The sequence below is a fragment of the Corallococcus sp. Z5C101001 genome, assembly GCF_007352635.1.
Taxonomy (GTDB): Bacteria; Myxococcota; Myxococcia; order Myxococcales; family Myxococcaceae; genus Corallococcus; species Corallococcus silvisoli.
In genome coordinates this window covers 1-57671 of sequence record NZ_VKLU01000014.1, presented here as the reverse complement: position 1 = coordinate 57671, position 57671 = coordinate 1, and the positions used below count along the sequence as shown (strand labels likewise).

At 71.2% G+C, this 57671-nt stretch carries 44 protein-coding genes and 1 pseudogene (1 of these 45 running past the window's edge); 18 read left to right on the top strand and 27 right to left on the bottom strand.

The annotated features are described in order from the left end of the window. The 4 genes from FOF48_RS28680 to FOF48_RS28665 all read right to left on the bottom strand — a co-directional run. Positions 1 to 87, bottom strand: the start of a protein-coding gene (locus FOF48_RS28680) for a DUF1592 domain-containing protein (protein WP_143906726.1). 1533 nt of this gene lie to the left of the window's left edge; only the first 87 of its 1620 coding nucleotides appear in the window; it begins with the start codon at positions 85 to 87; the stop codon falls past the left edge of the window. A gap of 200 nt (positions 88 to 287) precedes the next feature. Beyond that, positions 288 to 698, bottom strand: coding sequence for an SET domain-containing protein-lysine N-methyltransferase (locus tag FOF48_RS28675; protein WP_143906724.1), 411 nt, complete (start codon positions 696 to 698; stop codon positions 288 to 290). A gap of 116 nt (positions 699 to 814) precedes the next feature. Continuing rightward, on the bottom strand, positions 815 to 1852 hold the full coding sequence (locus tag FOF48_RS28670; RefSeq protein ID WP_143906722.1) for a lysylphosphatidylglycerol synthase transmembrane domain-containing protein: 1038 nt from the start codon (positions 1850 to 1852) through the stop codon (positions 815 to 817). A gap of 139 nt (positions 1853 to 1991) precedes the next feature. Beyond that, positions 1992 to 3374 (bottom strand): right-handed parallel beta-helix repeat-containing protein, encoded by a 1383-nt coding sequence (locus FOF48_RS28665; RefSeq protein ID WP_186002107.1) that lies wholly within the window; start codon positions 3372 to 3374, stop codon positions 1992 to 1994. A gap of 39 nt (positions 3375 to 3413) precedes the next feature. On the opposite strand from FOF48_RS28665, the gene FOF48_RS28660 reads away from it, so the two are divergent. Continuing rightward, entirely contained in the window at positions 3414 to 3782 is a 369-nt protein-coding gene (locus FOF48_RS28660) for a Spx/MgsR family RNA polymerase-binding regulatory protein (protein WP_143906720.1), read from the top strand. Between the two features lie 121 nt (positions 3783 to 3903). Beyond that, the gene (locus FOF48_RS28655) at positions 3904 to 4767 is read left to right on the top strand and encodes a general secretion pathway protein GspE (protein ID WP_143906718.1); all 864 of its coding nucleotides are present in this window, start codon (positions 3904 to 3906) and stop codon (positions 4765 to 4767) included. A gap of 16 nt (positions 4768 to 4783) precedes the next feature. On the opposite strand, the gene FOF48_RS28650 is transcribed toward FOF48_RS28655, so the two are convergent. Together FOF48_RS28650 and FOF48_RS28645 are read right to left on the bottom strand one after the other, a co-directional pair. Beyond that, positions 4784 to 5635, bottom strand: coding sequence for a DUF459 domain-containing protein (locus FOF48_RS28650; RefSeq protein WP_143906716.1), 852 nt, complete (start codon positions 5633 to 5635; stop codon positions 4784 to 4786). Positions 5636 to 5733: 98 nt separating this feature from the next. After that, positions 5734 to 6522 carry an alpha/beta fold hydrolase gene (locus FOF48_RS28645; protein ID WP_143906714.1) on the bottom strand — a complete coding sequence of 263 codons (789 nt, stop codon included), beginning with the start codon at positions 6520 to 6522 and terminating at the stop codon, positions 5734 to 5736. A gap of 240 nt (positions 6523 to 6762) precedes the next feature. On the opposite strand from FOF48_RS28645, the gene FOF48_RS28640 reads away from it, so the two are divergent. Next, entirely contained in the window at positions 6763 to 7128 is a 366-nt protein-coding gene (locus tag FOF48_RS28640) for a hypothetical protein (RefSeq protein ID WP_143906712.1), read from the top strand. Between the two features lie 33 nt (positions 7129 to 7161). Here FOF48_RS28640 and FOF48_RS28635 read toward each other — a convergent pair whose 3' ends face one another. Further along, entirely contained in the window at positions 7162 to 10872 is a 3711-nt protein-coding gene (locus FOF48_RS28635; RefSeq protein ID WP_186002106.1) for an AAA family ATPase, read from the bottom strand. Positions 10873 to 11091: 219 nt separating this feature from the next. Further along, positions 11092 to 12234, bottom strand: coding sequence for a hypothetical protein (locus tag FOF48_RS28630; RefSeq protein WP_143906710.1), 1143 nt, complete (start codon positions 12232 to 12234; stop codon positions 11092 to 11094). 339 nt (positions 12235 to 12573) lie between these two features. On the opposite strand from FOF48_RS28630, the gene FOF48_RS28625 reads away from it, so the two are divergent. The 6 genes from FOF48_RS28625 (at position 12574) to FOF48_RS28600 (ending at position 24237) form a co-directional block, all read left to right on the top strand. Further along, the gene (locus tag FOF48_RS28625; protein WP_143906708.1) at positions 12574 to 14598 is read left to right on the top strand and encodes a YgiQ family radical SAM protein; all 2025 of its coding nucleotides are present in this window, start codon (positions 12574 to 12576) and stop codon (positions 14596 to 14598) included. Between the two features lie 92 nt (positions 14599 to 14690). Then, complete coding sequence (locus tag FOF48_RS28620) at positions 14691 to 15188, top strand: hypothetical protein (RefSeq protein ID WP_143906707.1); 498 nt, start codon at positions 14691 to 14693, stop codon at positions 15186 to 15188. 212 nt (positions 15189 to 15400) lie between these two features. After that, complete coding sequence (locus tag FOF48_RS28615) at positions 15401 to 16390, top strand: ChaN family lipoprotein (RefSeq protein ID WP_143906705.1); 990 nt, start codon at positions 15401 to 15403, stop codon at positions 16388 to 16390. Positions 16391 to 16471: 81 nt separating this feature from the next. Beyond that, positions 16472 to 21586 carry a hypothetical protein gene (locus FOF48_RS28610; protein ID WP_255442778.1) on the top strand — a complete coding sequence of 1705 codons (5115 nt, stop codon included), beginning with the start codon at positions 16472 to 16474 and terminating at the stop codon, positions 21584 to 21586. Between the two features lie 266 nt (positions 21587 to 21852). Continuing rightward, positions 21853 to 23019 (top strand): hypothetical protein, encoded by a 1167-nt coding sequence (locus tag FOF48_RS28605; RefSeq protein WP_143906701.1) that lies wholly within the window; start codon positions 21853 to 21855, stop codon positions 23017 to 23019. Between the two features lie 120 nt (positions 23020 to 23139). Beyond that, positions 23140 to 24237: an ADYC domain-containing protein gene (locus FOF48_RS28600; RefSeq protein WP_143906699.1), complete on the top strand. Its 1098-nt coding sequence runs from the start codon at positions 23140 to 23142 to the stop codon at positions 24235 to 24237. Between the two features lie 2 nt (positions 24238 to 24239). On the opposite strand, the gene FOF48_RS28595 is transcribed toward FOF48_RS28600, so the two are convergent. Beyond that, entirely contained in the window at positions 24240 to 25178 is a 939-nt protein-coding gene (locus FOF48_RS28595; protein ID WP_143906697.1) for a sigma-70 family RNA polymerase sigma factor, read from the bottom strand. Between the two features lie 108 nt (positions 25179 to 25286). Between FOF48_RS28595 and FOF48_RS28590 the strand changes: the two genes are divergently transcribed. Next, positions 25287 to 29201 (top strand): bifunctional serine/threonine-protein kinase/formylglycine-generating enzyme family protein, encoded by a 3915-nt coding sequence (locus FOF48_RS28590; RefSeq protein ID WP_143906695.1) that lies wholly within the window; start codon positions 25287 to 25289, stop codon positions 29199 to 29201. 12 nt (positions 29202 to 29213) lie between these two features. Here FOF48_RS28590 and FOF48_RS28585 read toward each other — a convergent pair whose 3' ends face one another. Together FOF48_RS28585 and FOF48_RS28580 are read right to left on the bottom strand one after the other, a co-directional pair. Further along, positions 29214 to 29732: a GNAT family N-acetyltransferase gene (locus FOF48_RS28585; RefSeq protein ID WP_143906693.1), complete on the bottom strand. Its 519-nt coding sequence runs from the start codon at positions 29730 to 29732 to the stop codon at positions 29214 to 29216. A gap of 77 nt (positions 29733 to 29809) precedes the next feature. Further along, the gene (locus FOF48_RS28580) at positions 29810 to 30859 is read right to left on the bottom strand and encodes a hypothetical protein (RefSeq protein WP_143906691.1); all 1050 of its coding nucleotides are present in this window, start codon (positions 30857 to 30859) and stop codon (positions 29810 to 29812) included. A 154-nt stretch (positions 30860 to 31013) separates the two neighbouring features. Between FOF48_RS28580 and FOF48_RS28575 the strand changes: the two genes are divergently transcribed. Further along, a complete protein-coding gene (locus tag FOF48_RS28575) occupies positions 31014 to 31313 on the top strand; it encodes a hypothetical protein (protein WP_143906689.1) in 300 nt (99 codons plus the stop codon). 9 nt (positions 31314 to 31322) lie between these two features. Here FOF48_RS28575 and FOF48_RS28570 read toward each other — a convergent pair whose 3' ends face one another. Beyond that, entirely contained in the window at positions 31323 to 32816 is a 1494-nt protein-coding gene (locus tag FOF48_RS28570) for a putative metal-binding motif-containing protein (protein WP_143906687.1), read from the bottom strand. A 460-nt stretch (positions 32817 to 33276) separates the two neighbouring features. Between FOF48_RS28570 and FOF48_RS28565 the strand changes: the two genes are divergently transcribed. Continuing rightward, positions 33277 to 34044, top strand: coding sequence for a LuxR C-terminal-related transcriptional regulator (locus FOF48_RS28565; RefSeq protein WP_161665848.1), 768 nt, complete (start codon positions 33277 to 33279; stop codon positions 34042 to 34044). Positions 34045 to 34100: 56 nt separating this feature from the next. Here the strand turns inward: FOF48_RS28565 and FOF48_RS28560 are convergent, their stop codons facing one another. Together FOF48_RS28560 and FOF48_RS28555 are read right to left on the bottom strand one after the other, a co-directional pair. After that, positions 34101 to 35627 (bottom strand): phospholipase D-like domain-containing protein, encoded by a 1527-nt coding sequence (locus tag FOF48_RS28560; protein WP_143906683.1) that lies wholly within the window; start codon positions 35625 to 35627, stop codon positions 34101 to 34103. Between the two features lie 289 nt (positions 35628 to 35916). After that, a complete protein-coding gene (locus FOF48_RS28555) occupies positions 35917 to 36420 on the bottom strand; it encodes a DUF4328 domain-containing protein (protein ID WP_143906680.1) in 504 nt (167 codons plus the stop codon). 555 nt (positions 36421 to 36975) lie between these two features. On the opposite strand from FOF48_RS28555, the gene FOF48_RS28550 reads away from it, so the two are divergent. Beyond that, entirely contained in the window at positions 36976 to 37884 is a 909-nt protein-coding gene (locus FOF48_RS28550) for a hypothetical protein (protein ID WP_143906678.1), read from the top strand. 162 nt (positions 37885 to 38046) lie between these two features. Here FOF48_RS28550 and FOF48_RS28545 read toward each other — a convergent pair. Then, positions 38047 to 38481, bottom strand: a pseudogene (locus FOF48_RS28545) (LysR substrate-binding domain-containing protein); the annotation flags it as partial. 68 nt (positions 38482 to 38549) lie between these two features. On the opposite strand from FOF48_RS28545, the gene FOF48_RS28540 reads away from it, so the two are divergent. Beyond that, entirely contained in the window at positions 38550 to 38825 is a 276-nt protein-coding gene (locus tag FOF48_RS28540) for a hypothetical protein (protein WP_143906676.1), read from the top strand. A gap of 459 nt (positions 38826 to 39284) precedes the next feature. Here the strand turns inward: FOF48_RS28540 and FOF48_RS28535 are convergent, their stop codons facing one another. Further along, positions 39285 to 39524, bottom strand: a complete 240-nt coding sequence (locus FOF48_RS28535; RefSeq protein ID WP_143906674.1) for a hypothetical protein — start codon at positions 39522 to 39524, stop codon at positions 39285 to 39287. A 164-nt stretch (positions 39525 to 39688) separates the two neighbouring features. Next, positions 39689 to 40609 carry an RluA family pseudouridine synthase gene (locus tag FOF48_RS28530; RefSeq protein ID WP_143906672.1) on the bottom strand — a complete coding sequence of 307 codons (921 nt, stop codon included), beginning with the start codon at positions 40607 to 40609 and terminating at the stop codon, positions 39689 to 39691. 115 nt (positions 40610 to 40724) lie between these two features. Between FOF48_RS28530 and FOF48_RS28525 the strand changes: the two genes are divergently transcribed. After that, on the top strand, positions 40725 to 41960 hold the full coding sequence (locus FOF48_RS28525) for an MFS transporter (protein ID WP_143906670.1): 1236 nt from the start codon (positions 40725 to 40727) through the stop codon (positions 41958 to 41960). A 3-nt stretch (positions 41961 to 41963) separates the two neighbouring features. Here the strand turns inward: FOF48_RS28525 and FOF48_RS28520 are convergent, their stop codons facing one another. From FOF48_RS28520 to FOF48_RS28475, 10 genes are all read right to left on the bottom strand, one after another. After that, on the bottom strand, positions 41964 to 43040 hold the full coding sequence (locus FOF48_RS28520) for a [LysW]-lysine hydrolase (protein ID WP_143906668.1): 1077 nt from the start codon (positions 43038 to 43040) through the stop codon (positions 41964 to 41966). Then, the gene (locus FOF48_RS28515) at positions 43027 to 43893 is read right to left on the bottom strand and encodes a [LysW]-aminoadipate kinase (RefSeq protein ID WP_143906666.1); all 867 of its coding nucleotides are present in this window, start codon (positions 43891 to 43893) and stop codon (positions 43027 to 43029) included. Before FOF48_RS28515 ends, FOF48_RS28520 begins: the two co-directional genes overlap by 14 nt. Next, positions 43890 to 44666 carry an SDR family NAD(P)-dependent oxidoreductase gene (locus FOF48_RS28510; RefSeq protein WP_143906664.1) on the bottom strand — a complete coding sequence of 259 codons (777 nt, stop codon included), beginning with the start codon at positions 44664 to 44666 and terminating at the stop codon, positions 43890 to 43892. The genes FOF48_RS28515 and FOF48_RS28510 overlap by 4 nt, the downstream gene beginning before the upstream one ends. A 121-nt stretch (positions 44667 to 44787) precedes the next feature. Then, the gene (locus FOF48_RS28505) at positions 44788 to 45783 is read right to left on the bottom strand and encodes a sulfotransferase (RefSeq protein WP_143906662.1); all 996 of its coding nucleotides are present in this window, start codon (positions 45781 to 45783) and stop codon (positions 44788 to 44790) included. Continuing rightward, positions 45783 to 46652 carry a family 3 encapsulin nanocompartment shell protein gene (locus tag FOF48_RS28500; RefSeq protein WP_143906660.1) on the bottom strand — a complete coding sequence of 290 codons (870 nt, stop codon included), beginning with the start codon at positions 46650 to 46652 and terminating at the stop codon, positions 45783 to 45785. Before FOF48_RS28500 ends, FOF48_RS28505 begins: the two co-directional genes overlap by 1 nt. Before the next feature lie 29 nt (positions 46653 to 46681). Continuing rightward, on the bottom strand, positions 46682 to 47725 hold the full coding sequence (argC, locus tag FOF48_RS28495; protein ID WP_143906658.1) for an N-acetyl-gamma-glutamyl-phosphate reductase: 1044 nt from the start codon (positions 47723 to 47725) through the stop codon (positions 46682 to 46684). Then, a complete protein-coding gene (locus tag FOF48_RS28490) occupies positions 47722 to 48576 on the bottom strand; it encodes a RimK family alpha-L-glutamate ligase (RefSeq protein ID WP_143906656.1) in 855 nt (284 codons plus the stop codon). Before FOF48_RS28490 ends, argC begins: the two co-directional genes overlap by 4 nt. Positions 48577 to 48584: 8 nt before the next feature. Next, a complete protein-coding gene (gene lysW, locus FOF48_RS28485) occupies positions 48585 to 48782 on the bottom strand; it encodes a lysine biosynthesis protein LysW (RefSeq protein WP_143906654.1) in 198 nt (65 codons plus the stop codon). A gap of 1 nt (position 48783) precedes the next feature. Next, positions 48784 to 49827, bottom strand: a complete 1044-nt coding sequence (locus FOF48_RS28480) for a transketolase family protein (protein ID WP_143906652.1) — start codon at positions 49825 to 49827, stop codon at positions 48784 to 48786. Next, a complete protein-coding gene (locus FOF48_RS28475; protein WP_143906651.1) occupies positions 49824 to 50771 on the bottom strand; it encodes a 1-deoxy-D-xylulose-5-phosphate synthase N-terminal domain-containing protein in 948 nt (315 codons plus the stop codon). Before FOF48_RS28475 ends, FOF48_RS28480 begins: the two co-directional genes overlap by 4 nt. Before the next feature lie 199 nt (positions 50772 to 50970). On the opposite strand from FOF48_RS28475, the gene FOF48_RS28470 reads away from it, so the two are divergent. From FOF48_RS28470 to FOF48_RS28460, 3 genes are all read left to right on the top strand, one after another. Next, positions 50971 to 52638, top strand: coding sequence for an AMP-binding protein (locus FOF48_RS28470; RefSeq protein ID WP_143906649.1), 1668 nt, complete (start codon positions 50971 to 50973; stop codon positions 52636 to 52638). 20 nt (positions 52639 to 52658) lie between these two features. Continuing rightward, the gene (locus tag FOF48_RS28465) at positions 52659 to 52919 is read left to right on the top strand and encodes a phosphopantetheine-binding protein (protein ID WP_143906647.1); all 261 of its coding nucleotides are present in this window, start codon (positions 52659 to 52661) and stop codon (positions 52917 to 52919) included. A gap of 49 nt (positions 52920 to 52968) precedes the next feature. Further along, a partial coding sequence (locus tag FOF48_RS28460; protein WP_143906645.1) for a non-ribosomal peptide synthetase occupies positions 52969 to 57671 on the top strand: 4703 nt, incomplete at its 3' end.

Genomic DNA, 57671 nt, shown 5'->3' with positions numbered 1-57671 from the left:
CGCCGCGTCCTGCCCACCGATGTTGCCGGTGCAGCCGGAGGCGGTGAGCACGAGAGCGGAGGACAGATAGAAACGACGCAATGGCATGATGTCTGGCATTCCTCGCACCCGCGCGGCGTAAGGCCCGGCGCACAGGCGCCCGGCAGTCTACTGGCTGAGGCCCTCGCTTTCAGCGGGGATTTCATTTCGAGGCGTTTTCATCTCTCGCGGAGAAAGAGAGAGAGGCGCCCATCCCGGAGCACGAAGTGGGCACGCACCGGCCCGCGGCGCACACGGTGCCGCGCGACTCAGGGAGGAACTTCCTCACCTCGGGCCGTCCACCAGTTCTCGCCATAACTGATGCAGATCTGCTCACCGGGGTGGATGTCCCGCAGTGCGTGATAGCGGAACACATCCCGGTCCACCGCGCGGCTGTAGGACGCGTTGGGTTCGGTGGCGTGGTTGTAGATCATCCCGTACCCCATCACGAGCGCGACCCAGTCGCCCTTGCGGGGCTCTTCGTGGCGGTGCCAACGAATCTCGAAGACGTAGTCGTCCAGCGGTTCGCCGCGGCACTGGCGCTGGGGGACCTTGAGGTAGTGGCACTCCTCGATGAGTTCGCCCGCCGCGATGAACACGTCGGTGAAGACGCCCATCCCCCACTCGCACGGCCGGACCTTCACGCCGGGATGGAGGAACAGCGCCGGGCCCAGGTTCATGGGGGCTTCTCTTTCGCTTCCGGTGTCGTCCACGCGGGCGAACCATCGCGCACTCCGGCCGGGCTCGGGAAGCGGCGGCGCCGCGGGCGCGGGACCTTCCAGGACTTCCCGTGCTGTCAGCCTGTCTGCCCTCCTGTCACGGGACGGTGGCGCAGGATGCGGCGCAACAGGTAGAGGCCGGGCAGCAGGGGCAGCCAGAGGGTGAAGCCGCGCAGGAGCATGGTGCCCGCGAGGGCCGCCTCCACCGGGACTCCGAGGAGGTTGAGCATGCCCACGGACACGGCCTCGTAGGTGCCCACGCCGCCGGGGATGATGGACACCGTCTCCGCCATGGAGGCGACCATGAAGGCGACGATGACGGTGCTCATGGGGACCTCCTGGCCCATCGCGCGCAGCATGGCGCCCAGCGTGGCCGCGTCCAGGGCGTAGACGCCCAGTTGGAGGACGACGCCGCGCACGAGCAGGCCGGGGTCGAGGAGCATCCCGGGCGGCACCTCCGCGATGGCCTTGAGCATGGTGCCCAGGGAGGGGATGCGCTTCGTGAAGCGGCCCGGCGTCCACTCGCGGTGCCGCGTCACCCAGAGGATGGCCAGCGGGATGACCACGGCCAGCGCGCCGAAGCCGGTGACGAGCCAGGGGATCCATTCGTTGAGTTCGGACTCGCGCCAGAGGAAGAAGAGGCTCGCGCCCACGCCCAGCGCCTGCGCGATGTAGAAGCACAGCACCGTCAGGAGCACCGCGCCCGCGGCGGTCCCGGGGCTCGCGCCCTCGCGGCGCAGCCCGCGTCCGACGAGCACCGACCCGCCCACGCCGCCGGTGGGGATGACCTGGTCGAACGCCAGCTTCATCAGGGACAGCCGCGCCAGCGCCCAGAGCGAGACGCGCAGCCGCGCCCGGTGCAGGACCACCCACCAGATGGCCGCCACGCACAGGTAGGTGCCCACCTGGAACGCGACGGCCACCAGCAGCCACGCGGGCCGGGCCTGCCGGAGCAGCTCCAGGAACTGCTTCTCCTCCGCGTGCCGGGAGAACACGAAGGCCAGGAGCGCGACGAGGAGCAGGACGCCGGGGATCCACCAGCCACGCCGGCGCTTCGCTGGGACCTCCAGCGGCTCCTCCAGGGGGGAAACCGGTTCCGCGCGCGTGCCCGCCATGCGTCTCCTTCCTGGGAATGGAATGTCCCGAGGGAAGGATGCGCTTCATCGCCCGCCGGGGCAGGGGGCGGGGCACGGCAGCCCGCCCCCCTTGCATCCAGGGAGGCGGGCCCCGCATGCGTCTATCGCCCCCCGGGACTCAGCGGGCGCAGTCGCCCGTCACCTGGGGAGCCGCGACGCCGTTGACGGTGTTGCCGCTGAAGGTGTTGCCCGCGCCCAGCACCAGCTCGGTGGAGTTGCCGCTCCCCCGGTTGCAGACGATGACGCCGCCCATTCCCGCCTGGTTGCCGGTGAACTGGTTGCCCCGGAGGGTGACGCCCGCGTTGGGGACGTCCTCCAGGTAGATGGTTGCGCCCGGCCCCTTCACGGCGGCGTTGTTCTCGAAGACGTTGTTCTCGATGAGGTCATGGTCGGGCTGGAAGTAATGCAGCGCTCCTCCGCCACCCAGGTCGTAATGCTGGGTGCCGTTGGGCCACGCCTCGTAGGCGCGCGGCTGGAGGACGTTGGCCTGGCTGCCCCGGAAGGCGGACAGCGTGTTGTTGCGGAAGGTGTTGCCGCGCACGATGGAGTTGCGCCCGTGGGTGATGCACATCGCGCCGCCGCCAGAGGTGGCGCCGTCGCCCGTGGCGAAGCGGTCGATGTCGCGGGTGCGGTTGTTCTCGAAGACGGTGTCGGTGACGACGGAGCCGTCGGTGAACATCAGGTCCAGCGCGCCGCACTTGCCGGAGGACTCGTTGTCGCGGAAGAGCGAGTGCTGGATGGTCACCGGGCCCGGGTAGTACGCCCAGAGCGCGCCCCGCGTGCGGTCCCGGTCGCCGTTGTATTCGTTCTTGCGCACCTTCTCGAAGACCATGTGCTGGAAGACCGGGTCGCCGTCCCCCTTGGACTGGTCGCCGAAGAAGTTCATGCCCCACCAGCCATGGGGGTTGGTGGAAGTGAACGTCACCGGCGCCCCGGCGGTGCCCTGCACCAGGATGCGCCCGTACACGCGCAGCTCCACGCGTCCGTTGTGGTGGTTCATCACGTCCTGCGCGCCATCGCGCACGTCCGCGTTCGTCACCGCTGGGTTGCCCTTGAAGTCGATGACGACGCCCGGCTCCACCGTCGTCGTCTGCCCCTTGGGGATGGTCACGATGAACTGGGCGTTGCCCACGACGTGGTACGGGGAGCCCGCCCGCGTCAGGCGCGCGGGCATCGTGCCCGTCACCTGCGTGCCCGCGTCCTGCGGGATGGGGGCGCCCCCATCGGTGCCCCCCGCATCCGGAGCGCCCGCGTCGGACGGCCCCGCGTCGGAGGCTCCCGCGTCGGATGGGCCCGCGTCGGGGACTCCCGCGTCACGGTTCTCTGAAGGGCCCGCGTCGCGCGGTGGCACGCCCGCGTCGTCGCGGCCTGGAGTGCCGCTGTCGGGGACGATGCCGGAGGGATGCTCCTCCTGTGGTTCGGCGCCTCCCGAGCACGCCACCACGGCCCCCCACAAGCAGAGGACGGACAGGACAACGTGGACACTGGAAGGGCGGTTCATGGTCTCATTCCCCGGAGGCGGTCTGGTACAAGCCCGCGCATGGCCGATGACATCCTCGTGCTGGCGTACTCCGGATGCGACACCTGCAAGAAGGCGTTGAAGTGGCTGGAGGCGCGCGGCGTCTCCTACCAGACGCGCCCCATTGTCGACCAACCGCCCACCGTGGCGGAGCTGCGCCAGTGGATTCCCAAGAGCGGCGTGTCCGTGCGCAAGTGGCTCAACACCAGTGGACAGAGCTATCGCGCGCTCGGGAAGGAGCAGATCGACGCGGCCTCCGATGAGGAGCTGGTGGAGTGGCTCTCGAAGGATGGGAAGTTGGTGAAGCGTCCCGTGCTGATCAGCAAGGAGGCCGTCACCGTGGGCTTCCGCCCCGAGGCCTACGACGCGCGCTTCCCTCCGCGCGGGTAGCGGGGCGGCCGGGCCCTTGGGACTGGGGCCCCCTCCCTTCGCGCGGCTTCAGGACAGGCAGGCGGACGAGCCCTCGGTCGACCGTCGTCGCGTGCGTGCCGGGTTGCCACGTTGAGTGGGCATGGAAATCGGATCCAGACGCCCGTTGGGGGAGATCCTCCTGGAGCTGGGAGTGGTCGACAAGGGCCAGCTCCGGCTGGGGCTCGTGCACCATCACGAGCTCCACGTCCCCCTGGGCCGTGCCCTGGTGAACGAGGGCGTGTGCACGGAGGCGGACGTCCTGCGCGGGCTGGCCCTCCAGTTCGACGTGGACGCCGTGGACCTGGACCGCCACCCGCTCGACCGGTCCCTGACCGCGCTGGTGCCCGCGCGCATCGCCCGGCAGTACGGCGTCGTGCCGCTCCAACTGGAGACGCGCGAGGACCGCGAGGTGCTTCACCTCGCCGTGCCCGCGCCGCTGTCCCTGGACGCGGTGGATGACGTGCGGGCGGTGTCCGGCAAGGCGCGCGTGGAGCCGCACCTGGCCTCCGACAGGGCCCTGGCCCGCGCGCTCGGCGCCCTCTACGGAATCCGGGAGACGGACGAGCCGGTGGCGACGCCCGAGCCGCGCCGTCCGCCCGTGCCCGGTCCGCCGCTCCTACTCTACGGATGGCCGCCCGTGACCGCGGTGCTCATCTCCCGCACGCTGGCGCGCAACGGCATCACCGCCCGCGTCGCCACGCCGCTGGAGGTCCTGCACACGCGCGCGAACGACGTGGTGCTCGCGCCCCTCCAGGCCATGGAGGGGCTGCTCGCGGGCGAGGTCCGCATCGAGGGCGCCCTCATCGTGCACGGGACGTCCGACGACGAGGGCTTCGACCGGGCCCGCAAGCTGGGGGCGCGGGGCTTCCTCGCCAACCCGCGCGACGAGGAGCTGCTGCTGCGCGCCGTGCGCCGGCTGCGCCCCGACGCCGGCACCGAGCCCTCCTGGTCAGGCCACTCCTGAACGAAGAGGCCGCGCCCTACGGGGCGGCCGGGGCCACCGGCGCCAGGGCCTGGAGCGCCGCCTCCGCGGGCGCGGCGGCGGGGCGCGCGGTGTGCTGCTCGCCGGACTCGAGCCCCAGCACGCCCAGCACCTCCGGGTACACCTTGTTCGCGAAGTAGCGCCCACCCGCCACGGTGAAGTGCACGCCGTCCGTCATGCGCAGGCGCATGGGCTTGCGGAAGCCCTCCACGCGGGCCTGCTTCAGCGCCTTGCCGCGCGCGTCGGTGAAGAAGGGCCGCGTCTCCAGGTGCACGGCGTCCTCGCGGGCGGAGATGACCTCGCGCTGGAGGCCGCGGATCAACGTGAGCTTCTGTTCGAAGCGGTGACGGCTCGTCGCGGGCAGCTCCAGCCAGATGATCTTCCGGCCCGGCGCGGAGATGGCCGTCACGAAGTCCTGGATGCGCTGGCGGTACTCGCCCTCCCAGTCCGGCTTTCCCCAGGCGACGGTGGCGCGCCCCTGCCGGGTGTGCAGGGCCTGACCGTCATTGCCGCCCAGGATGACCACCACCACGTCCGGCTGATGCTGCTGCACCTCCTGCTGGCCCACCTCCAGCCAGTCGAAGAAGTCCGGGCGGGCCAGCCCGGTGGAAGACTTCGCGCGGCGCTCACAGCGGATCCGCGGGTGCGCGGCGAGCTGGTTCTGGAGGTACTCCCCGAACCCCGTGGCGATGAGGCTGTCCCCCAGCAGCAGCACCGTGCGCCGGGGAGCGAGAGCGACAGCCGGAGGGGCGGGAGCGGCGGCGGGCCCGGGTTCGGGGGCCGAGGCAGCCGAGGCCACCGTGGACAGGAACGCCAGAAGGAGGAACGCGCGAAGAGGACGGGTCGACATCGGCGGAGGCGAAACTACTTCCCACACGTGCATCCGTACACCCCCCAACGGGAGGGAGGATCCGTTCACCCGGCGGCGCGCGTCACGGCCGGACCGCGTCAGGCCGCGGAGCCCACGTCCACGTCCACGTCCGCCAGCGCCGCGAGCCCCGGAGGCGCGAGCGCCTGGAGCCACGGCGTGAGCAGCCGCGCGCAGTCGTCCGGATGCGAGAAATAGGGCACGTGTCCCGCGCCGCGCAGCAGGTGCCGGGGCGTGCCTTCGGGCAGCGACGCGGCCAGGCGCTCCAGCGAGGACGGCGGCACCAGCACGTCGCGGTCGCCCTGGATGCACAGGCACGACACCTTCAACGGCTTGAGGTCCGGCGGCGGCGGCTCCGAGTGGATGGCGAACGCGCGCCGCAGCGTCGACAGCCGCTCCACCGTCGTGGTGGGCACCACGTCCGCCACCTCGCCCGAAGGCACCGGCCGCCACGCCGCCAGCGACGCCGCGGCCCTCCCCGGGCGCCCCAGCACCGCGATGGGCCCCATCATCGCGATGAGCCGTCCGCGAGGCCCCACGTGCGCGGTGCGCGTGAAGGAGCCCAGGAACGCCACGCCTCGGGTCGCGCCCCCCGCCGCCAGGTGCGCCGCCACCATGCCGCCAAACGAACTGGCCACCACCGCGTCCACCGCGCCCGCCACCCGCAGCACCTGATCCGCCAGCGCCTTCGCGCCGCACGCCGCGTGCTCGCCCTCCGGGTACTCCACCAGCACGGGCCGGGCGACGTCCGTGAGCCGCAGGGCGAGCGAGCGGAAGCCCGCCCCCCGGGCGCCCAGCCCCGGCAGGAGCAGCACGCGCGGCCCCGCGTCACAGCCTCCCATGTCGGTCAGTTCCACCGTGCGACGCATGGCGTCTTCCTCCTGGCGCGCGCCTGTGAACACCGCTCACGCCCTGGGTCTGCCCGCCCCCACCAGGAGGCTCGCAGGACCCACGGGCGGTGGGAAGTCCCCCCGCCGTCTCGCTCTCTGAGACATGGAGTGATACAGCGTCAATCACACCACCCTTTTCCACCGACGCGTCGCACCACGTCCGTGAACCAAGGTTTTTCGTCTCCAGCGTTCTGACAGCGAGGGGGCGAAGGATTAAGAATGGTCACCGTGAATCTGCATGCCTTCGGGGAGTTCGTTCGCAAGCATCGTCCGGCCCTGGAGGTACGGGCCGCGAAGCTCTGCGTGGGAAGTTCGGTCGACTCCACGGAGCTGGTGGGCGAGACGCTGGAGCGTGCCCTGTCCGTCTTCGAGCGGCTTCAGGACGAGGACACCACCGCCGTGATGCAGTGGCTGGATGGCGCCATGGGCCGCTGCTTCGCGCGGATGGGTGGGCAGCTGCCGGACGCGAAGCCCGCGGCGCCGGATCTCCAGCAGACGTTCGACCTGCTGCGTGCGCGCTTCCGTGAGGTGTACGGACAGCCCGCGTTCGGCAAGCGCGTGGGCGTCACCGGCTGGCGGATGTAACGCTGTCTCATGGCCCGTCCCGGGTGCCTGGACTCAGGGCGCCGGACGGTGGCCGGACAGCGCCTCCACGTAGGACGCGGCCACCTGGAGGAAGCGGCCTCCGCGCACGCCGGTGAGGTACTGGCGCTTCATCGCGCGGGTGGCCCCCACGTAGAACATCGCGCGGCGGATGCGTTCGTGTTCGCGCTCGGTGCGCTGGCGGGCCCCCGCCATCCACGCCTCGATGGAGTCCAGGGCCTCCAATCCCGCGAAGAAGACGACGGGGCACTCGTGGCCCTTGCATGAGAACACCGTGGTGGCGCGCACGTGATCCACGCCGCTCACGCGGAAGTCGGCCACGTCCCGCCCGCCCTTGCCGCCATAGGCCTCCGCGGGCACGCCCGCCTTCTGGAGCGCGTCGGTGAAGGACGCGGGCATGACGGGCGCCACCACCAGGATGTCGCCGGGGTGGACGCCTTCCTCGCGCACCAGCCGCGCCACCTCCTTCGCGACCCAGCGGGCCTCGCTGGTGCTGGAGGCGAAGGCCTTCACCTGGGGCAGCACGCCACCGCGCTCGGTGGACTGCACGCGGTAGAGGCCTTCCAGCGTCTCCTCCGGAAGCCACAGCAGGCGCTCGCGGGCCAGCTCTCCCGCCTTCATGTATTCGCGCATGCCAGGGTCGGTGACGCGGTGCTGGCGCAGCGGATCCAGCACCACGTTGAAGGCCACGTCGAGGATGTCGCGGGTGGCGCGGAAGGTCTCCTTGAGCACGCGGGTGCGGCCCCGGAAGGACAGCCCTTCGGGGAGCTGCTCCTTCAGGTGGTCGATGGGCACCTGGCCGTAGACGTTCTGCGAGTCGTCCATGAACAGCTGGAAGCAGCGTGACTCGCGGCCGTCCTCGCCCACGCGAGGGCGCACCAGCGCGTGCAGCGACGCCAGCGCCTTCGCGTCCATGTCCTGCGCCTCGTCCACGAAGACGGCGTCGAAGGCGTGGGGCTCCAGGCGCCGGAGCGCCCCCACGTGCTTCACCGTCACCTGGGCCCGGAGCGGACGCACCTGCTCCGCGCCCGCGCGCACGGTGAGCGCCTCCACCAGGAGCTTGTCCACGAGCGGCGCGAGCGAGCGGTTGTAGAAGGAGACGAGCACCCGGGCGCGGGGGTTCTCCAGGAGGTAGCGCGCGGCCCAGTGCGCCAGCACGTACGTCTTGCCGCTGCCAGCCACGCCGCGCACCAGGTGGTGGCCGTCGTCGAAGCGGCGCTCGAAGAGGGACACCTGCTCCTGGGTGAAGAGGGGCCCGGTGTCCTTGCCACCGGCGATCTCCCCGCCCAGGCCCATGGGCACCAGCGGCGGTGGAGGGGGCGGCGGCGGACGCGGCTGGGACGCGAGCAGCTCCAGCCGGGGCGGCGTGCCCGGGTGCACGCGCACGCGAGGCAGCAGCGACAAGAAGCGCGCGGGCACGGGCGACGCGCGGGCCTCCTGGCGCGAGGCCAGCACCAGCAGATACTCCTTCGCGCGGCTGGCGGCCACGTTGAGGATGGGCACCAGGGTGTGCGGTGGGAAGGGCCGACCTCCGGCCACGGTGTCCACCATCACCACATCGTACTGCGTGCCCTGCTGGCGGTGGATGGTGGAGGCGCTGAACATGTCGTGGCGCAGCCCCGCCGCGTTGCCCAGCTTGCGCAGGAGCGCCGCCTGCGCGCGGTAGGGCGTCACGCACAGCACGGTGAGGCCCAGGCGCACGGCCTGGCGGGCCAGGGTCACGGCGAGCTCCGCGGACAGCTCGCGCTGGTAGCCGGAGCCCGTCTCGCCGCGGCCATGCGTGAGGCGGCGGTTGTCGCGGCTCAGCCCATCCAGCACCAGCCACATCGCGCGGGCCGGGAAGGCGGGCACGGGAGGGGGCTTCTGGGCCCGGTCCTTCACGAGGTCGCCGTCCTCCAGCGCGCCGCCGTAGCAGAAGTCGCTCACCACGCGAGCGATGTCCGGGTGCATGCGGTGCTGGGTGCGCAGGAGCAGCACGTCCGGCCGCTCCGCGTCCTTCACCGCGTCCTCCAGGTGGGACAGGGCGCTGGCGCGGAGCCACGTCTGGGTGCCCCGGCCCGCGCCCTCCGCCGCGCGGCTCACGGGGCCGATCTGCTTGGGGTCGCCCGCGAGCGTCACCTGCCGGGCGAGCGGGGCGAGCAGCGCCGTCGCCGCGCGCGTCACCATGCCCGCCTCGTCCACGACGAGCCGCTGGAAGGTCTCCTCCCCTTCCAGCTCCGACACCAGCCGGAGCGCGCGGTGCACGGTGAGCACCATCAGGGGGCTGTCGCCCTTCTCCGCCTCCTTCAGCGTCGGGTCCTTCACGCGGCCGCGCAGCGTGCGCAGCTCCGCCTGCATCCGGGCCAGCTCCGGCGCGGCGCCGCCCCGGGCGCGCTCCAGCGTGAGTTCGCGCTCGCGCTCCTGGATGGAGGTGAGCAGCTTGCTCGTCTTCGCCTCCTCGAGCGCCACGGTGGGCAGCTTGGCGAGGGCGTCGCTCGCGCCGGTGCCGCCGCGGAAGATGCTGCGGGCCAGCGGGCGCAGCGGGATGGGGTCGCGCTCCAGCAGGGAGCTGACGCGCATCACCAACTCGTCCGCGGCGCGGTTGGTGGGGGCCACCGCGAGGATGCGCTCGTTCGGGTACGCGCGCAGGGCACGGGCGATGAGGTCCGCGACCGCCGTCGTCTTGCCGGTGCCGGGAGGGCCCCAGATGCTGCCCCACGGCTGGCGCCACAGCCGGTCCACGGGGAGGAGCTCCGCGTCGCGGGCGGACGGAGGGGACGGGATGAGCTCGCCCCTCGCGCGCTCCAGGGCGGTGGTGAGGGCGGGGACGCGCTCCTCGTAGGCGGAGGCCGCCGCGCACAGGGCCTCCGCGAAGTCGTAGGGCCGGTAGCACCAGCGCTCGCAGGAGAGGACGCGGCGGTCCAGGTCCTCACCGGAGTCGGAGGAGGCGAAGACGCGGCCGGATTCGAAGTCCAGGTGGACGATGTCCCCGGCGAACACCAGCTCCTCGCCCAGGAAGCCCAGCAGCGAGCCTCCGGACCAGTCCGGATCCGCGGCGGGCACCGGCACGAGGCCCAGCACGCCGGGGCCGGCGAGGCCCACCTCGCGCGCCTCCTGGAGGCGCTGGGCGCGGTATTGGCTGCGCTCGGCCACCAGCGCGTCGCGGAGGTCTTCGGGGAGGTAGGACGGCGCGACCCACTGTTCCCTGCGGCGCCCGGACGACACGGCGGCCTGCATGGCCTGCCGCTCGGCGGGGGTGACATCGCCGGAGGTGGACACGTCACGGGCCGGGGCTTCCTCTGGGGGCCGGACGTCGGCCGGGTCGTCCACGCGGAGCAGGTTTGGGGCGGGCGCCTTCGGCGCGTGGGCCGTGGCTGGCGTCGCCGGAGCCTCACGCGCGTCCGCCGCTTCCGTCGCGGCCACCGCGCGGCTCACGCGATGGGAGGCCGGCATGGACGCCAGCGCGGCGGAGTCCAGCTCCCGGAAGGTCAACGTCTTCGCCTTCGCGGCCCCCCTCCCCTTCGCCCCCGAGGCGTCCGCCCGCTTCGGCTGTTCCGTCGGCACCAGCGGCGGGGCATCGGAGTCCGGTGGAGGCCAGGAGGACTGGACGCGGAGGACGGGCGCGGCCTGTCCCGCTTCGACATCCGTGTCGTACTCCACGCGGAGCACGGGCACGAGGCCGTCTGGCGCACGCTCGTCCCGTGGCGCCTCCCCCTGACCCGACTCCTCGTCCGTCCTGCGCATCATACCGGGTGCTCGCGGCGCGGCCCTTCCTCACCCTCGGAAGGTGGCGGCGCCGGGAAGCCGGCCAAGCTAGGGGAGGCATCGATCTGCGTCAACGCACGCGCGGGCTCCCTCGGACGCCTGCACCGCCGGTGAATCCACCCCTCCACGCGCGACAGCCCGGCCCCGCGCACCCACGCGGACCCGGGCCGTCACCTGCCCACCTGGAAACCCCAGAGCGGACTACAGCAGCGAGCAGAGCAACCCGCTGCCCGTGTTCGCCGGGCAGTTCGTGCCCTGGCAGTACGCCGGCCCCAGGCCGATGGAGAGGATGCCCTGGAGGCTGGGCACCTTCACCTTGCACGTGCCCGTGGTCGCGTTGCCGGACGCGTCCTTCACCTCGTACACCATCGTGTAGACGCGACCGTTGCCCAGCAGGCTGGACTCCGCGCGCAGCTCCGCGGACTTGCGGTCCGCGCTCAGCTTGATGTCCTTGCACTTGAACAGGTTGAGGCTGAAGAGCGCGTCCTCCGACTCATCCGACTCAACCCGGATGATGGAGCCAGACGCCTGGAGGTCCAGCGTCCCGCCGCAGTTGTCCACCGGCGCCTGCGCGCAGTCCGCCAGCGTCACCGTCTTGTAGTCCGCGGTCAGCGAGCGCGGGAGCACCAGGTTCTTGCTCGCCCCGGCCACCGGCGCGGTCGCGTCCACCACCGTCACCGTGGCGGCGCACGTGGCCGTGTCCATCCCGTCCGACAGCGTGAGCGTCACCGGCGTCACACCGGGGGCGTACGGGCCCGCCGGGCTCTGCTCGCGGCTCAGCGGCTGCGGGAAGAGGTCCGAGTCATAGGAGCCATTGTCGATGGACGCCGGCGCCGCGCACGACGCGCCCGCCACCACCGTCACGTTCTTGCAGAGCGCCACCGGCGGCTGGTTCACGACACACCCGCCACCCGCGGCCAGCGTCACCGACGCGATGTTGTTCAGCTCGTCGTCCTCCGGGAAGAAGTCGAAGGCATCCGCGACCACGAACAGCCGCTGCGTCCCCTCCGGCACCTGCACCACCTTCTCGAAGGGATAGCGCTCCTTGCCCACCAGCCACGGCACGTCCACCGTCGCCAGCAGCGTGCCGCCCTGCGCCGGGTCCCCAGCGTAGATCCCCGCGACCGACGGGTCGATGCCCGTGGGCGCCTCGTTGCGGATGGCCCCCGTCACCGTCAACACATCGCCGTCACAGGTGACGCCCAGCTCGGAGACAGACAGGTCCAGGTCCGTCAGCGCCGCCTTGGCCTGACGCGGGGCCGTGCCCTCATCGTACGACTCGGCGCCACAGGCGCTCAGCAGCAACAGGGATGCAACGAGGGAAAACGGACGGCGCGAGGACATAGCTGTCTCCAGGGTGTGGCAGTGCCAGGTGGAAACGGGACCGGCGCCAGACAATGACAGCCAGGGCCCGTGAACATTGTTTGCCACGAACATATTTTTCTAGCAATACCGGCAAATCAATTTATCTCCAGGTATATATAGACACCCAGTTGGAGCACAAATGACACCGTGTCTGCCTTTGCGAAAACTTGAGAACCCCCCGCACGCGGTGTCCGAGGTTGACGGACCTGGAGGCAGGGTCGCCGCCCAGGGGGGCGGGCGGGGGGATGGGCGTCACAGTGGACAGCGCCCGCCCTGATGGGGTTGGTTCGGCCCGCCCCGCTGTTGAGGGGAGGACCCATGGCCTCTGTCACTCCGCGCTACGCCCACCCGTTCCTACCCGTGACCCGTGCCGACATGCAGGCTCGGGGGTGGGAGCAGTGCGACATCATCATCGTGAGCGGCGACGCCTACGTGGACCACCCGGCGTTCGGCCCGGTGCTCATCGCCCGCTTCCTGGAGGGACGGGGCTTCAAGGTGGGCATCATCCCCCAGCCGGACTGGCACTCGGCGGAGCCCTTCAAGGCGCTGGGCAAGCCCCGGCTCTTCTTCGGGGTGGCCGCGGGCAACCTGGACTCGATGCTCAACCGGCTGACGGCCCAGAAGAAGAACCGCTCGGAGGACCAGTACAGCCCGGGCGGGCGCACCAACTGCCGGCCGGACCGGGCCTCCATCGTCTACGCGCAGCGCTGCCGCGAGGCCTTCCCGGAGGCGCCGGTCGTGCTGGGAGGCATCGAGGCCAGCCTGCGCCGCATCGCGCACTTCGACTACTGGAGCGAGAAGGTGCGCCGCTCCATCCTCTTCGACGCCAAGGCGGACCTGCTGGTGTTCGGCATGGGCGAGCGGCCCATCTGGGAGATCGCCGACCGGCTGAACCGGGGCGAGCGCATCGAGGACCTGAAGGACATCCGGGGCACCGCGCACCTCATCAACGACGCGGCGATGAAGGCGATTGAGGCGGACCCGGCGAAGCGCGCGGCGGACCGCGACAAGGTGGTGGTGCTGCCCTCCTACGAGGAGGTGGTGGCGGACACGCGCGCCTTCGCGGTGATGAGCCGGGACTTCCAACTGGAGACCAACCCCGGCAACGCGCGCGCCATCGCGCAGCGCCACGGCAACCGGGCCATCTACATGAACCCGCCCGCCCGGCCGCTGGAGGATGGCGCGGGACAGAAGCCCGGCGACACGGCCACGGTGGCGATGGACGAGCTGTATGACCTGAAGCTCAACCGCGTGCCGCACCCGATGTACACCGAGCGCATCCCGGCCTACGAGACGGTGAAGCACTCGGTGGTCTTGATGCGCGGGTGTTTTGGCGGCTGCACCTTCTGCTCCATCACGGAGCACGAGGGGCGCGTCATCCAGAGCCGCTCCGCGCAGAGCGTGCTGCGCGAGGTGCGCGAGGTGCGGCGCATGGGGGACTTCCGGGGGACCATCACGGACCTGGGGGGCCCCACGGCGAACATGTACAAGCTCAAGTGCAAGAGCGAGGACATCGAGAGCCGCTGCCGCAAGCTGTCGTGCGTCCACCCGGGCGTGTGCGAGAACCTCCAGACGGACCACGGCCCGCTCATCTCGCTGATGCGCCAGGTGCGCGAGGAGCCGGGCATCAAGCACGTCTTCATCGCGAGCGGCGTGCGGTATGACCTGGCCGAGCGCTCGCCGGAGTACGTGAAGGAGCTGGCGGCGCACCACGTGGGCGGCCAGCTGTCCGTGGCGCCGGAGCATGTCTCGCCGCGCGTGCTGGAGAAGATGAAGAAGCCCGGCATCGAGAGCTTCGAGCGCTTCCAGAACATGTTCGCGTGCGCCAGCGAGGACGCGGGCAAGGAGCAGTACGACATCGCCTACTTCATCAGCGGCCACCCCGGCTCCACGCTGGAGGACATGGTGATGCTGGCCCAGTGGCTGAAGGAGAAGGGCAAGCGGCCCCGGCAGGTGCAGGACTTCATCCCCACGCCCATGTCGGTGGCCACGGCCATGTATTACACGGGGCTGGATCCGCTGAAGATGGAGCCCGTGTACACGGCGAAGGGCCTGCGCGAGAAGCGGCTGCAGAAGGCGCTGCTGCTCTACTGGAACCCGGAGCACTGGCCGCTGGCGCGTGAAGCGCTGCGGCTCGCCGGGCGCGAGGACCTCATCGGCCGGGGGCCGAACGCGCTGGTGCCGCCGGAGTCCGCCGCGGAGGCCGCGCGCCTGCGCCGGACAGCGGGGGGCGACGCCGAGGAGGGGCTGGCGACCAACGCGTGGCCCCGGCCGGTGCAGCCTCGGCCGTCGGGACCGCGCGGAGGCCGCACGCCGCGTCCGGGCTCGCGCGGACGTGCGTGAGGCGAGGCCCCCGGCTTTCTCTCCGGGGGTGGGCTCGGGTATAGGGTGCGCCGCCTCTATTTGAGCGGCCACACCGCCGGAGCCAGACACCCATGCCCAGGACTTCCCAGGAGCAGTCGCAGGAGCGCCACGCGTTCCTGCTCGACCTCTTCCGCAACCAGCCCGACCTGAGCCGCCAGGACGCCCTGGACAGCTTCAAGGACCGCTTCAACGCGACCATCAACCTGCGCACGTTCAACGAACTGCGCGAGCAGGCGAAGAAGGAGCTGGCCTCTGGCGCTCACGCGCCGGTCGCCGTCAAGGAGGAGCCGGAGGTGGAGGCCCAGGACGAGCGCTCCGAGGTGATGTCCGAGGACGTGGGGGCCCTGCTCAAGGCGGCGGCGACGCCGGAGCCGCACACGGGCGCGGCGCCCGCGAAGAAGCCGAAGGCCAAGGGCCCGGGCTCGCGCAACGTCTTCGTGGACGCGTCGCAGGAGCAGCTCCAGTTCCTGGAGCGCGTGGTGCTGCAGCTCCAGGAGGCGGGTGCGGCCAACGTACGCATCGACCACGCCACCGACCGGTGGATGGTGCTCGTGGTGGACTCCAAGTAGTCCCCACCGTCCGACAGTCCGCGCCTGACCGGAAGGTCCGCCTCCCCCACCGGGAGCGCGGACCTTGTCGTTCCGGCACGCCGCCCGCGCGGGTTGGACTCACCCCGTCGGGCGTTCATCGCCAGACGCGGGCCTCGCTCCGTCTGTTCGGGAGCACGAGCCCCGCCGCTTTCGGGCGGGCAATCCGGGCGCGGGCCGGGTGAGATGGGGCCATGACGCGTGCCCCTCCCCTCCTCCTCGCCCTCGCGCTGTCCACGGGTTGTGCCGGCAGACAGGCCCCCGCTCCCTCCGGGGTGAGGACCTGGACCGCGACGCTGTACCAGGACCACCCGCTGGTCGGGCGCATCTGGGACGTGGCGGGAGGCCGCTTCGTGGACGAGAGCGCCCTGCGCGCGGCGGTGGTCCCCGCACGGTTCGTGCTCCTGGGGGAGCGGCATGACCAGCCGGACCACCACCGGCTCCAGGCGGAGCTGGTGCGCGCGAAGACGGACGCGGGACAGCACCCGGCCCTCGCCTTCGAGATGCTGGACGTCACGCAGCAGCCCGCCGTGGACGCGGCGCTGAGGGAACATCCGGAGGACGTGGCGGGTCTGGCGAAGGCGGTGGACTGGGACCACGGAGGCTGGCCCGCGTTCAGCCTCTACCAGCCCGTGTTCAGCGCGGGGCTCCAGGCCCACCTGCCCATCATCGCCGCCAACCTCCCCCGCGCGCAGGTGCGCGAGCTGGTGATGAAGGGACCGGAGGCACTCCCCGCCGACCTGCGCGCCCGCCTGGAGTTGGATGCCCCCGTTCCGGAAGCGGAGGCGAAGGCCGTCCGTGAGGAGTTGGACCGCTCCCACTGTGGCCAGCTCCCTGCACGGATGCTGGAGCCCATGGCGCTGGCGCAGCGAGCGCGCGACGCGATGATGGCCGACCGGCTGCTGGAGACCGTGCCCGCCGACGGCGCGGTGCTCATCACCGGCAATGGGCACGTCCGCGAGGACCGGGCCGTCCCCGCCCACCTGGAGCGCCGCGCGAAGGACGTCACGGTGCTGAGCGTCGCGCTGCTGGAGGTGTCACCTGAAGCCCTGACGCCTCAGGACTACGCGGCCCTCGCCTGTGCCTCTTCCCTGCCCTACGACTACGTGTGGTTCACCCCCGCGTTGCCAGAAGACGACCCGTGCAAGGAGTTGCGGCAGCGCAACGCGAAGCCAAAGGAGTAGGCCCTCCTCGCGTCGGCCGAAGTGACAGTGTCACCAGGGGCGGCATCCCGGAGCGGGCCGCGAGCCCCTATGGTGGCGTCCATGCTCTGTCCCGCCTGTACCGAGTTCCGCGCCGCCGACCCGGGCCCCGTGTGCCCGGTGTGCGGTGCCACCCTCGTGCCCGCCGCTGGCCAGCACCTGGATGACTTCGTGCGGGCCTTGATGCTCCGACAGGTCGAGCGCTGGCACTTCGACGGGCTGCTGGACCCCGCGACCGCGAACCGCCTGGAGGCGTCCCTCCTCGACATCCCGGAGCGCGCCGTCGCCGAGCCTGAACCGCTCGCGCCCCCTGCCGTGCCAGCCGTGGAGGACTCCCCGGTCGACCCGGCGGCGCGCGTGGAGGCCTGGGCGGATGGCGTCGCCACGTCGCTGCGTCGCACGGGCGGGTGGCGGCTGGGGTGGCTTGGCACGCTCGCGCGCTCGCTGGACGAAACCGCGCGGCTGGAGCGTGAACAGGAGGCGCGGCGGCGAGCGGCGGCGCGGAAGGCCCTCGACGACCGCGACGCCTCCCGTGCTGACCAGGAGGCCCAGCGGACCGCTTCGAGAGCGACCTCGGAGGATGACGAGGACTCCTCCAGTGAGGAGGACCTGGGCTCCGCGCTGGGGTCGGGGCAGGCGATGTTCGCGCGGGGGCACCTGGACTCGCTGGGCGGCAGCGGCCTGGAGGCGGTGATCGCCCTGGATGAAGGCGACAGCGCGCCCCGCGTCAATGAATACATCTGGTGGTTCCTCGGCGCGGTGCTGGTGTTGGGCGGCTCGCTCATGGGGGTCCGCGAGGCGTGGCGGGCGCTCGGAGGCGTGCCCCGGCAGTTGATCGTCTCGGGCGCGCTGCTGGGCTACCACGCGGCCTTCATCGGACTGGGGACGTTCCTGGCGCGGCGCTCGCTGTCGGCCGGGCGCATCCTCGCGAGCATCGGGCTCGCGTTGCTGCCCGTGGTGTTCGTCGCGCTGTCCGCGCTGGTGGGGCTGACACCTCGGGTGGGCGTCCCCGTCGCGCTCGGGGTCGCCGCGGTCGCGCTGCTTCCGTTGAGGGCCGCGGGGCGGCTGTTGCATGGGACGAACGCCGTGTCCCTCGCGGTGGCGCTGTTTCCCTCGCTCCTGGCGGGGCTCCTGTTGATGCGCGGCGACGACGCGCCCTGGCTTCGCGTGCTGTGCGCGTTCGCGGGCGTGTTCGCGCTGGCGGCCACGGAGTGGCGAGCGCGGGCGGTGGCGCCTGGAATGGCGACCCTGGTGAACATGGGCGCCGCGCTCTATGGCGCACTCTGGCTCGCGGTCTTCTGCGTGGCGAGCGGGCCTTCGGGGTTCGACGCGCTGGAGCCGGGCAGCCCCCTGTTCGCGGGCCTCACCCTCTGGGCGGTGGCGCTGGGCGCGGTGGTGGCCGGGGCCGCGTCCTCCTCCGCCGTTCGCGCCGCCTTTCCACGCGCGGGTCCCGTGTTCGAGACGCTGGCGCACGCGGTGGTCGCCAGTGGCGCGCTCGCGGGGGCACTCGGCGCGCTCTCAGGTGTCCCGGGCGATGACCGCTCGGTGGACGTCACTTCCGTCTGCGCGCCCGTGATGGCCGCGCTCGTCTTCTTCATCCTGGAGCCCCGTCGCCGGGCCCTCGTGCACCCGGGCGTCCTGGCGTCGCTGCTCTCCGGGGCGCTGCTCGCGCGGACGCTGGCTCCCGATGAGCCGGCGTGGGCGTGCTTCGGCGTCGCGGCGGTGGCGGCCGGGCTGATGCTGCTGGCGCGAGTGACGTCCGCCAGCGGCCCGCGCATGCGGCTGCTCGCGTGGGGCGTCGTGGTCTCGCTCGCGGCGATGCCCGCCTTCACCGCGCTGGACTGGCGCTGGGGCGTGGGCAGCCCCTGGCCCAGGGCGCTCGCGGGAGGGCTCATCGCGATCTCGGCCCACCTCGCGGGGGGATGGCGGTGGAGGGGCCTCCACACCCTGGGCGGCGGCGCCCTGCTCTTCGGCGCGCTCGCGGCCGTCGCGGGGACACCGTCGCTCGCCTCCAGCGCGGCGAGCCTCGCCGTCCTCGCGCTCGCCGCGGCGCTCTATGGCCTCGGTGGCCGCATGCAGTCCGCGTGGCACGGCGGCACCGACTCGTTCCAGCCCTTGAAGGACCTGTCGCTGGTCATCGCCGCGCTCGGGGTGGTGCGGGCCCTGGGCGTCCTGCCCGCGTTGCCAGACATGCTCCTGCCGTTCGCGGGGCCCCATGCCGCGGTGCTCGCCTGCGCGCCCACCGCGCTGCTCACGGCGGTGTTGCTGCTCCGCGTGAGGAGCGACGGAAGCCGGCTCGTGAGTTTCCTCGCGGCCTCTGGACTCATGGTCACGGTGGCGCAGGTCACGGGCACGGTCTCCGACTTCACCTCGGCGAGGGCCGCCCTCGTGGCCGCCGCCCTGGGGTTGGCCTTCGCGGTCCTCGTGATGGCGCGTGGCTCCCCCTCCGAGGACGCGCCCAAGGCGAAGGGCCGGCGGTTGTTGGGCATCCTGCCTCTGCCGTTTGGCGCAAGGGGCCGGCCGCTCTTCGCGGATGGCTTCGCGGGCGCGGCGCTCGTCCAGGCCAGCTTCGCGACCCTCGTGCTGCTCCAGTGGATCCCCATGCCCGTCGCCACCGAGCGGCCGGCGTTCCTCCTCGCCGGGGGACTGCTCACGGCGGGCGCGCTGCTGGCGTTCGTGTCGCGCGGCTTCGTGGCGTTCCGCCTGCGGGGGGCGGTGGGGACGCTCGCCGTGGGTGGAGGCTTCATCGCGCTCACCGCGATCATCAACCGCGCGGGCCGCCCCCTTCCGCCCGACGTCAGCGCGTGGCGACTGCCCCTCATCGGCATCGCGCTCTGGGCCGTGGCACTGGCGACGCGGCGCGCGGGGCCGTGGGTCGGCCGGCTCCTGGAGAACCCCCGGCACGGGCCGCTCTACCACGCGGTGCCCCACCTGGGCGTGGCCGCGCTCGCCGGGGTCCTCCTGCGCTCCGCCATCCAGGTCGGCCTTCCGGATCCCTCGCGTGCGCTGGGCGTGGTGCCGCCGCTGCTGGCGCTGGGCCCCGCGCTGCTGGTGCTGCTGCTCGCGGCCTCGTTCCGCTCACGTGCCCTGGCTCACGCGGGCCTCCTGCTGGGGCTTCCCGGTGCCGCGCTCTGGGCCGCGCAGCAGTCGCCCTTCGGCGCTTCGCTGGTGGCGCTGCTGCCGCCCGACGGACAATGGGCTCGCGCCACGGCGGTCCAGCTCCTGGGCCCTTCGCTGGAATGGCTCCATCCAGAGGCGTGGCTCCCACCGGGGAGCACGCGCTTCCTCGTGTGGCAGCGGGCCTTCGCGGGCATCGCCGCCGCAGGGCTCGTCTATGCCGCGAGCGCGGGCGCGGTGGCTCGCATGGGCTCGTGGCGGGCCTTCTTCCGCCGCATCCTCGGACTGGGCACCGACGACCTCCACGCCCCCTTCCTCCGAGCCCTGCACCGGGCGGCCCTCACGGCGGTGACGCTGGTGGTGGCCGCGGCGCTCTTGCAGCCTGGACTCCACGCCGCGGGGCTCGTCCTCGCCACGGGAGCGGCGCTGTTCCTCGGAGGCGCGCGCGGCCCGGGGCGCGGCGTCCTGGGCGTCGGACTGCTGCTGCTCGTCCATGCGCAGGCGCACCTGGTGCCGAGCCTCGCGGCGTGGCCGGGCCCCACACTCGCGCTGATGGGGCTCGCGGTGGTGAGCCTCGCGCCCTGGATCGCCCGGCGGCGAGGAGCCGACCCAGGCAGGACCCGGCTGCGCTCCCAGTTGGCCGCGCTGCCCTGCTTCCTGGCGGCGACCGTGTACGCGCTGGCCGTGACCGGGGACACCTCCTCGACGATGGCGGTCCCCGTCCTCGTGTGGCGCATGGCGCAGGGCCTGGATGGGACGTGGATGGTGTCCTTCGCGTTCCCCATGACGCTCGCGCTCGTCGCCGCGACGCTCCTCGTCGCGGCGTTCCAGTGGAAGGGAGCGCTCTCCGGGTTCATCGCCGGAATCGCCACGATGGCGGCGGGAGGCGCGGTCGTCTCCGCGCGCATGGCGTCGCTCGTGACCAGCCCGAGCCCCACGGCGTACCGGGACCTCTTCACCCTGTCCGGCGCCGCGCTGGCCCTGGTCGCGGCAGGGAGCGCGCTGGCCCTCCACATCGCCCGCCGTTCGACGTCGCGGCGACGGAGCGATGTCGCGGGCGGGATGGGCTGGGGGCGCGACGTGTGGCTGGTGGCGACCGGCGTGCTGCTCGCGGCTGTCGCCCTGGGAGGCCGCGCGACGGAGGAGGCGCTGCCCCTGGCACTCGCGGCCATCGGGCTCGCGGTCGGCGTGTCCCTGCACGCCGCGTGGCGCGAGCACACGGGACGACACGTGTACTTCGTGCAGGTCTCGGTGGTGGGCATCTACGCGCTGGTGCGCGGCCTGTACGCCCAGGGCCTGCGCCCCGAGCATGACGCGCTCTTCGCCCTGTCCCTGGGCTTCGCGCTGGTGGGCGTGACGGTGCTGGCGCGCAGGGCGGGCGTGCAGCCCGTGGAGCGCGCGACCCGGCGCTTCGCGGCGCTCCTGCCCATCGCGATGGCGTGGCTCCTCCCAGGCGACGCGACGGGCGAGGCCGCCCTGCTCGCGGGAGGCTCGGGCCTGTTGTACGCGGCGCTCGGCGCGGTGGAGCGCAGCCGGATGTTCGGCGCGTTCGCGGCGGCGGCCTGCAACCTGGCGCTGCTCATCGCCGCGCTCACCTTCGGCCTGGAGGGCCTGGAGGTGTACCTGGCGCCGCTCGGCCTGCTGCTCCTGATGCTGGGACAGTTGTTCACGTCGAGCCTGCCGCACGCGGCCCGCAACACGGTGCGCATCCTCGGCGGCCTGCTGCTGTACGTCCCCGCGGCGGCGAAGCTGGCGACCCGGCTGGGCGCGTCAGCGGATGGGACCTACGCGCTCGTCTTCGGCGCCGTGTGTCTGTTGGGGGTCGCGGTGGGAATGGCCCTGCGGATCCGCGCCTATCTGGCGCTGGGGACGCTCTTCCTCATCCTGGATGTCATCGCCAACCTGCTGGACGCAGGCTTGAGGGACCACCGCGTCGGCTTCCTGGTGATGACCCTCACCGGCCTCTCCATCGTGGGCGGCCGCGTGATGGCGACCCTCAAACGTCAGGAATGGGAGCGCCTGCTGCGGCGGGTGCGCGTCCAACTCCGCGGCTGGGATTGAAAGACATCTGGCCTTGCACAGTATCAACGAGGCCTGACAGTCCGCCAAGGATGCGGCGGGTCGGCAGACCGGGCCCTGCCGACCCAAGACTCACATCCCGAGACTTTTCCATGGCAAACCGTCCCGGAAATGACACCCAATCCCATCCGCGACACAGCGTCGATTTGGATTGAGTTTCATGGAAACTTTCGCGTAATCAATGCCCATCCGGAATTCCGGATTGGCTGTTGCCCAAACAGCCCTGTCCTACAACTTGAGAGGATGACATGTCGATCCATGCGTGGCGCTGGAGCGCCGTGGTGCTGATGGCGTTGACGGGCTGTGCCGTGGAGCCGCAAGAGGCGGCGCCCGGGCAGGAGGAGCTGCAGGTCCTGGAGCAGCAGACGCAGAAACTCTCCCCACCCACCGGGTGTACCGAGATCACGATGGGCGCCCTGTCCAATGGCATCCAGCTGACGCCGGTGATGTACGGGGCCCAGCCGACCTATCAGGGTGCCTTTGGCTCGTTCGGGGACCCGGCGGTGGTGGACACGGCGAACATCCGGCTGGACGTGAACACGGCGCCGGGCCTGCACAATCTGGCCACGGGCGGCGGCAACCTCTTCAACTGCGAGCAATGCGTCTTCGGCTATCAGGACGAGGGGGCCTCGAGCGAGAAGCTGTTCGTCGCGGACTCCGGCTCGCTGCTCCTGGCGCTCAAGGTGTCGCCGCAGGAGACGGTGGGCGCGATCTACAACGTGACGCTGCGCGAGGCCGCGTACGCGCCGCCGTACTACGCGCCCTACTGGGGCAGCGCCGTGGTGCCCGGTGGGGAGTGCAAGTGGATCCGCTTCGCCACCTGGAACACGGTGCGGACGGACGGCTGCGATCCCCGCCAGGGCTCGCTGACGGCGAACCTGCCGGGTCACACCTGCGTGGCCGCGAACTACCTGGCGGATGACGGCACGCTGGAGAAGTCGCAGGGCACCAAGGTCCAGGGCGCGGCGTGCACCTCCACGCCGCCGACGACGACCCCGGGGCTGGCGACGACGGACTGCGCGCAGGGCTACGCGTGCTCGGACCTGTTCACGGACGACCGGCAGTGCCTGAAGACGTGCGACCCGATGGCGGCGGTCCCCGGCTGCCCCAGCGGCACCGTCTGCGGCGTCTACGGCCTGTGCATCGAGCAGTCCGTGCTGGAGCCCATCGGCTTCGCCTTCGACCCCGCCCTCATCGGTGAGACGTGCACCCTGGGCTTCGCCGAGTTCTGCGGCGTCGAGGGCGCGCGTGGCGCCTGCGTCGACCTGGGCCGTACGGGCCACGGCACCTGCCTGCGCTATGCGCGCGCCCGCTCCGAGTGCGGCGCGGGCGAGGAGCTGGGCTACATCGGGTACCCGCTCTCCGGCGGCGGCTACGACCGCACCACCGGTTGGTGCTACCCCGACGGTTTGTGAGCCAGGCGCGTACCCTGGGGGAGGTCCAGCCCCCAGGGCACGCGGCGTCGCTGTCCGTTGGGCGCGGGCTGGGATTTCATGCATCGTTTTCCGGCCCGTGGGCTCTCCGGAAGCGTGAACATGTCCCCCAGCGTCCTGCCTGTCTGGTTCCTGCTGCTGCTGCCCGCGACGGTGGGGGCCGCGCCGCCTGTTTCCTCGAAGCCCGCGCCCATCCGGGCCGCGAGCGTGGAGTCAGACGTGGAGCGCTACGCGCGGCGGTGCCAATCCCAGACAGCCCACCGCATCGCGAGGCCCCAGGGCACCATGCTGTGGGGCACCAAGCGCTCCTGGGACCCCGACAAGCCGACCGACGAGCGCACCAGCGTGCTCGTCTCCGTGGCGCTGGCGTCCCCACGACAGGCGGAGGCCGGAGTGAAGGCCCTGCGCTTCGATGGAGGGCGCCTGTGGGCGGTTCCTCCACCCGAGGCCGGGGCGACGGCGAGCGACGTCGTCGGCACCGTGCTCCAGGGCACCGCCAGCGACGGCAAGCCCGTGGAGGTGGCCATCTGCGGCGCCGAGCCCGCTCCCGAAGAGCCGGGGCGGGTCTTCTACCGCATCGAGGCGTGGAACGCGGTGGCGCGGGAGTGGGAGAACCCCTGCGTCGCGCTGGACCGGGTGCCCGCGCCCCGGGCCCTCGCGGTCGGCGGCGTCTGGGATTCCAGCGGCGCGCACGTCGACGCGGCGGACCAGATCACCTTCGCCTGTGAGAACGGCGCCATCACCAAGTGCATCGTCTGGGGTTACGCGCCCTGGGCCTCGCGCAACGGGCAGTCGCTGGCCGGGCTCCACCAGGCGTGCACCCGGCTGGCGCGCGCGGACTATTGCGGCAACGGCCGCAGCCACACGCACCAGGACACCACCATCGACATCTATGACCGGCTCGGCGTGCTCGAGCAGGCGACGGAGGCGACCCGGGAATGGGACCCGTCGAAGGCCTCCTTCGAGGCGGCGTGGGCCCCGGACGGGGCGACCTGTCTGGCCCGCACGCGCGACGGCCGCGCGTTGGAGACGCTGCTCCAGGAGTGCCCCGACCGCTTCCAGGCCGACCCCGGCGACGCTCCGGAAGCGGTGGAGCGCTGCACCGTGCGCCGCGTGGGCGTGAAGTCCGGGGCCGAGCTGCTGCGCAACCTGTCCTACGGGCCGCCGAAGCCCGCCGCGCCGCCAGCCCGGGAGCCGTAGCGTCAGCCCTCCGGCGGAGGCGGCTCGCGCTTCTCCCCCAAGAGCTGGCTGAGGGTCAGGTCCAGCTGGCTGTCCACGAAGGCGAGGAAGCTCTGGAAGCCTTCGGTGGTGAGGCCCAGCTGCTCCTGCAGGCGCCGGCGCGTCTCGTCGTGGACCTGCTGCTGCGCCCGCTTCAACCAGCGGGAGATGGTGGACTGGTTGACGCGGAAGAGCGGGGCCATCTCATACGTCGAGAGCCGGTCCGCGAAGTGGAGGCGGAGCAGATGGCGGTCCTCGTCCGAGAGCGTGGCGGCGGCCTCGCGCACGGCCTGGAGGAAGGCCGCGTGGTGGCGGCGCTTCATCACGTCCAGCTCCGGGTCCAGGCCCTGCCCCGGCAAGACCTTGAAGAGCTCCTCCGCGTCGTCATCCGGCGCGGGCTTCTCCTGGGCGCGCAGCTTGTTCGCGATGCGCCCCGCGATGACGACCACCCAGCTCATCAGCCCGCCGCGCCCCGTGTAGTCGCCGATGCTGGGCGTGGTGCCCGCGGCGGCGACGAGGAGCTTCACGCGCACGCGCTGGCGGACCTCGTCAATCACCGCGTCGGATTGCTTGAGGCTGCGCAGCCGCTCCGGCAGCCGGGACAGGTAGTGCCGCTCGAACGCCTCGTGCGCGGAGGCAAGGCCCAGGAGGCACGCGCACGCCAGGTACAGCTCCTGGAGCGACAGGCCCTCGACGAGCGGCGCGACGGGGCTCGTGGGGCTCGCCGCGGGCAGGTGCTCGGCCAGGTGGCTCACGAATCGGGTGGCGGGGAGTTCGACGCCCGGCCAGCGCGCGCGCGCGTCCTCCCAGGCGCGCAGGAGCAGGGCATCGAGCGCCGCGAGGTCCTCCGGCGAGGGAGGCACGAAGCGCGTCTTCGTGTGCGCGAGGAGGTTCGCGGCCAGTCCGGCGGGCACCTGAGCCATGCGAAGGGCCATACCACGCACCCGGGCTGGCCCCCAACGCGCGCCCGGCCCGTGGACCGTGCCATTGAAGCATGGCCGCCGCATGGCTAGCGTGAGGGCCCCGACTCCGTGAGCGCGCCCCCTTCCAGTTGCCTGACCGACGAGGTCCTGGTCGAGCTTCTTGAAAACCTGCTGCCGGATGACGCGCTGGCGCGGGTGCACCGACATGCCGCCGGGTGCACCGCGTGCCGCACCCTCATCGCCACGCTGACGCCCGGCATCCAGCGCTCGGAGGTGGAGGACTCGGGGCCCGGGCCCGCTGACAGCGCCCCCGAGGCGGCGGGGAGCTGGACGCCGCCGGAGTCCTTCGACGCGTTCCGGCTCGAGCGGCTGATTGGCCGGGGCGGGATGGGCATCGTCTACCTCGCGCACGACACCTCGCTGGACCGGCGCGTGGCGGTGAAGTTCATGGCCCCGGGCCAGCCTGATGCCCGGTTCCGCGAGCTCTTCACGACCGAGGCCCGGGCGCTCGCGCGGACGCAGCACGCCAACATCGTCAGCGTGTTCAGCGTCGGAGAGGTGGACGGCCATCCGTACATCGTCTCCGAGTACGTCGTCGGGGAGACGCTCGCGGAGCTGCCGCTGCCCGTGCCCTGGCGCCGGGTCCTGTCGCTGGGCGTGGGACTGGCGCGGGGGCTCGCGGCGGCGCACCGCCAGGGCGTCCTCCACCGGGACCTCAAACCCTCCAACGCGCTCGTCACCCCCGAGGGGGAGGTGAAGCTGCTCGACTTCGGTCTGGCCGAGCGCTTCGACGTGAGCGGGGAGCAGGCGTCGGGCTCACCGCAGCTCGTGGGCACCCTGCCCTATCTGGCGCCGGAGGTCCTGGCGGGAGGTCCAGCGACCGCGCGCAGCGACCTGTACGCCCTGGGCCTCGTCCTCCACGAGCTGTGCACGGGGCAGGTGCCGCTGCGCGCCTCTCGCCTTCCCGGGGAGACGCCGCCCCGCGCCGCGCCGGGCCCGGACGTGGATCCGGACTTCGCCGCGCTCATCCTGCGCTGCCTCGCGGTGGATCCGCTCGAGCGCTTCGGGTCGGTGGAGGCGCTGGGCGAGGCGCTGGAGCAGCTGGAGCGGGCCCTCGCGCCCGTGCCCATGGCGGCCGGCAATCCCTACCGGGGCCTCGCGCCCTTCGCGGCGGAGCACCGGGCGCTCTTCTTCGGACGCGAGGGCGACATCCGCGCCGTGCTGGAGCGCCTTCGCACGCGCACGCTCGTCCTCGTCGCCGGGGAGTCGGGGACGGGCAAGTCCTCGCTGTGCCGCGCGGGCGTGCTGCCCCGGGTGGCGGCGGGAGCGTTGGACGACGGACAGGGGTCGCGCATCGTCACGCTGTGGCCCGGACACCGTCCGCTCGAGGCGCTGGCCGCCGCGCTCGCGCCGGTGCTGGGCCGAGGGGAGGCCGAGGTCGCCACCGTCCTCACGGAGACTCCGGCCTCGCTCGGGCGCGCGCTGCGGGAGACGCATGCCCGGGGGCGGGGCCTGCTGCTCTTCGTGGATCAGCTCGAGGAGTTGCTGACGCTCTCCGACCCCGGACAGGCGGCGCACTTCGCGCGGCTGATGGCGGAGCTGGCGCTGCCGTCGGCCGGTGTGCACGTGCTGCTGGCGGTGCGGGGGGACTTCCTCACGCGCCTGTGCGCGCTTCCAGGCCTGGGCGACGAGGCCGAACGGGCGCTCTACGTGCTCAGGCCGCTGTCGTCCGAAGGGGTGCGCGAAGCCATCGTCGGGCCGGCCCGCGCCCGGGGCGTGGCCTTCGAGTCCCCGGAGCTGGTCCAGGCGCTCGTCGCGTCCACCGCGCAAGGCGTGGGCAGCCTCCCGCTGCTCCAGTTCGCGCTCGCCGAGCTGTGGGAGCGCAGGGACCCGGCCCGGGGCCGCATCACGCGCGCCGCGCTCGACGCCATGGGAGGGGTGGCGGGAGCGCTGTCCCGGCACGCCGATGGGGTGCTCGCGCGCATGAGGCCCGCGGAGCACGCGGCGGCCCGGCGCTTGTTGCTCCAGCTGGTGACGGCGGAAGGCACGCGCATCGAGCGCGGAATCGAGGACCTGACCGACGCGGGTGACGAGTCCTCACGCGCGGCCCTGCGCATGCTCGTCGAGGGCCGGCTCTTGCACACGCGCACCGCGAACGGGCTGCCGCGGTGGGAGATCGCCCACGAGTCGCTGATCGAGAGCTGGGGCACGCTGCGCGACTGGCTGGATGACGACATCGGGCACCGCGTGCTGCGCAAGCGCGTGGAAGCGGCCAGCACCGAGTGGGAGCGCCTGCACCGCACCCATGAGGCCCTGTGGGGGCAGCGTCAGCTGGATGAGGTGCGGCTGCTCGACGCCTCCACGCTGGGGGGCCGGGACCAGGCGTTCCTGCGCGCGTCCCACCGCGCCGTGAGGAGAGCCCGCTGGCGGCGGGGCCTCACCGTGTTCTTCCTCGCGCTCGCCGTCCTCGCGACCCATGGGGGCCTCCGGCTCCAGGCGTACCTGGAGGACGCGGGCTTCATCGCCGCGGAGCTCGACACGGCGCGAGAGGCGCTTGCTTCGGGACGCGGCCTCGCGAGCCGGGCCCTCGCGAGCCGCGAGGAGTCCCTGGCGATGTTCGACGGCAAGGCGCCCTCCTCCCTGGGCCCCGAGACCGCCACGGGGCCCGCGGGCCTCAGAAGCGCCGCGGAGAAGCGCTGGACCGAGACGCTGGCCCTGAGGGATCAGGCGGAGGCGGCCCTCACGCGTGCCAGCCGGAGCCTGGAGCGGGGGCTCGATCGCGACCGCCACCACCTCGCCACGCGGCAGCTCATCGCGGAGGTCCTGGCCGAGCGGGTCCAGCTCGCGGAGGCCTTCCACCAGCGCCGCGAGCGCGACGAGTGGCTGCGCCGGTTGGAGCAGGAGGTGGACGCCTCCAAGCAAGGCGGGGAGTTGCTGGAGCGGCTGCGGGCACCGGCGGAGGTGGAGTTCACGAGCACGCCTCCGGGCGCGCAGGTGGCCGTCGAGCGATACATCCCAGGCGAAGGGCCGCTGCACCGCGAGCCCGTCACGGCGCGAGGCCCTCGGCTGGTCCTCCCGGAGGGCTCCTACCTGCTCCATGTCACGCAGCCGGGGCGCGTGCCGGTGACGCTGCCTGTGTCCCTGATGCATGGAGCCCGCGAAGCCCTGCGCCTCACGCTGCCCACGCAGGTGCCCGAGGGCGCGGTCTACATCCCGCCGGGGTGCTTCCTCTTGGGCAGCGCCGAACCGGAGGCGGTGCGCAGGTTCTCCTTCAGCCCGCCCATGCACCGCTATTGCCTCGCGGAGGGGTATCTGATTGGCCGGACCGAGGTGACCTTCGGTGACTGGCTGACCTACCTGGAGGACCTGCCGCCCAGCGCGCCCGCGCGGCGGATCCTCGAGCAGCCGCATTTTGGCGACGGTGGGGCCATCACCTTGCGGTGGCACCCGGGCACGGGCTGGGTCTTCACCTTCTACCGGACCCGGGAGGAGTTCCGCGCGGCGAAGGAAGAGGAGCCGCTGGTCTACGCGGAGCGGACACGGCGAGGCAGCGTCGACTGGAAGCGGCTGCCCCTGTCCGGCGTCTCCGCCCAGGACCTGGAGGGCTATCTCTACTGGCTCCACCGGACGAAGCGGCTGCCGGGGGCGCGGCTCTGCGGCCAGCATGAATGGGAGTACGCGGCCCGGGGCGCGGATGGGCGGCGCTACCCGCATGGTGACTCACTCCAGTCCGACGACGCCAACATCGACGCGACGTATGACCGGCGGCCCCGGGCCTTCGGCCCCGACGCGGTGGGAGAGCACCCCGCGTCGGTGAGCCCCTTCGGGCTGGAGGACATGGCAGGCAATGCCTATGAGCTCACGCGCTCGGTGACGCCGGAGTTCGGCAGCGTCGTCCTGAGGGGAGGCTCCTGGTATTACGACTCCTTCGTCGCGGCCAGCGCCGACCTCTCCCCCGGTGACGCGACCGCGAGGGATGTCAGGATTGGCGTGCGCGTCTGTGCTTCATTCGAACCGCATTGAGGGGACGGGGGCTCAGCCCGTCACGAACAAGCGGCTCGGGCAGCCGTCGTAGTCGATGGTGCGGTCGAGCCGCATCCCAAGCCGCTCCGCCACGCGCAGGGACGCCGTGTTCTCCGGGTGGATGATGGCCACCAGGGGGACGTCCGGGAGGTGCTTCGCGGCCAGCGCCAGGGCGAAGCGGGAGACCTCGGTCGCATAGCCGGAGCCCCAGGTCTGGGGAGCGAAGCGGTAGGCGAGGTTCAGCACCCGCTGCCCCTCGAGCTCCTTGTGGCGCACACCGCCGAGTCCGACGACGACGCCGGGCGCATCCAGCCGCTCCACCAGCCAATAGCCGACGCCCTCGCGCGCCCAGTCTTCCAGCCACAGCCCCAAGGTCTTCCGCGCGTCGTCCAGCGTGCGCATGTATCCGGCGCGGCTGAACCGGTTCGTCGCCGGGTCCGAGTGGAGCGCGAACACCGCCTCCAGGTCATTGGCGCTCACCGCGCGGAGCAGCAGCCGTTCGGTCGTCGCGCGCTCGAAGTCCTGAATCATGGCCGGCAGCTTGCGCGAAGCCGTCGTCCCAGGCGAGCACACACGCCACGTACGGCAGGTGAAGCCCCCGATTCATCTCACCGAGGAGATGCGAACCAGTCCCAGTCCTCCGCGGCGAGGGGCAGCTCCTGGCTCCAGCGGCGCCACGCCAGCACCTCCGCGCGCCATGCATCCACTCCACCCCGGAGCGGCCAGGCGCGTGAGACAGCTCCCTGGGCGGACCGCGTGAAGTTGAGCAGCAGCATGCGGTTGACGCGCTCGACGACCGCCGGCGTCGCTCCGGCGCGCAGCTGGAAGTCCGCGCTGAACAGGGCGCCCTCCTCCCGGACGGAGCTCTCCGGGCGCGCTGCGGGGATGAACGGCCACAACCCCAGCAGAGGGGGCTCCACGCCCTCCAGCAGCGCCGCGTGCACCCGGTCGTGTCCGTCCAGCACCAGCCACTTCGCCAGGATGTCCACGTAGAGCAGGAGCGTGGGCGGCAACGTCCCGTCCTTCGCGCGCTTGCGCCAGCTCTTCACCCGGCCGTCATCGCTGGCCGACGGCGCACGGAGCGAGAGCACGGTCCCCGGTCGCTGCGCCGGCAGCGTCTCCCACCAGTCCTCGTTCCAGGCCCCGCTGAAGCGCGGCACGGCGTCCAGGGAGTGCGGCGGCTGTAGCGGCTGACCGAACCTCCACTCCATGGGCGAGACGGGGTGGCGCTCCGCCTTGTCGGCGGAGATGGCGCGCACGGGGCTCAGACACCAGCGTCCCGCGTGGAGCACCGGCGAAGGCGCCTCCACGAGCGTGCGCGCCAGCCGCCATCCCCAGGCTTCCCACCAACCCTCGGAACCCGGGGCCTGCGTCACGGCGCGGACGTCGGGCGCGGTCAGCGGAGGAAGGCTCCAAGGCGCGTGCGTCTTCCCACGAAGGAAGACGGCTCGGTCCCACCACGTGTCGATGCGGGCCCAGAGCAGCGGCTGTCCCCCGCTCATCAAGCGGAGCCGGTAGTCCGAAGCCGCTTCCAGGTGCAGAGCAGGTCGCGCTCGCCAGGGCCCCGTCGCGGGCACTTCCAACAACAGCCCAGGGCCAGGAGTCTCCAGCCCCCAGCTCCGGAAGTCATCGACCCCGATGGAGACACCTGGATGCACGCGCCACCCTCCTCGCTGCCGCCTGGACTGCACAAGGCATCCAGAGCGTAGTGCTTTCGACCGCACGCCGGGCGAGCGTCCATGCACGTCCGCCTGCCCCCCTCTGCCACCCGGCGGGACCCAGCCCCACCTTTGGACAGGAGGTGAACCCGTCATGGCGGACAGGCTTGTCGACAAGCAGCACCAGCACGAGCGGCAGCAGGAGCGCGACCGGCTGAGGGAGGAGGAGCAGAAGGACCTGGCCGTGGAATCCCACCGTGGGTCACGCCCCCTGGAGGGCTACGCGGGGGGCCACACCACCTGGACGGCCGACCAGGACGACAAGGCCGCGGCCCGCGTGCATGCGGGAGACGCCGAGGCCTCCCAGGAGGCCACGGAGCGGCAGGCCCGGCTGGAACCCGAGCCCCCATCCTTCGACGAGGGCGACGAGGAGCCCGGGCCCCGACGCGAATAGTCGGCGGTCTCAGGGCGCGCAGTAACGCAGCGCCCGGAGAGTGTAGGGCTCCGGAGGATTGCCGGTCGCGGTCATGAGCAGCGCGCCCATCCACTGACCCGGCAGTTCCTGCATCATCACCCAGTCCGATTGTCGGTGCATCGGCATCGAGACGCCGCCTGGAGTCCAGTCCGTCACGACACCCGACGGACTCAGCCCCCAGAGCCGGCCCTCACAGTTGAAGTACGAGTCCAGACCCGCCACGGGCAGAAAGCGCATGGAGATCCAGGCCACCTGGAGTCCCCGCGATGTCATCGTGGCCCAAACCGCTGGCGAGTCACCAGGAGTCGTGGTGGTCACGGTCTCGGGGACACCCCCATCGAAGAGGTCTTGGATCTGCTGGATCCGGAAGTTGGGGCCCGGAATCTCTCGCAGGAGCACCATCGGTTCACCCGAGTCCGCCCCGCCCGCCGCGGGCGCCATCACCAGTTGGGCGGCAATGTAATGCCCCACCGTCAGCATGCGCTCCTCCCCCACGGGCAACAGGTTCCGGTCGTAGCGCCGCAGCCGGATGCGCGATTCGGAGCCCCCAAGCCCGAACTCCACCGCCATCGCAAGAAAGCCTCCATCTTTCAGACCCAGGGCGCGCGGCGAGAACGACAACAAGGTGCCGTACGCCTCATCCTTCCAAAAGAGGACCTGCGGTTCGGTCAGGGCCTGACCGTCCGCGTCCACGAGGCGGGTCAGGAGATCTATAGAATTGAGGCCAAAGTTGGCATTCGAGCTCCAGATCACCATTCCCCGGTCCCGATCCACCGACGCGGCCACCTGGGCATTGATGTAGGACGCGGGTTGATGGAAGACAGTCACCCCCGGAGGCTGAGTGGTGGGCTCCCCCTGCTCATTGAGTGGAAGCAGGCGCCCCTGAGAGGACCATAGGGTCGAGTCCATCACGACGTAGAACAGAGCCGGCCCGCGCGACGTACGCACCAACCGGGCCACACTGGCAGTCGTGCTGCTGCCCGTCTCGAACTGGATAATCGTCGTCCGTGCCACTGCCAGGGCTGTGTCGAGCCGCAGCACCTGGAGCTGTCCCGGACGGTCGGACACGACCACCAGGAAGCCCCCCTCCACGGGAAGGCTGTCCACCATGTTCTCGTCGGAAGTCCACGCCATCGGCGTGACCTCCGTCCAAGTCGCCGGGTCCGTCACCCCGTCACAGTCGTTGTCCAATCCGTCGCAGCGCGTCTCCGTCGCCTCGTAGTCCGCGCCATACGAGCGCGCCGTGCACACCGGCTCATACTCGCCAGCCACCATCGCCCGCCGTGCCCCGGCGCATACGCCCAGGGTCCGCTCACACGGTGCGGCCTCCGCCACGCCGCTGTCCGCTGTCCCCGAGTCCTCCACCACGCCGCTATCCGGTGGCCCTCCATCCTGCGTCACGCCCGCATCCGCCCCTGCACCCGCTACGAGCTCCACCGGCTTCGTCGAGGAACCACACCCCACCAACAGCAGGGCCAGCACCCAGGACCTCATCCGCGATCGCATGTTCCCCTCTCTGCCACGCGGCACCCGCTGTTCGCCATCGCCTGCAATACCAAACGACTCATCATGATTCTCGAGCGGTTCAGAGGAAAGGCAAGCACGGGCGGTGGAAGGAAGGGGCAGGAGCTCGCGTGAGACCCTTCGAGAATTGCGATTGGTCATTCAGGCGCACGCGCACCCGGGTTTGGGCGTTGGAGCAAAACCCTGGGCTGGATTCAGCGGACCGAGCCCCTCTGTGAGGCGACATCTTCCCGGACACAGGGGGGCTCTTCGCACCCCGACCTGCCCGGTGGCTGCCAGGGCTTGCGGCGGGTCCTGGCCACTCCGGCCGGGTTCGGGCGAGGCGTGCTCCTGCGACCGTTTCTCCGGAGCCCTGGCGCTTGTTATCGTACGGCTGAAAATGCGTAAGTCGCGACCCTCCATTGGAGACTACCGTGCGGTGTCGCAGTTCGTTGGCGCGCTCGGCGAGATCTCCAGCGCCGACCACCGACCCGACGCATCCCTCCGTCACCTGACGGAGTCCACGGGCGCGCTCATCGGTGCGGGAGCGCTGTGGTGGAGTATCGTGGGCGAGCCGCCGCCGCCGTCGAGTAATAACGCCGCCATCATCACCCACTCGTACGTCCACGGAGTCGACGAGATCACGCTCCTCCGCTGGCAAAAGGCCTACCTCGTCGAATCCGGGTATCGCCAGCACCCGATGTGGGGCCCCTTCGCCCGGGGCGCCGGTCGCTTGCGGAGCGCGTGCCGCGAGGAGCTGGTCTCCGACCAGGAGTGGTACTCTCACCCGCACGTCGCGGAATGGGGGCGTGGGCTGGGCTACGACGACACCCTCGTGAGCGCCGTACCGCTCGGCGCCGGAGCCGCGGCCTACCTCGTGGCGGTGCGACATTGGGGCGAGAGGCGCTTCGGCCAGCGCGAGCGCGAGCTGCTCGAGTTGCTCTTCCGGAGCGCGTCGTGGTGCTACCGGAGCTGGCTGGAGCCGGAGCACGATGCACAGGGGTGCCTGCTCCTGGGCGGTGTCCGAAGCCGCTTGCCGCCGCGCCACCGCGCCATCCTCGAACAGCTCCTCACCGGGCGCGGCGAGAAGCAGATCGCCGCGTCCACCGGCTTGAGCCTGCGCACGACGCACAAGTACATCGAGCACGTCTATCGCGCCTTCGCGGTGTCGAGCCGCGCCGAGCTGATGGCACTCTGGATCAGGTAGGTTCAGCGCCACCCGATTCCACCTGAGCGGGGCAGGTTTCCGCCCGGTCAGCTCTTCTACCAGGTCAAATCAGCGAGCTTCGCGTCCGTACGGACGCCGTGTCGGCTCGCGTGGTTGTAGTAACCCTCCATCACCATGTCTCTGACTGAAGGGGGGAACTCGCCGATCACACCGAATTCTTGAAGTGCGGCCTGTCCGATACGCTGCACGTAGGGATAGCAATTGTCCGAACCGACGTGACATATCTTGTCGTCCAGAATCCAGAACTTGGCGTGATTGTCTTTTTTTGCCCCGTCGCGCCACGCTTCCCGGCCGCCGCTGAAGGCGATGGTCTTGAGGAAGACGCGCTCGTTCAGAATCTTCAGGGCGTGGTTCTTGGACGTTTGGAACTGGGCGTTCATCCGCTGCGACAGCAGGTTCAAGATCGTCTGCAGCTTGACGCCGTGACCATAGCTGTGGGCGCCATCGGTCGGCGCCGACAAGATGATCTCCAAAGTAGCGCTGGCATTCTTATGCAGGAATTCCGCGAAATTGTCGATGAGGGGCAGGATGAACCAGGAGCCGCCACATCCAATCAGATCGAAAGGATAATCCCTCGGCCTCCAGGTCTTGAAATCGACGGCGCTCATGTGAGGCGAGCCGAGGTCCTGCAGCGACATCTTGCAGCTTTGCTTCGCCTGCTTCAGGCCCTCGACGAGGGCGATCATCATGGCGCCTTCGAGGACCCGGGGGGCGGTGTAAACCCCCCATCCGGGGCTCGCCACCCAGAGTGCCGGGAAACGGTTGGAGGCATCGGCCGCGGGCGAGGCATCCGCCGCGACGGCATCAAATGACTCGCTGCGAGGTGGCGGCGCGCTTTCATCGATCTTCAAGTCCGGGTTGAGGTAGTTGGAGTAGGTCGCGCCGCCCGGGGGGCGCCGATTGTTGGCGCGAACGAAGTTCCACAGGGCGTCAGCAAAGCGGTGGCCACCCCTCGCGATGCTCCCGTCAAAGCGCATGGAGATGTCGAAGACGGGATTCTTTGCGAGATAGTGGCCGTCCCACATGTTGTGGCCGCCGGTGATAAGCACGCTGCCGTCGATGGCGATGAGCTTGGCGTGGTTCCAGGACGCCGACTCCCAGCGGAATTGCGCCAGGTATACGTTCAGCCGCGAAGCTCGCGGCTTCGCCTGACGGATTCGGTCCGCCAGCTGCTTGAGCATCATCCACGTGTGCAGATTAGGGCCGCCGGCCTGGCGCCCGATGAGGAACCGAATGGTCACGGGACGCCCTGACACGGCGAGGGCGATCAAACCGTCCTCGACGTCCTTCCGGAAGTCCCCTGTCGGTTCGTCCATCGTGACGATGTCGACGGAGTGCGTCGCCTTCTCGATGCAGGCCTTCATGGCCCGGGCCGGCTGAGACGAGTGTCCTCGGTCGGGAAACTCGTGATTGGACGTGGTCCACCAACCGTGTGGCGTGTCGAAAAGGTATTCTTCCCAACCGCCGACAAAGGTGTCACCGGCTTGGCCGAATAAACGATCACTGAATTGCGGCAGGCGAGACGTCAAGGTCGCATGAAGGTGGGCGACGGTAAGCGACATGGCTCCACTCCTTTATTTCTGGCCAGGGTGCTGAGTTTCGGCGCTCGATTCAGAGCAGCGCGAGGATCCCTCTCCGGTGGAGCATCGGACAGGTAGCGGATCGGCTACTTGCGCACGACCTGGCGCAGAGAGAGGATCAAGCGGCCAGCCACGCAGCGTGCGCCGAGGCGCACGGCACCCCGTGCTGGTGCGCCACCGCGTCCTGCGTCTTCTGGTGTTCCCGCGCACGCCTGTGTATTCCGCGAAGCCTTCGGACTTGTCTGATTCAGATGAGGGGATGTCTCAGTCCTCATGAGGCGCGAAGAACCTCCCCCTTCATCTGGACGAGCCGCCGCTGGATGCGCCACACGACGCCAATGCACAGCGCGGTGGCGAGCAGAAACATTCCCGTGTAGGCAAGCCGGGTAAGGCGCAGCGCTCCAGTGCTGATGGCCTCGACATCGGCGAGGCGGAGCATCCACTGGCGCTCCACGCCCAGCGCCAGGGTGAGCAGCCCTGTGCACCACCATGCGCGTATCAGGCCGGCTCGGTTGGCAGCGCCCCCCAGGTCGAGCCAGAGGTCGCGAAGTACCTGATAGGGTTTGAAGAGGTTCACGCCTGGAATGAACCAGGACAGGATGGCCCTACGGGGCGAGGTCCGGCTGACCTCGAGCTGTTTCGCGATACGAACCGCCCGGTACTGCCACATCAGGAAGCCGACCACGCTGCGCACCACCGCCACGGTCTTGGCCGCGCTCATGACGAAGAGGAGAAATCCATAGATGCCGATGGCATCGGTCTGCGTGTAGCCCATCGTGAGGAGAGGATTGAAGACCCAGAGCCTCACGGCGACGTGGCCGAAGTCAGCGACCGACTGGAGGATGAGGGCACAGGTCGCTACGACCGCCCAGGGGCGAGCGGAGGACAGCGGCCGTTGCAGCAGCCTCGCGTGGCAGGGGGCGCACACCCGGGCGTCACGCCCCTTGCACTGCTCGCAGCAGAAGCTCCCGCAACGGGTGCATGTTCCCGTGGAGGGTTGGTCCGGATGATGATTGGAGCTTGCCGTGCCAATGCGGCCCCCGACACAGAGCCCTCGGGACACGCATCGAGCAATCCCGCAGGGCGGAATCCCCCCAGACGGAGCGAATGCCCGCCGGCCTCATGGAGAGCGGCAGACTCCACTTCGCCTTCTCGATGTCTCCGAGGGCAAGGTGAGCCACGAGTTCGAGATGGAGTACAACGAGGGTGGCTCGCGAGTCGACTTCTCGCCCGATGGGCGGTGGCTGGCCATCGCCGGCTCCGGCTTTTCACCGCTCCAGCGTACCGTTCGACCCTGGTGCGCTCCCTGAACCCCGAGGACCCCATCCCCATGCCTGGCACATTCACCCAGAAACACTCATTCCGTCGCGGCTGCCTCGGCAAGGATGGCCGGCTGCTGCTCCTCCTGGTCAACGACGAGTTGGCGCGGGGCAACGCCGCCCACACCAGCGTCGTCCTCTGGGACAACGGTCGCTTTCGCTCGCTCACGACCACGGCGTGGACCGCCGCCGCGGTGGTCCTCGTCGATTGGCCGGATGCCGAGTTCGCCGTCGTCGGTGAGCAGGGGCAACTGCTCAAGGTGCGCAGCGACGGCGGCATGACCGAGGAGCATGTCTTCGCGACCCCTCCGAAGGAGCCCGGCGGCTTCAAGGGCGCGGCGTGCGTGGACGGCCGGCTCATCGCAGCCGGTACCGGATTCTGGTGCGCGGTCGTCGCCCCCGATGGGACCCGGCGGGACACCTCGCCACGACAGCTTGGAACGGCGACCGAAGGCCATGGAGCGGGCTTCGAATCGGTGGGCGGAGCATCCCTGGGCGACCTGGTGGCGGTCGGCTGGGACGGCGCGATCTGGCATTTCGACGGGGAGCGGTGGGAACCCCAGAGCAGCCCTGTCAACCGGATCCTGTCCCATGTGATCTGTCGGGCCGACGGCGAGTTCTGGGCGTGCGGTCAATCGGGCACCCTGGTCCGTGGGCGACGCGGACAGTGGCGCGCGCTTCAGACGCGTCTGCGGGAGAACTTGTGGTCGCTGGCCGCCTTCTGCGGTGGCATCGTGGCCGCGTCGACAGGGGGACTGTTCCGCTTCGAGCTCGACAACGACTCGCCCCAGGCGATCGGCCTCGACAGCGACCCCTCGTCGTTCTACTGGCTCGATGCCAAGCGCGACGAGGTCCTGCTGTCGACGGGGAACAAGAACGTCGTGCTCGTCTTGCCCGATCGCGAGATCGTCATCGACTGACGTGCGGGGGGGCCATCGCCTCCCGAGCGCGAACAGAGGAGCTCCTACCCAAAATTCGGTCGCTGCGTCGTTGTGCCGTCAGGGCACCGGCCCGGTGGCGCCACACGGCGCGGCAGTAGGTCTGTCAACCCTCCTCCACCAACGGCATCGGTCCGACAAGTCTTAGCGCTCGGACGCCTCGCGAAGCAGCCAGCCGCGAAACGCCACCAGCTTCGGAAGCGTGGCGCACTCGGGCCGGTAGACGACGTAGCAGGCAAGTGCCGAGGGAAACTCGACCTCCGGGAACAGGCGCGCCAGTCGTCCAGCGGCGAGGTCGTCGCGAGCCATGATGCTGCGAGCCAATGCAACTCCCTGCCCATCAATGGCCGCCTGTAACACCGCGGCGGAGTTGTTGATGCGCAGGCCTCGCTTCGTGTCGACGCCGTCCGCGCCTGCCTTCTCGAGCCAGGCGTCCCACGTGGGGAAGCCCGAGCGCGCGTCCACGGAGCGGTCGTGGATGGGCCGCAGGCCTCCCAGGTCCGACGGGCGACGGGGACGGGGACGGGGGTCCTGCCTCAAGAGCGAAGGCGAGCAGACCGGGTAGACCTCCTCGTCGAAGAGCTTCTCGGCGGTCGACCAAGCTTGCCGTCATGGTCAGAGACACATTGCACTTCAAGGCCGCCCTCATGACCGCCGAAGAGATGCAGGTGCCACGCAACGCCTACCAATTCGAGATTGTCGCGGCCGGGGCGCTAGCGAAGTCGCTCGCCGAGGACAGCTCCTTGGCGGACGACATCAACAAGAGCGAGAGGCTGGGAGTCAGAATCGTGGTGTGCGAGAACGCTCTGGCCTCCTTCCACGTCCCCAAGGACAAGCTGGATCGACGTTTGCGGACGGAAAGGAAGGCCTGGTTCTACATGTGGGAGTTCCAGGATGAGTGCTTCAGCATCCTGACCGGTTGATGGGTTGCTCGCGGTGCGGGTCCCATGTCCGCGCGACATGTCTCAGCGGCGGACAGGGCAAGCCCCATGTTTGGCCCGGCCCCTCGGCGGTCTCAGGGCGCGCAGTAACGTAGCGCCCGGAGAGTGTAGGACTCCGTCGGCTTGCCGGTCGCGCTCATCATCAGCGCGCCCATCCACTGGCCCGGCAGTTCCTACATCATGATCCAGTCCGCTTGCCGGTGCATCGGTAGCGGGACGCCGCCTGGAGTCCAGTCCGTCACGACGCCCGACGGACTCAGCCCCCGTGGAAGGAAGGGGCAGGAGCTCGCGTGAGACCCTTCGAGAATCGCGATTGGTCGTTCAGGCGCACGCGCACCCGGGTCTGGGCGTTGGAGCAAGCTCCTGGGCTGGATTCAGCGACCTGAGGGCGGAACCAAAGGGAGCGGTGTGCAGCGACGAACTGGGCCGTTCCGTGCGTTATCAGGCAAGCACCACATCTCCCGGATCGACCATCAGGATATGGCGATGCCCGCCGAAGAGAGGCACGGCGACCGGGGACACATTCAATACCAGCACACCATCGCGCTCGATCTCTTCGATTGGAAAGACATCCCCAAGGCACGCCCTGAACACCTCCTTCGACTCCTCCGGCAACTGACCAAACCAGCTGGGGAGTGAGGCAATGCGGACTCGCTGCCCAACGTCAAAGAGCGTTTTCATTGGGTCATTGCCACAGCGACACGAGAAGTGCCGAGTCCGGCTGCCTCGTTGGGGAGAACCGCGAGTGGCGGCTTCAGCAGCAGCCCAGCCTTGAGCTCGATTCTTTCCGGTCGCTGTCGCCGTCGTCCCATCCGGATATGAGATGCCAAAGTCATCCTTCGCCGCTACCCGCGCAGCAACGCCACCCCTCGGAGGAAGTCCTCCGGCGGCGGGCACTCCACCTGGACCACCTTCCCCGTCGCGGACGACGGCACCTCCAGGCGCCACGCGTGCAAGGCCTGCCGTCCCACCGCGAGCGCGGCCGCGTGCTTGCGCGCCGCCTCCGTGCCGTAGAGCGAATCCCCCAGCACCGGGAAGCCCGCCTCGGAGAGCTGCACGCGAATCTGATGCGTGCGCCCCGTGTCCAGGTCGATGTCCAGCAGCGCGCCCTCCCGGAACCGCTCCCGCACCGTGAAGGTCAGGGCCGCCCTGCGCGCGGAAGGGACTCGGGTGGTGAAGCGGCGCGGGTCCTTCGGGTCCCTCGCGTATGGCCCCTCCAGCCGGCCTGTGTCCGGGGGCTGTCCCAGCACCAGCGTCTGGTAGCGCTTGTCCACCCGCTTCTCCTGGAACGCCTTCAGGAGCGCGGCCACCGCGTCATCCGTCCGCGCCAATGCCAGACACCCGCTCGTCTCCCGATCCAACCGGTGCACCACGCCCGGCTGCGCCACGCCCTCCACGTCGAATGGCGGGCACCGCGCCGCGACGAGCCCCACCACCGACGCCGCGCGCCCCTCCGGCTCCACCACCAGCCCCGGCGGCTTCGCCACGATGACGAGCGCCGCGTCGTCGTACAGCACCGGCAGCTCCGGCCCCTCCGTGGAAGCATGCGGCGACGGCCGGGCCTCTGGGGTCTCCAGCGTCAGCTCCTCGCCCCCCCACAGCTTGCGCGTCGCCTGCGCCTTCTTCCCCCGGATGCGCACGCCTCCAGCCTCCAAGAGCGCCCGGGCCCGCTCCGGAGTAAGGCCCGGGACATGCTTGGTGAGGAAACGATCCAGCCGCTCGCCCGCGACCTCTCGGGGGACCACGAAAACCTTGTGCCGCGTCATGCCTCCCCCGTCTCTCATGGCAGGCAGGGAGTCAACGCCTCTCCCGCCGTCCCGCCCGTGTAGGCGTGCGCCCACCGAGCACACGTCCGTCCCGCGCTGTACAACCGTGCCCTCCGTGCCCTCATCCCTGCTCTCGCGTTCTCCCTCGCTCCGGGCGCTGTCCCACCGCGACTTCGCCTTCCTCTGGATGGGCACGCTCGTGTCCAACATCGGCACGTGGATGGAGTCCGTCGCGCTGGGGGTCTACGTCACGGAGGTGACGGGCCAGGCCGGCTGGACGGGGGGCGTGGCCGCGCTCGCCCACGTGCCGTCGCTCATCCTCGCCCCGCTGGGCGGCGCGCTCGCGGACCGCTTCGACCGGCGCGCCTTCATGTCCGTGTGCGTGTGCCTGCAAGGGCTGCTCGCGGCGCTGCTCACGGTGCTGGCCGCCACGGATCAACTCACGGTGCCGTGGGTGGCGGTCATCTCCCTGCTCAACGGCGCGCTCAACACGCTCGTCATCCCCTGCGCCACCGCGCTCACCGTGGCCGTGGTGCCTTCGGAGGACCTGCACAACGCGCTCAGCCTGGACTCGGCGCAGTTCAACCTGGGCCGCATCATCGGCCCCGTCCTCGCCGCGCTCGTGCTGACGAAGGCCGGCATCGAGGGCGCGCTCTTCGTCAACGCCCTCTCCTTCCTCGCGGTGCTCCTGGCCCTGTCGCGGATGCGCGGCACGGTGCACGTCGTGGCGCCGAAGGTGGAGGCGCTGTGGGCCGGCATCCTCCGGGGCATGCGGCTGGCGTGGGCGGACCCGGGCATCGCGCTGGCGCTGGGGTCCGCGGGGCTCGTGGGGCTGCTCATCTCTCCCTTCGTGGGCCTGGTGCCGGTGTTCGCCCTCCAGGTGCTGGGCGGCGACGCCACCACCACGTCGCTGCTGCTCACCGCGCAAGGCACGGGCGCGGTCATCGCGGCGCTCGGCTCCGGCGCCATCGTCGCGCGGGTGGGCCGGCGGGCCTTCCTGGAGACGGGCCTGCTGCTCGTGGGGCTGTCCTCCGCCGCCTACTGGCTGTCCCCCACGCTGCCCGTGGCCCTGGGCGCGCTGTTCATCCTGGGCGCCGTGTACCTCGTCGTCTTCACCGGGCTGAAGACGGTGTGCCAGGCCCGCACGCCTCCGGAGCTCCAGGCGCGCGTGAGCAGCCTGTTCCTGCTGCTGGTGAACGCGGGCTACATGCTGGGCGTCTGGGGACAGGGCGTGCTGTCGGACCACGTGGGCGTGCGGCCCATCACCGCCGGGGCCGCGCTGCTCTTCTTCGGCATCGTGGTGCTGACGCGCGCCCTGCGTCCCCGGGGCCTGGCCGCGCTGGGCACCTGAGCGTCAGGCGTCCCCGGAGGGCTTCGCCGGCAGCAGCGCCAGCACGCGCGCCAGCACCGCGACGCCTTCCTCGTACTCCGGCAGGTCGATGTGTTCGTCCGGCGTGTGGTCCAGCGCCGCGTCGCCGGGGCCGTACGCCACCATGGGCACGCTCCACGCGGAGGCCACGGTGTTCCAGTCGGACGTGCCCGTCTTCAGGCGCAGCGTGGGCTTCACGCCCCGCTCGCGGATGGCCTGCTTGAAGACGCGGGAGAGCGCGTCGTTGCCATTGGTGGAGACGGCGTGCTTCCGGGCCACCACGCGCACCGTCACCGTGCTCACCGTGGCCAGCGCCGCGAGCAGCGCCTCCGTGTCCGTGGACGGGCCGGTGCGGATGCTCACCGCGGCGGTGGCCCACTCCTCCGTCTCCGTGGCGCCGGTGTGGAAGGCGTTGAGGGACGGCAGGTTCTGCTCGAAGAGGGACGGACGCTCGCGGTTCCAGTCGTCGCATGCGCGCTTGAGCGCGCTCCATGCGTCGATGACGTGCTCGGCCGCGGCGCGGTAGTCGCGGCTCGCGGTGTGGCGGCGGCTGGCGCGGTGCTCCAGGTCCAGGCGCAGCAGCCCCTTGTAGCCCAGCGTCACCGCGTGCGCGCCGCTGGGCTCGCCGTTGATGACGAAGTCCGGCGTGTACTGCTCGCGCACGTGCAGGGCACCGCGCGTGACGGCCACCTCCTCCTCCACGCAGCCCAGCAGCAGGAACTGCTTGCCGGCGCGCTCGGCGTCGTCCAGCAGCTCCACCGCCTCGATGAACGCGCACAGCGGGCCCTTCGCGTCCACAGCGCCACGGCCGTAGAGCTTCTGCCCATCCAGCCGCACCGGCACCTGTCCGGGCACGGTGTCGATGTGGCCCAGGAACGCGATGACGGTCTCCCCTTCCCCGTAGCGGGCGACGGCGTTGCCCACCTCATCGGTGTGCGCGCGCCAGCCGCGCGTGCCCAGCCGCTCCACCAGCGCGCTGGCGAAGGACGCCTCCTGGTGGCTGGGGCTGTACTGCTCCACCATCCACCGCAACAAGTCGACGCCCGGCTCACGCGCCCGCATCCGCCCCACCTCTCGCCCGAAGGGTGAACTTCGTGCCGCCCGCCTCCTCCAGCGCGGAGAACACCGGCCGCGCCACGCGCGACGCGCTCACGTACGCCGTCGGCACCCCGCCCTCCAGCGCCCGGCGCACGGCCTCCAGCTTGTAGCGCATGCGGCCGCCCGCCAGCGGCATGCAGCCGTGCACGTCATCGCTCGCGCGCACCAGCGTCGCGGGGTCCTCCGGGTTGGAGAGCAGCCCCGGCACGTTGGAGAGGATGACCAGCGCCTTCGCGCCCAGCGCCGCCGCGATGGAGGACGCCACATGGTCCGCGTCCACGTTCACCAGGACGCCGTCCTCCGTCACCGCCGGGGGGCACACGACGGGCACGTAGCCTCCCTCCAGGAGCGTGCCCAGGAGCGCCGCGTTCACCGACGCGACCTCGCCGGCCAGGTGCTCCCGGTCGATGCGCATCCGTCCATCCGCCTCCTGGAGCTTGAGCGGCGGTCGCCGACGCGCGGTGAGCACGCGTCCGTCCGCGCCGCACAACCCCAGCGCGGTGACACCCCGCGCCAGCAACGCCAGCACCACGGCCTTGTTGACCTCGCCCACCCACGCCATGGTGAGCGCGCGCAGCGTGGGTGCGTAGGTGAGGCGCACCACGTTGCCATTCGCGGTCATCGCCTCCGGACGCGCCAGCCCCAGCGAGCCCAGAAGCCGCTCCCCCGCCTCCGAACCTCCGTTGACGACGACGACGCGCTCGCCCTGGCGGACGAGCCGCACCACGTCCGCGCAGACGTTCTCCAGGTCCACGCCCGCCGCGCCGCCAATCTTCACGACGAGGGGGCGCGCGGATGGAGCGGCGGCGGCGCTCATCCGATGACGCTCGCGCCACCGTCCACGAGCTGCACCGTGCCGGTGATGAACGACGCCCGCTCACTGGCGAGGAACACCGCCGCGGCGGCGAACTCCTCCGGCAGCCCCACGCGCTTGAGCGGGATGTGCGCGCCCATGGCGCGAAGCCCGGCCTCCACATCACCCGCGCCGCCCGCGCTGCGCTCCACGGGGGGCGTGCGCATGTAGCCCGGCGCCAGCACATTGACGGTGATGCCGGCGTCGCCCAGCTCCTGCACCAGCGCGGCGGAGAAGCCGAGGATGCCCATGCGCGAGAAGCCGGACAGCGCGAAGCGGGCCACCGGCCGGTGCACGGTCTCCGAGGTGATGAACAACAGCCGCCCCCACCCGGCCTTCTTCAAGTGCGGCAGCGCCGCGAGCGCCAGGGAGATGGGGGGCAGCAACACCGCGTCCGCCGCGCTCCGGTACGCCTCCAGGCCGAAGGTGGAGGCAGGGCCAGGAGGTGGCCCTCCGCTGTTGGTGACGACGACGTGCAGCGCGCCCAGCTTCGCCACCACGTCCTCCACCCAGCGGCGCACGTCCGCGTCGTCCTTCACGTCCACGCGGGTCGCCAGCACACGGCCGCCCCGGGCCACGGCCTTCAGCCGCGCCTCCGCCTGAGCGAGCCGGTCCGAATCCCGGGCGCCGATGGCCACGTGCGCGCCCTCCTTCGCCAGCTCCTCCGCGACAGCGAGCCCCAGCCCGCTGGAGCCTCCCGCGACGAGCGCGACCTTGTTGGCGAGTCCCAGTTCCATCGGCATCCCTCCTGAAGTCCGCGCGGAGCGCGGCGCATGCCCCTGAAGTCCCCATGGGAGAGTCCCGTCCCCCCACGCCCTGCCTGAAGTCCGAGTCAGATACTTCCCGCCGCCAGGGTTGCTACCGCCGGGCCCCCGAGCCGGAAGCCGCTCCCCCTTCCGAGGAGCGCCGCGCGCCGCTGAAGTAGCCGTACTTCGCCATCAAGGGCCACGCGAGCGCCACGGTGAGCGCCTTCGCGCCCGACGCCAGCTCCCCCTTCCACGCGTCGTCCTCGCCGCGCAGGAGCGTGGGCCCGCTGCGGAAGCGGTCCGGGTTGCCGGTCACGGTGTGGTTCTTCCCCAGCACCACCGTGCGGCCCATCACCGGGTTCTGTTCACGCGGCACGCCCACCCGGTCCAGCACCGTGTCCACGGCGCGGTCCGGCGCGGCGATGAAGTCCTCGTAGCGAAGGAAGAGCGACTGGCCGGGGAACCTGCGCGTCACCTCCTCCGACGCGGCGTTGAAGCCCAGCCAGTAGGCGGTGCTGCGCGCGGCGGACATGGGGACGACGTACTGCTTCGTCTTCGTCCACGAGTGCGTCACCGCGCGAGGGTCGCGCACCAGGTGAAGGTACAGCGGCCGGATGCCCTCCACGCGCGGCAGCAGCGCCGCCTCCGAGGGGAACTTCCCACTGTCCACCAGCACCGTGCTCGCCGTGGCCCGGGCGATGGCGCGGTAGGTGCGCGCGAGGAAGTCCGCGTGCGCCTGGAGCGCCTGTGAATCCCCCGACGCGTCCAGCACGCGCAGCGTGTGGCGCGTGCGCACCGCCGCCTGCTGCCGGCGCACCACCGCGTCCGCGTGCGTCCGCGGCGTCAGCCCCGCTGGCACGTCGGACGTCAGCACCGTGTTCCAGATGCCGCACTCCAGCAGCGCCGTGCCGCAGCCACACAGCGTGTTGGAGCCGTTCCCATAGGCGTTCTTCCACAGGAAGCTCAGCTCCCCCACGTGGAAGAAGCCCGGCACCTCGTTGAGCACGTTGCCCAGGATGGTGCTCCCGCTGCGGCACCAGCCGGTGATGTAGAGGACCGTGAGCGGCGCGCCCCCGCCCTTCGCCCCTTCCGAACCCGGGGCGCCCATCAGGTCAGCGACGCCACGAAGAAGTGGGTGGGCAGGTGCACCGCGAGCGTCGTGTAGACCTCGCCGTACGCCGCCAGGCCCTCGCGCGGGAAGATGCCCGGCGGCGGCTCCGCGAAGCGGATGACGGACCGCTGGCTGTCGTAGAGCGTGGCCGCGGCCGTGAAGTCCCCCACGATGACGGTGCCCGGGTTCACCATGCGCGTGCGGCACAGCCGGATGCCCATGGAGGTGAGGTCCGTCAGGAGCGTGCCCTGCCCCACCAAGTGCTCGTAGAAGTCCAACGAGTTGATGACGATGCCGTCCGCGGAACCGCCCATCTGCTCCACCTGCGCGCAGGCGTTGAGCAGCGAGGCGACCGCGTTCTTCTTCGCCGGCAGCCGCACGATGCCCGGCGTGTGCAACAGGCCTCGCACGCCGTCCCCACCCTGGCCCATGCACAGGGCCTGATTCTCCGCAGTGTTCAGGCGCACCAGCAGCCGGAAGTCGATGAACTGCGCCAGCGCCTGCGCGTCCTCCAGCAGGTTGCGCGGCACCTGGATCCACGCGCGCGTGGGCTTCAGCGCCTGCGCGTCCTGATGGAACTCGAAGCCCGCCTCCGGACGCAGCTCCACGTCCTGCACCGGCCCGGTGGCCTTCGTCTGGGGGTGCGTCTCGTACCAGAAGGGCACCAGGTCGCGCTCCGCCTTCGCGGTCTTGAACATGCCGCGCACCGCGATGCGCGGGCGGCGCTTGAAGCCGGGGAACGCGTCGACGATGGACGTGTCGTAGTTCACGTGGGCCTGCGGGCCCTGCTTCTGGACCGCGGCCGCGAAGGCCGCCCCGGGAGACAGGGACGCGTCCGCCTTCGATTTCGTGCTCAGGATGCTCATGGCGTGAAGCTCCTCGGGTTCACTGCTGTCTAGAGCGGATGCAGTCCGCGGAAGCCCAGGCCTTCCGCCTCCGGGCGGCCCAGCATCAGGTTCAGCACATGCACCGCCGTGCCGGCGGCGCCCTTCACCAGGTTGTCGATGGCGGCGTTCACCACGATGCGGCCCCGCTCCGCGTCCACGTCCACCGCCAGGTCGCAGTGGTTCGTTCCCAGGAGCGGCCCCGGCTCCGGGAACGGAGACAGGGACGCGCTCGGGCGCAAGAGCCGCACGAAGGGCTTCTCTCGGTAGCGCGTCGCGATGGCGCGCACCACCTCCGCCTCATCCACCGGCCGCGCCGCGAACGCGTGCACCGTCGCCAGGATGCCGCGCACGCCCGCCACCGCCGTGGCGCTGAAGTGGATGGTGGGCCGCTGGCCGGTGACGCGCTCGGCGACGCCTTCCAGCTCCCCCGTGTGCCGGTGGCCCACCGGCTTGTAGCAGCGCAGCGCGTTCGCGCGCTCCGGGTGGTGCGAGGCCCGGTCCGGCGCCGAGCCGCCTCCGGAGGACCCCGTCTTCGCGTCCACCACCAGCAGGTCCGGGCGCGCGAGCCCCGCGTGCAAGAGCGGCAGCAGCGCCAGCAGGCCCGCGTGCGCCATGCAGCCGGGGATGGCGACATGGCGAGCCCCCGGCAGGGCCTCGCCCATCCACTCCGGCAGCCCGTAGACGAACGCGGGCACGTCCTCCGGGCGCGGGTGCTTGCCGTACCAGCGCGCGTGCCCCTCCGCGTCCAGGCGGAAGTCCGCGCTCAGGTCCACCACCCGCTCCGCCAGCCGGCACACCTTCGGCCAGCGCTGAAGCAGCTCCCCCTGCGGCAGGCAGCTCACCAGCACGTCACAGGTCGCCAGCGCGTCGTGCGGCGTGTAGCGCAGCGTCCCCATCCCGCGCAGGTGCGGGTGCGAGAAGTCCAGCCGCTTGCCGGCGAACTGACCGGAGGTGGCCTGCACCACCTCCAGGGCCGGGTGCGGGAGCAACAAGCGCAGGACCTCGCCGCCCGTGTAGCCCGCCGCGCCCAGCACCGCCACGCGCACGCTCATCCGCGGCCTCCCCCCGCTCCGGTGACGACGTAGTCCGCGATGAGGTCCGGCAGGGGCACGCCCGTCGCCTCGATGCTGCGCGCGAACTCCACGCAGTGGTTGATTTCGTTGACGTAGAGGTCGCCGCCGCGCGTCTCCAGCAGATCCACCGCCACCATGTCCCCGCCCACCGCCTCCGCCGCGGCCTCCGCCAGCTTCGCGTGCACCACGGGCACCTCGTAGCGCTCCGGGACGGCGCCGCGCGCGGTGTTGGTGACCCAGTGCTCGGAGCGCCGGCGCAGCCCTCCCACCGCGCGGCCAATGACGTACACGCGCAGGTCGTAGCCCGGCTTGTCCACGTACTCCTGCACCAGGGCCACGTGGTCCTGGGCTCCGCCCGTGCCGAAGCGCATGGCCAGCACCCCCTCGGCCGCGCTGCGCGAGTCCAGCCGGGCCACCATCCGCCCCCAGCTCCCCAGCACGGGCTTCGTCACCACCGGGTAGCCCTTCGTCTCAATCGCGTCCAGGCACGCGTCCTCGTCGAAGGCCACGAACGCCCACGGCATGGGCACGCCCTTCGCGGCCAGCGCGGCGCACGTGAGGGCCTTGTCCCCGCACAAGGAGATGGTCCGCGCGCTGTTGAGCACGCGCGCGCCCTTCAGCTCCAGGAACGTGGCCAGGTAGCGCGCGCGCGTGAAGGACATGCTGCGCATCAGCACGGTGTCGGCGTCGGAGACGCGCTGTCGGTCCACCGACAGCACCCGCCCCGAATCCGCCACCATGTTGACGGCGCAGTCGCGCCTGCGCAGCGCCTCCAGGAGCAGCTTCTCCTCGGTGCGCACGCGCGTATAGACGAGGTCGACCTTGCGCATGGCCGGGGCTACTCCCCCCAGTCTTCCTCGACCTCTGGCGCTTCCTCCAGCCGCAGGGGGTTGAGCCCCACGACCTCCAGTTCCGCGGAACAGCCGTCACAGGAGAGCACCTCACCCACCATGCGGTTTGCGCCCGGCACCTGCTGCGCGCACAGCGGGCACTGGTTCGGGGTCACGGACTCCGTCGTCGGGTTCTGGACCTGCATGTCAGTCCCTCCTCGTTTCGGATCCCACGGCGAACACCGGGGTTCTTGGGAGCACTCCCAGGATGCGCTCGGCCACCTGCCCGCCCTCCAGCCCATGGCCCTTGAGCAACGCTTCATGCGACCCGGCGCGCGAGTCGTACCGGTCCTGCAACCCCACGCGCAGCACGCGCCGCGGGAGCTCCAGCGCGCAGACCGACTCGCACACCGCGCTGCCCAGCCCGCCCAGCACGTTGTGCTCTTCCACCGTCACGAGCAGCCGCGTGCGCGACGCCGTCTCGCGCACCGCCTCCTCGTCCAGCGGCTTGAGGGTGTGCACGTTGAGCACGCGCGCGGACACCTCTCGCGCCTCCAGCAGCCGCGCGGCCTCCAGCGCCACGGACACGCCCACCTCGCCATGCGCGAGCAGGCCCACGTCATGGCCCTCGCGCAGCAGCGCGGCGCGGCCCAGCTCGAAGGGCGGGCGCGGCAGGTCCAGGCGGGTGACGCGGTTGCGGCCCAGCCGCAGGTACACCGGCCCGTCGTGCGCGAGCATCGCGCGGGTGGCGTGCACCGTCTCCAGCCCGTCCGCGGGCGACACCACCGTGAGGTTGGGCATCGCGCGCAGCACCGCCAGGTCCTCGATGGCGTGGTGCGTGGGGCCGAAGAACGCCCCCGCCACGCCACCGTAGTCGCACACCAGCTTCACGTTGGCGCGCGCGTAGGCCATGTTCAGCCGCACCTGTTCGCACGCGCGCAGCACGCCGAACGCCGCGAAGCTGTGCGCGATGACGGTGTGCCCTCCGTGCGCGAGGCCACACGCCATGTCCAGCATGGTGGCCTCGCAGATGCCCAGGTTGAAGTAGCGCTGGGGGTGACGCGCCTCGAAGGGGTCGCCCCCGCCGCCCAGGTCCGCCTCCAGGAAGACGATGCGCGCGTCCTCCTGCGCGAACCGCGCCGCCGCGTGCCGGAAGACGAGCCGCGAGGACAGCTCCGGGTGGGCCTCCAGCCACGCCTCCGGCATCCGGTCCAGGTCCAGCTCCAACGGGGGGGCGAGCGACGCGCTCACTGGCCCTCCTCCCCCATCGACGCGAGCGCGCGGCGCAGGTGCTCCGGAGAGAACACCGCGTAGTGCGGCCCCTTGCCCTTGAGCATCGGCACGCCCGCGCCCTTGCGCGTCCGGGCCACGAGGGCGCGCGGACGTCCGCCCACCACGGGCGCCTCCAGCGCCGCGCAGAGGGCCGGCAGGTCGTGCCCGTCCACCTCCAGCGCCTGGAAACCGAACGCGTCCAGCCGCCTCACCAGCGCCTCCTGCGACAGGATGGCTTCGGTGGGCCCGTCGTTCTGCCCCCCGTTGCGGTCGACAATCAGCGTCAGCGCGGTGAGCCCGCGGTGCGACGCCACCTGGAGCGCTTCCCAGTTGGAGCCCTCGCCCATCTCCCCGTCGCCGCAGACCACGAAGGTGCGGTTGGGCTCGCCGCGGAGCGCATGGGCCAGCGTCAGCCCCACGCCCAGCCCCAGCCCGTGGCCCAGGCTGCCGGTGGCGAACTCCACGCCCGGCACCGCCGCGTTCACGTGGCCGGTGAAGATGCTGCCGTCCGCGTTGTAGTCGCGCACCAGCGTCTCCACGTCCACGAAGCCGAACTCCGCCAGCGCCGCGTAGAGGCCCGCCGCCGCGTGGCCCTTGGACAGGATGAGGTGGTCGCGCTCGGGCGCCCGGGGCGCCCGGGGATCCACGCGCATCACCCGCCCCAGCAGCGCCACCAGGATCTCCACCATGGACAGCGAACCGCCCAGGTGACAGCCGGACGGCGTCGCCGCCAGCCGCACGATGGTCTGACGGACCCGCCGCGCCCGCCGGGGCAGCAGCGCCAGACCCGCGTCCGACGCGCCCCCCGTGGGGCCGTCCCCCGCGCGGGCAGGCGCCACCGGACCGCTGGCGGCCGTGGGTTCATCAGGCGTCCGCGCGTCGCGCGACGGCCCGGGGATGGTGGGATTCGCCGAGAAAGTCATGCCCGTTGCTTTGCTGGCGCCAGCCCAGGATTCCGGCTGTTGTTAGGAACCCTAGGAAATCGCATCATGCGACGTCAACGCGGATTTTCTCAACATCTAGATGTACGAGAAAAAACCGCCTTGCCCGGCAATCTCGCGGTGTTACACGCGCATCACGCTCGGCAGTCCCCGCTTTCACGACAGCGGGAGGAGACCTTCCATGGGGCAGCGCTTCCATAACGCAGCGGCGTTGGAGAAGGGCCTGGAGTACCGGCGGAAGGGTTGGTGGCGTGACACCACGGTGGTGGACGACCTGCGCCGCTGTGTCCAGACGCACCCGGACAAGACCGCGATCATCGCCGCACGGTACTTTTCCAAGGACATCACGCGGCTGACGTACGCGGAGCTGGCGCGGCGGATGGACCGGTTCGCGCTGGCGCTGCGCGCGCTGGGCGTGGGGCGCGAGGACATCGTCGCGGTGCAGCTGCCCAACGGGTGGCACTTCACGGCATTGGCGTTGGCGTGCGCGCGGCTGGGGGCGGTCATCGCGCCCATCCCGCCGGACTACCGGCGGCGGGAGGTGGAGTTCATCCTGGGTCGCACGGAGGCCTCCGTGTACGTGGGGCCCACGTCATGGACAGGGCATTCGCACCGGGACATGGCGCGCGACATCGCGGCGGTGTTGCCGTCGTTGCGCCACCGGGTGCTCCTGGGCGGCGCCGCGGACCCCCAGCCGGGTGAGCGGGACTTCGACCGGCACTTCGTCGAGCGCGCGTGGGAGGAGGAGGCGTCGCTGGAGGGCGTGGCCCCGGCGGGCGCGGATGACGTGTGCAACATCCTCTACACGTCCGGCACGACGGGTGAACCCAAGGGCGTGGTGCATTCGCACAACACCAACTACGGCATCACGCGCGCGCTGTGCGACACGCTGTCCATCGACGGGACGGACGTGGTGGCGCTGCCGTCGCTGCTGACGGCGTCCACGGGCTTCACGTACTCGTACCTGATGCCCATGCTGCTGGGGGCCACGGCCATCTACATGGACGTGGGCGACCCGGAGCTGACGCTCAAGCTCTTCGAGGAGCACGGCGTCACCTTCACGTACGGCATCCCCACGTACCTGATGAACCTCATCGCGACGCAGAAGAAGCGGCAGCGGAACACCTCCTCGCTGCGGCAGCTGGCGACGGGCTCCATCCCGGTGCCACCCCACCTCATCGCGGCGGTGCGCGAGGTGTTCGGCGTGCGGCTGCACACGCTGTGGGGGATGACGGAGAATGGCGCCGTCACGATTACGCGGCACGACGACGCGCCGGACTGGCCCAGCCAGAGCGACGGGCGGGCGGTGGCGTGGATGGAGACGCGGATCGTCCCCGCGCTCGCGGAGGACGGGACGCCGTACCCGGACGGGACGGGGCGGCTGCTGGTGCGGGGCGCCAGCCAGTGCCTGACCTACTTCAAGCGCGACGACGTGTACCGGGCCGCGGTGGACGCGGAGGGCTGGTTCGACACGGGCGACCTGGCGCGCGACGACGGACGGGGCGGCATCCGCATCGTGGGCCGGCTGAAGGACGTCATCTTCCGGTACGGCTACAAGATCCCCGTGGTGGAGGTGGAGTCCGCGCTGTACTCGCATCCGAAGGTGAAGGAGGTGGCCGTCGTCGCGCACTCGGATGACTCGATTGGCGGCGAGCGGGTGTGCGCGGTGGTGGTGGTGCGGGAAGGAGAAGCCCCGCCCACGCTCAACGAGCTGCGCGACCACCTCAAGCAGCAGGGCATGTCCAACCAGTACTGGCCGGACCGGTTGGAGCTCATCGATGAGATGCCCAAGACCGCCACCGGCAAGGTGCGCAAGTACCTGCTGCGCGAGCGCCTGAAGTCCGCCTGAGCGAAGTGGGAGGCACACGGATGAGCCAGGACTTCAATGAAGCCTCTCTCACGGACGCGGAGCGGCGACTCGCCGGATGGTGGAGGGAGCTACTGGGCGTGGAGGTCGTGCGCCCGGATGACCACTTCCTGGAGATTGGCGGCAACTCCCTGATGGCCACGGTCCTGTCCAACCGCATCGAGAGCGAGCTGGGCGTGGAGGTGTCCATGGTGGACCTGTTCAACACGCTCCGCGACGTGGCGGCGCTGTGCGAAGCGCTGCGCCAGGAGCAGAGCGCTTGAGCCAGGGCCGCTCCGGACGGCGGCCCATCCCCCTTGCTCCGAGCAAGCCATGACGACCGAGCATCCCGGCCCCCCTTCCGCCTCCGCGCCGAAGTCCCCGGCGAGGCCCCGTCGCCGGGCGCCCCCCGTGGTGCCCGCTCCCCGCGACGCGGACCTGCCGCTGTCGTTCGGACAGCAGCGGCTGTGGTTCATCGAACAGCTCACGCCCGGAGGCTGCTCCTATAACGTCCCGTACTTCGCGCGGCTCACCGGCGCGCTGGATGTGCCCGCGCTGGAGCGCGCGCTGGCTGTGGTGGTGGAGCGGCACGAAGCGCTGCGCACCACCTTCGCCGTGGTGGACGGCCAGCCGGTGCAGCGCATCGCGCCAGCCCCTCCGCTGCCGCTGCGGGTGGAGTCCCTGGAGGCGCTTCCCGCCTCGGAGCGTGAGCACGCCTTGCGGCGGGTGGCGGAGGCGGAGGCGCGCGTGCCCTTCGACCTGGGCGCGGGCCCCCTGGTGCGCGTGCGGCTCTTGCGGTTGGGCGACGCCGAGCACGCGCTGCTCCTGATGCTGCACCACATCAGCTGCGACGGCTGGTCGCTCACGGTGATGGAGCGGGAGCTTCAGGCGCTGTACGCGGCCTTCCGAGCGGGCTCGGAGCCCGTGCTGCCCGCGTTGCCGGTGCAGTACGCGGACCACGCGGTGTGGCAGCGGCGGTGGCTCCAGGATGGCTTCCTCCAGCAGCAGCTGGACTGGTGGCGGGGACAGTTGGCGGGGGCCCCCGCCGCGCTGGAGCTGCCCACGGACCGGCCCCGCACTGGAGCCCGGTCCACGCGGGGCGCGGTGTACCGCCACGCGCTCCCCCGGGAGTTGGGGACGGCGCTGGAGGCGCTGTGCCGAAAGCAGGGGGTGACGCTGTTCATGGCGCTCCTGGGCGGCATGCACCTGCTGCTCGCGCGGCACAGCGGGCAGGACGACCTCGTCATCGGCTCGCCCATCTCCGGCCGCACGCGCCAGGAGGTGGAACCCCTCATTGGCTTCTTCATCAACACGCTGCCCCTGCGAGTTCGCGGCGAGGGGTCGCTCGGCTTCGGTGAGCTGCTGCACCGCGTGCGCAGGACGTGCCTGGATGCGTACGCGCACCAGGAGGTGCCCTTCGAGCAGTTGGTGGACGCGCTCCAGCCCGAGCGCGACCTGAGCCGCCCGCCGCTCTTCCAGGTGTTCTTCACGCTCCAGCATTCGGCCATGCCCGCGCTGGAGCTGGAGGGGCTGAGGACCACCGAGCTGGACTTCGAGCCGGGCGTGTCGCGCTTCGACCTCACGGTCTTCCTGCGCGAAACCCCCGACGGGCTCGTGGGCCTCTGGGAGTACGACACCGACCTCTTCGACGAAGCCACGGTGGCGCGCTTCGCGACGCACTACCTGCGCCTGCTGGACGCCGCGGTCGCGGAGCCGGAGCGCCCCGTGGCCACGCTGCCCCTGCTCTCCGCCCCGGAGCGGCGGCGGATGCTGGAGCTGGGCACGGGAGCCCGGGTCCCCTTCCCGCGCGACGCGTCCTTGCCCACCCTGTTCGCGGAGCAGGCCGCGCGCGCGCCCGATGCCGTGGCCCTGGAGGCCGGGGGCGTGCGCCTCACCTACGCGGAGCTGGAGGCGAGGGCGAACCAGCTCGCGCACCACCTTCGTGGACAGGGCGTGAGGCTGGGAACGCCCGTGGGCCTGTGCGCGGGTCGCTCGCGGGAGATGGTCGTGGCCACGCTCGCCATCCTCAAGGCGGGGGGCGCGTACGTCCCGCTGGATCCAAGCTATCCCCCCGAGCGCCTGGAGTTCATGGCGCGCGACGCCCGCATCCCCCTGCTCCTGGTGGAGCCGGGGCGCGAGGCGGGGCTGACTGGGTTGGCGGCGCGAGTGGTGGTGCTCGACCCTTCATGGCGGACCTTCTCGGACGAGCCGACGGACGCCCCCCGCGTGGACATTCCCGCCGAGGCGCTCGCGTACGTCATGTTCACGTCTGGGAGCACCGGGTGGCCCAAGGGCGTGGGGGTTCCGCACCGGAGCGTGGCGCGGCTGGTGAAGGGCGTGTCCTTCTTCCATGCCGGCCCCGGCGACACCGTCCTCCAGTTGGCGCCCACGTCGTTCGACGCCGCGACGCTGGAGCTCTGGGGGGCCCTGCTCCACGGCGCGAGGCTGTTCCTCTACCCACCGGACATGCTCTCGCTGGAGGAGCTGGAGGCGACGCTGGAGCGCGAGCGCATCAGCGTGTTGTTCCTGACCACCTCCCTCCTTGAACAGATGGCCCTGACGCGGCCCGAGGCGCTCGCGCGCGTGGGGCAGGTCCTCACGGGTGGCGACGTCCTGTCCCCGGTGGCGGCGCGCAAGCTGCTGGACGCGGGGGGTACGGTCGTCAACGGCTATGGCCCCACGGAGAACACCACCTTCTCCACCACGCACCGGGTGAAGCAGGACCAGGACGCGCGGAGGCCCGTGCCCATTGGCCGCGCTCTGGAGAACTCCCAGACGCTGGTGTTGGACGCGCACCTGGAGCCGGTGCCCCCAGGCGTCGTGGGCGACGTGTACGTGGGAGGTGACGGTCTGGCGTGGGGCTACGTCGGCCGGCCGGACCTCACCGCCGAGCGCTTCGTGCCCCACCCCTTCAGCGACGTCCCAGGTGCCCGGCTGTACCGCACGGGGGACCGCGCGCGGTGGCTGCCGGACGGGGAGCTGGCCTTCATGGGCCGCTCGGACACCCAGGTGAAGCTGCGCGGCGTCCGCATCGAGCTGGGTGAAGTCGAGACGGCCCTGCGGCACCTGCCCGGCGTGGACGACGCGGTGGCCGAGGTGCGTGAGTACGCCCCCGGCGACAAGCGGTTGGTGGCGTATGTCGTCGGCACGGAGGTGGACGCGACGGCGCTGCGCGCGGGCCTCGCCGCGCGACTGCCGGCCCCGCTGGTCCCCGCCGCCTTCGTGAAGCTGGACCGGCTGCCCCTGACGCCCGTGGGCAAGGTGGACCGCAAGGCGCTCGTCACGCCCGTCGGGAACGCGCTCGCCGGGGAGGAGTACGTGGCGCCGCGCACCGCGACGGAGACGGCGGTGGCCGAGGTATGGGCCCCTCTATTGGGACGCACGCGCGTGGGGACGCAGGACTCCTTCTTCGAGCTGGGCGGACACTCGCTCCTCGCCACGCAGGTCATCTCCCGTCTGCGCGAGACCTTCCAGGTGGACCTATCCGTGCGGGCGCTGTTCGAGGCCCCCACCATCGCCAGCCTGTCCGCGCGCATCGACGCACTGGGGCAAGGGGGCCGCAGGCTCCGGTCCCTCCCGCTCGAACCCGGCCCGAGGGATGGATGGCGGCCACAATCGTTCGCGCAACAGCGGCTGTGGTTCATCTCGCGGCTCGACACGCTGGGGTTCTCCTACAACGTGCCGCTGGTCACGCGGCTGCGCGGACCGCTGGATGCTCGCGCGCTGGAGCGGAGCCTCGCGGAGATCATCCAGCGCCACGCCGTGCTGCGCTCCACGTTCGATGAAGTGGATGGGCAGCCGGTGCAGCGCATCGGCCCGGCGTGGGACTTCACGCTGAAGCCGGTGGAGGTGGACGTCGCCGTGCTCCCGGTGCGACTGGAGGAAGAGGCGCGCCGTCCGTTCGACCTTCGCCAGGGTCCGCTGGTGCGAGGCCGGCTCTTGCGCGTCGCGGACGACGACCATGTGTTGATGCTCGTCATCCACCACATCGCCTTCGATGGGTGGTCCATCGACGTACTCCAGCGCGAGCTGGACGTGCTCTATCCCGCGCATGCGCGGGGCACCGGCTCCACCCTCCCGCCGCTGTCCCTCCAGTACGTGGACCACGCCCTGTGGCAGCGGGAGTCATTCCAGGGCGAGGCGCTGGAGGAGCAGCTTACGTGGTGGCACCGAGAGCTGGCGGGGGCACCGCCCGTGCTGGACCTGCCCACCGACAAGCCACGCCCGCCCGTGCAGACCTTCCAGGGCGCGAACTTCGAGGTGCCCCTGCCCCAAGCCCTCCACCGCGCCCTCCAGCTGTTGGGGCAACGGGAGGGCGCCACGCTGTTCATGACGCTGCTGGCGGGCTTCCAGGTCCTGCTTGCCCGCTACAGCGGCCAGGAGGACATCGTCGTCGGCTCGCCCATCTCCGGCCGCAACCGCCGCGAGGTGGAAGGCCTCATCGGCTTCTTCGTCAACACGCTCGTCCTTCGCGCGGAGGTCCCGGCGGAGGGCTCCTTCCGCCAGCTCCTGCGCCGGGTGCGTGAGAGCTGCCTGGGAGCCTTCGCCCACCAGGACCTCCCGTTTGAACAGCTCGTGGACGCGCTCAAGCCTCCGCGCGACTTGAGCCGTACGCCGCTGGTGCAGACGATGTTCGTCCTTCAGCGAGCAGCCGCGCCGCTGTCGCTGCCCGGCCTCGATGTGGAGGAGGTTCCGTTCCAGACAGGCGTCTCCCGCTTCGACCTCATGCTGTTCATGCGGCAGACGTCTCAGGGACTCGTCGCCTATTGGGAGTACAACACCGCGCTCTTCGAGGCGGCGACCCTTGCCCGGATGGCCACGCACTACGTGCGACTGCTCGAAGGCGTCGTCGCGAATCCCGAACAGCCCCTCGCGACTCTGACGCTCCTCTCGGGAGCGGAGCGTCAGCGGCTGCTGCTCGACTGGAACAGCCGGGAGGAGCGACTTCCAGCACCGGGACTCATCCATGCGTGGGTGGAGGCCCAGGTCGCGCGGACACCGGATGCGGTCGCCGTCACGAATGGAGTCGACTCCCT

What these genes read in the sequence shown, in the direction of transcription:
- FOF48_RS28675 (WP_143906724.1), bottom strand. Translation starts at nt 698, where the DNA reads ATGAACCTGGGCCCGGCGCTGTTCCTCCATCCCGGCGTGAAGGTCCGG.
- FOF48_RS28670 (WP_143906722.1), bottom strand. Translation starts at nt 1,852, where the DNA reads ATGGCGGGCACGCGCGCGGAACCGGTTTCCCCCCTGGAGGAGCCGCTG.
- FOF48_RS28665 (WP_186002107.1), bottom strand. Translation starts at nt 3,374, where the DNA reads ATGAACCGCCCTTCCAGTGTCCACGTTGTCCTGTCCGTCCTCTGCTTG.
- FOF48_RS28660 (WP_143906720.1), top strand. Translation starts at nt 3,414, where the DNA reads ATGGCCGATGACATCCTCGTGCTGGCGTACTCCGGATGCGACACCTGC.
- FOF48_RS28655 (WP_143906718.1), top strand. Translation starts at nt 3,904, where the DNA reads ATGGAAATCGGATCCAGACGCCCGTTGGGGGAGATCCTCCTGGAGCTG.
- FOF48_RS28650 (WP_143906716.1), bottom strand. Translation starts at nt 5,635, where the DNA reads ATGTCGACCCGTCCTCTTCGCGCGTTCCTCCTTCTGGCGTTCCTGTCC.
- FOF48_RS28645 (WP_143906714.1), bottom strand. Translation starts at nt 6,522, where the DNA reads ATGCGTCGCACGGTGGAACTGACCGACATGGGAGGCTGTGACGCGGGG.
- FOF48_RS28640 (WP_143906712.1), top strand. Translation starts at nt 6,763, where the DNA reads ATGGTCACCGTGAATCTGCATGCCTTCGGGGAGTTCGTTCGCAAGCAT.
- FOF48_RS28635 (WP_186002106.1), bottom strand. Translation starts at nt 10,872, where the DNA reads ATGATGCGCAGGACGGACGAGGAGTCGGGTCAGGGGGAGGCGCCACGG.
- FOF48_RS28630 (WP_143906710.1), bottom strand. Translation starts at nt 12,234, where the DNA reads ATGTCCTCGCGCCGTCCGTTTTCCCTCGTTGCATCCCTGTTGCTGCTG.
- FOF48_RS28625 (WP_143906708.1), top strand. Translation starts at nt 12,574, where the DNA reads ATGGCCTCTGTCACTCCGCGCTACGCCCACCCGTTCCTACCCGTGACC.
- FOF48_RS28620 (WP_143906707.1), top strand. Translation starts at nt 14,691, where the DNA reads ATGCCCAGGACTTCCCAGGAGCAGTCGCAGGAGCGCCACGCGTTCCTG.
- FOF48_RS28615 (WP_143906705.1), top strand. Translation starts at nt 15,401, where the DNA reads ATGACGCGTGCCCCTCCCCTCCTCCTCGCCCTCGCGCTGTCCACGGGT.
- FOF48_RS28610 (WP_255442778.1), top strand. Translation starts at nt 16,472, where the DNA reads ATGCTCTGTCCCGCCTGTACCGAGTTCCGCGCCGCCGACCCGGGCCCC.
- FOF48_RS28605 (WP_143906701.1), top strand. Translation starts at nt 21,853, where the DNA reads ATGTCGATCCATGCGTGGCGCTGGAGCGCCGTGGTGCTGATGGCGTTG.
- FOF48_RS28600 (WP_143906699.1), top strand. Translation starts at nt 23,140, where the DNA reads ATGTCCCCCAGCGTCCTGCCTGTCTGGTTCCTGCTGCTGCTGCCCGCG.
- FOF48_RS28595 (WP_143906697.1), bottom strand. Translation starts at nt 25,178, where the DNA reads ATGGCTCAGGTGCCCGCCGGACTGGCCGCGAACCTCCTCGCGCACACG.
- FOF48_RS28585 (WP_143906693.1), bottom strand. Translation starts at nt 29,732, where the DNA reads ATGATTCAGGACTTCGAGCGCGCGACGACCGAACGGCTGCTGCTCCGC.
- FOF48_RS28575 (WP_143906689.1), top strand. Translation starts at nt 31,014, where the DNA reads ATGGCGGACAGGCTTGTCGACAAGCAGCACCAGCACGAGCGGCAGCAG.
- FOF48_RS28560 (WP_143906683.1), bottom strand. Translation starts at nt 35,627, where the DNA reads ATGTCGCTTACCGTCGCCCACCTTCATGCGACCTTGACGTCTCGCCTG.
- FOF48_RS28555 (WP_143906680.1), bottom strand. Translation starts at nt 36,420, where the DNA reads ATGGGCTACACGCAGACCGATGCCATCGGCATCTATGGATTTCTCCTC.
- FOF48_RS28550 (WP_143906678.1), top strand. Translation starts at nt 36,976, where the DNA reads ATGCCTGGCACATTCACCCAGAAACACTCATTCCGTCGCGGCTGCCTC.
- FOF48_RS28540 (WP_143906676.1), top strand. Translation starts at nt 38,550, where the DNA reads ATGACCGCCGAAGAGATGCAGGTGCCACGCAACGCCTACCAATTCGAG.
- FOF48_RS28535 (WP_143906674.1), bottom strand. Translation starts at nt 39,524, where the DNA reads ATGAAAACGCTCTTTGACGTTGGGCAGCGAGTCCGCATTGCCTCACTC.
- FOF48_RS28530 (WP_143906672.1), bottom strand. Translation starts at nt 40,609, where the DNA reads ATGACGCGGCACAAGGTTTTCGTGGTCCCCCGAGAGGTCGCGGGCGAG.
- FOF48_RS28520 (WP_143906668.1), bottom strand. Translation starts at nt 43,040, where the DNA reads ATGCGGGCGCGTGAGCCGGGCGTCGACTTGTTGCGGTGGATGGTGGAG.
- FOF48_RS28515 (WP_143906666.1), bottom strand. Translation starts at nt 43,893, where the DNA reads ATGAGCGCCGCCGCCGCTCCATCCGCGCGCCCCCTCGTCGTGAAGATT.
- FOF48_RS28510 (WP_143906664.1), bottom strand. Translation starts at nt 44,666, where the DNA reads ATGGAACTGGGACTCGCCAACAAGGTCGCGCTCGTCGCGGGAGGCTCC.
- FOF48_RS28505 (WP_143906662.1), bottom strand. Translation starts at nt 45,783, where the DNA reads ATGGGCGCCCCGGGTTCGGAAGGGGCGAAGGGCGGGGGCGCGCCGCTC.
- FOF48_RS28500 (WP_143906660.1), bottom strand. Translation starts at nt 46,652, where the DNA reads ATGAGCATCCTGAGCACGAAATCGAAGGCGGACGCGTCCCTGTCTCCC.
- argC (WP_143906658.1), bottom strand. Translation starts at nt 47,725, where the DNA reads ATGAGCGTGCGCGTGGCGGTGCTGGGCGCGGCGGGCTACACGGGCGGC.
- FOF48_RS28490 (WP_143906656.1), bottom strand. Translation starts at nt 48,576, where the DNA reads ATGCGCAAGGTCGACCTCGTCTATACGCGCGTGCGCACCGAGGAGAAG.
- lysW (WP_143906654.1), bottom strand. Translation starts at nt 48,782, where the DNA reads ATGCAGGTCCAGAACCCGACGACGGAGTCCGTGACCCCGAACCAGTGC.
- FOF48_RS28475 (WP_143906651.1), bottom strand. Translation starts at nt 50,771, where the DNA reads ATGACTTTCTCGGCGAATCCCACCATCCCCGGGCCGTCGCGCGACGCG.
- FOF48_RS28470 (WP_143906649.1), top strand. Translation starts at nt 50,971, where the DNA reads ATGGGGCAGCGCTTCCATAACGCAGCGGCGTTGGAGAAGGGCCTGGAG.
- FOF48_RS28465 (WP_143906647.1), top strand. Translation starts at nt 52,659, where the DNA reads ATGAGCCAGGACTTCAATGAAGCCTCTCTCACGGACGCGGAGCGGCGA.